Origin of the sequence: Halomonas sp. AOP12-B1-6, assembly GCF_052379225.1 — a bacterium.
In the GTDB taxonomy this organism is placed as follows: Bacteria; Pseudomonadota; Gammaproteobacteria; order Pseudomonadales; family Halomonadaceae; genus Vreelandella; species Vreelandella casei.
This window is the reverse complement of sequence record NZ_JBQSYK010000001.1, coordinates 288,358-345,441: the sequence shown is the minus strand read 5'-3', so window position 1 is coordinate 345,441 and position 57,084 is coordinate 288,358. Positions and strand designations below refer to the sequence as shown.

Sequence of the window (57,084 nt, the reverse complement as noted above, 5' to 3'; positions counted from 1 at the left end):
GGTCATTTCTTCGATGAGTATGCTAGCGCGCATTTTGCTTTAATGCATCACTTTAGAAAGGTTTAGCCTACACGCAGCGGACAGGGTATTAGCACCACTGTGCATCAGCCACACAGCCGTTGGAAGACAGCAGCGTGCGCCGATTGTTTTATGCGCCTTTTGGGTGCGCTATCAACGCTGCTTTTTGGTGCTGCCATTGGCTTGAGCGCAATGCCACTACACAAGTGATATGTAACTCACTGCGAAACCAGCATTTATCGTTTTTGGCGCATTATTTGCCTTATAAGCTTGGTAATCCAGACACGACGTCTTAACTGTGCGTTAAGACTGAAACGAGGTAGTGCCATGCTTGAAGCCAATCGTCTCTCAGCGCCAATCTTTTCCATAGATCCTGCTTTGCAGCCTCGCTTAGTCGTCACCGACTTAGATGGCTCGCTATTAGACCACCATAGCTATGACTTCAGTCCCGCTGCGCCGTGGCTTGCCCGATTAAAACAGATGGGAGTGCCGGTAATCCCCGTCACCAGTAAAACCCGTGCCGAGCTAATCCCTTTACGCGAAGCGCTGGGTCTTACCGCAACGCCTTTTATTGCTGAAAATGGCGCGGTCATTGGCCTGCCGCCTGGCTGGTGTCATGCACGTTTAGATCGCCCGGGCAGTGGGCGCGACGGTGTGGTGATCAAGCATCCGGGGGTCGATATTGGCTTTATTCGTGCTCGTCTCAAGGTGTGGCGAGAACGGCTAAAATGCCGCTTTACGCGTATGAGTGAGATGAGCGTCTTAGAGGTAGTGAAACTCACCGGGCTTGACGAAGCGCGTGCCCGGGATGCACGTCAGCGAGAAGGCAGCGAGCCACTGTTATGGCAAGACAATGCGGCTGCCTTGGATGCCTTCCGTGCTGCCTTGGAAGGCGATGGATTGGCGTTGACTCAAGGCGGACGTTTTTGGCATGTCATGGGACGCACTGCCGACAAAGGTAGCGCGGTGGAGTGGTTAATTAAGCGGTTTACCACCTTAAGAGGGCGTACGCCGCTTTCACTTGGCCTGGGGGACGGGCCCAACGATGTCACGATGCTGGAAGCCGTCGATCAAGCTGTGGTTATTCGTGGCTGTCATGATTTGATCGTTGAGCCCAATAGCCTGTCGTTATATCGCACGCAAGCAGCAGGGCCGACTGGCTGGGCTGAGGGGGTGGCCCATTTTTGGGGGCGAGACGAACGCCGTTTAGTCGCGGCAACAACATGTGATGCCGTTATTTAACCTACTCAGGAAGGCAAACATATGAGCGACTTTCATCAAAACGGCATTATTACTGATTTTCACAACCTCACTCGACGCCCGGTAGAGGCGTTAGAGCAGGAGCTATGCCAATTTTCACGTCGACGCCCAATGGGATTAATCCTGCCTTCATTATTTTCGGAATTGGAAGGAACCGCATTATCGGCGATTGTTGATGAGTTAGTGAAAGTGCCTTATCTCAATGAGATCATAATCGGCCTGGATCGGGCTGATCGTGAGCAGTTTTTACATGCCAAGGAGTTTTTCTCTCGCCTGCCTCAACATACGCGTATTTTGTGGAATGATGGCCCACGATTACGTGCCTTGGATGCGGAGCTTGAAGAGCATGGGTTGGGTGCGTTAGAACCAGGCAAAGGGCGCAATGTGTGGTACTGCGCAGGCTATGTATTGGCGTCTGGGCGGTCATCGGTGGTTGGGCTACACGATTGCGATATTTTGACCTACGAGCGGGGTTTGCTGGCGCGTTTAATGTATCCGGTCGCTCATCCGAATTTTAACTATCGTTTTTGTAAAGGCTACTATCCGCGTATTGCAGAGGGGCAATTGAATGGCCGCGTCTCACGGCTATTAGTGACGCCGCTGTTGCGGGCGTTAAAAATCGTCTGTGGGCCGCTGCCTTACCTGGACTATTTGGATAGCTTTCGCTACCCGCTCTCGGGTGAGTTCGCTATGCGTAGTGACGTGTTGGAAGGCATTCGTATACCTGCAGACTGGGGGCTGGAAATCGGCGTTTTGTCTGAGTTACAGCGCAACTACTCCCTGCGTCAACTATGCCAAGTGGATATTGCTGATGCCTATGATCACAAGCATCAGCCGATCAGCGAAGATGATCCTGATGGCGGTTTAAATCGCATGAGCCTGGATATTTCAAAAGCGCTTTATCGCAAATTGGCGACCCAGGGCATTACCTTTAGCAGTGAAGACTTTCGTACCCTCAAAGCAACCTATTACCGGTTCGCATTAGATTTAATTGAGGCCTACGATCACGATGCGACGATGAATGGCTTAAGCCTAGATCGGCATACTGAAGAGCAGGCCGTTGAGCTGTTCGCCAGCAATCTACTCGAAGCGGGCAATCTGTTTATGGATAACCCGCGTGAGCGACCTTTTATTCCTAGCTGGAACCGTGTTCAGGCGGCTGTGCCTAGCCTGCTGGCGCGCATGCACGAAGCGGTAGAGCTGGATAATCAGGGAAAAGTATAGTCTCTGGCCAAGTGCCACGCTCATCATGAACGTGGTACTTAAGGCGTTTCGCTGCCCATCATGTCGACCAGCTGTTCATCGTTAGGCAGGCCTTGAATGCGGTCAATGCGAACGGTGCCGTTTTCCGTTTCACGCTGGAAGGCACTGGTTGGTGTTGCGTATAATCCTAGCTCTTCAAACAGCTGATTATTGGCATATACCTGTTCTTCGATATCCCGTGGCTGGGCGCTTGCTTCAACGCTTTGCTGACCACTTTCATGTGCCTTCAGCGTGGCAGCGGGATCGTCGGCACCTAAAATAGCGGCGGCTTTACCCGGGCTGTCAGGGGCTAAAATGCCCACCATGATATGGCGCAACTGCACATCGCCGGCTTCTACCCAGGGGCGAGCGTTTTGCCAGAACTGGCGGCAGTAGGGGCAGTTGGCATCGGTGAAAACGTAAATCACGCGGGGGGCGTTAGTGTCACCGTCTTGAATCCAGTGGCTCTGTGCTAATAACTGCCAAGTTTGTGCTTCTAGCGGTGCGCGTACATGTTCATCCAGCTGCGCATCAGTGAGGTCATTGCCTTCACTATCCATTAGCGTGCCGACAATGACGTGTTCCCCGTCAGGGGTTAAGTAGACAGCCATTTCCTGGCCCTGCCTCGTCACGCCATAGCCGCGTAAATCGCCCGGCGAATCAAACTGCCCGTGGATCTCGAAGCCTTGGTCAGCGAGAGACTGTATCGGTGCAGGAAGGTCGTCGGCATAGCCAATAGCTGTGCTTCCAAGCCCTGCAAGTAATAACATGCCACTGATGATGGGTCGGTAATGTGAGCGCACGTTTGGTTATATCCTTAGTTGTAGGCTACTAGCCAGCGTACCGCATAAGGAGAAAGAGCGCCCTCAACATTCCAGGGATTATCGAGATCAAGTGCTTGCCAAGTATGCCTACCTAGCGCCTGTATGATGGCATCACCGCCATTTTCTAGCGCAAACGGCGTATCGGTCACGTTATACAGCGTTAGCAGGCGCCGCCCATCCGCAAGCGGTCCACGTTCCACGGCGAGCAGCTCAGGCGCGGATGCCAAGGTTCGCTGTGCGGCATTGGGGTGAAAGCAGGGCTCTTGGCGGCGTTGAGCCAGCAGTCGATTTAAGGCGTGAAAAACATCGTGGGTGGGCGTGGAGGGGCTGTCTAGCAGTAGATCAAGTTCGCTACGCTGCCAGCGGCGACGGTTAATCGAGCGCAAGCGGCCGCTGCGTTCCACGCCTTCTACATCGTTGAGCGTGCCCGTTAGTGTGTGGATATACAGCGCAGGAATCCCTTGTAAGCTCAGCATAATCGCTTGGCTGCATATAAACCGGGCTATCTGCCAAGGGTCAGGGCCACGGCGGGTGCCGCGCATGGCTTCGAACCAGGTAATATTAATCTCATAAGGCGCACCGCTGCCATAAGAGTGGATGACGGAGAAGCCGTCGTCACTGCTCCACGGGAAAAAAGGCAGTACGTGCACTCCGCTGATACGCTCGCCTAACCGCGCCTGGAGAAAGTCGCTGAGCACGGCCAACGGTGGCAGGTCTTCCTCAATAATAGAGTCGCCATAGCTGATCACCCACTGATCTTTCTCGCTCCAAGATGGTGCATTCTTAGGTTTAATGTCGATGCCCGTAAACGAAAATGGGGCAAGTGACAGGAAGTGGGTAATATGCTGGTTTAAACGACGCTGGACCTCGCAAGCTCTAGGGCCGTAAAGATGGCTGAGGTAGTCGTGGACGGTCTGCTCAAAGGGGGGCATGACGGACTCCTGATAAACAATCTGCTACAAACGCTGCAGCTTGTGTGCCAAATCGCTACAATGCGAGGTAGATACCGCGTTTAAACGCTAACTCGTGGGCCCGCTGACACGAGCTGACAATAGGTTGACCGCCATGCATTGCCCTTTTTGTGGTGCAAACGATACTCGAGTGACCGATTCGCGGTTAGTAGCCGATGGCGACCAAGTACGCCGTCGGCGCCAGTGTGCGAGTTGCCAAGAGCGATTTACCACCTACGAAACTGCTGAGCTCGTTATGCCGCGGGTAGTGAAATCCGACGGTTCGCGAGAAAGCTTTAATGAGGCCAAACTGCGGGCCGGTATACTGCGTGCGCTAGAGAAGCGTCCGGTCAGCGCAGAAGCCATTGAAGCGGCGGTGGAGCGCATTCGTCAAACCCTGCGCGCGCGGGGTGATCGCGAAGTCAACGCCCGCGATATCGGTGAGTCAGTCATGCTGGCGCTGAAAACGCTGGATCATGTGGCCTATATCCGTTTCGCCTCGGTATACCGTAAGTTTCAAGATTTAGACGAGTTTCGCGCGGAGATTGATCGGTTGTCTCAAGAGCCATCTCAAGAGCCATCCTCTAAGCCCAGCGACGGCAGCGAGCCGTTGAAATGAGTGCCGTTTTTAGTCAAGCCGATCACCGCTATATGGCGCGGGCGCTACAGCTGGCAAATAAAGGGCTTTACACGACCGATCCTAATCCGCGGGTTGGCTGTGTGATTGTTAAAGATGAACAGGTCGTTGGCGAAGGTTTTCATCTGCGTGCCGGAGAGCCCCACGCGGAAATCCACGCCTTAAACGCCGCAGGTAAACGTGCCCAAGGCGCGACGGCATATGTGACGTTGGAGCCCTGTTCGCACACCGGTCGCACAGGACCCTGCGCCCAGGCGCTCGTGGTGGCCAATGTGGCCCGCGTCGTTGTTGCGATGGTCGATCCCAACCCTCAGGTCAGTGGCCAAGGTCTACAGCGATTAGAAGCGGCAGGCATTGACGTCGCGGTGGGTTTGCTAGAGAGCGAAGCGCGCGCGTTGAATCCTGGTTTTATTGCCCGAATGACAGCTCAGCGGCCCTTTGTGCGCTTGAAGATGGCGATGAGTTTAGATGGCCGTACGGCGATGGGGTCAGGGGAGTCGCAGTGGATTACCGGGCCAGAGGCGCGCTGCCAAGTGCAGCGACTGCGCGCGCGGTCTAGCGCGATATTGAGTGGCGTTGAGTCGATGATTATGGACGACCCGCGACTTACGCTTCGCGCTGAACAGCTCCAGCTCGATAATGCTGACGACGTGGTTCGTCGGCAGCCTCTGCGGGTTATTTTAGACACTCGACTGCGCTTGCCATTAGCCGCAGCCTGTTTGAACGAACCCGGGCGCACCCTGGTGATCACCACGCCAGAGCACCTGGCTGAAAAGCGCGAACGGCTAACTCAGGCGGGCGCTGAGGTCCACGTATTGCCAGCCGGTAGCGACGGCCGTATCGATCTCGCTTTAATGCTGCAGTGGCTAGCTGAAAATGAACAGATTAATGAACTGCTGGTAGAAACTGGCGCGACGCTCGCGGGGGCCATGCTTGATGCTGAGCTGGTCGACGAGCTGCAGCTGTTTGTGGCGCCGACCCTGTTAGGAGGTGAAGCGCGGCCACTGTTTGCGCTGCCCGGGCTTTCCCGTATGGCCGATCAGCGGCGTTTAACCATTCATGATATGCGGGCGGTGGGGCGCGACTGGCGCATTATCGCTTCCCCTCAGCCGACTAGCGCCAGTGACGATACCAAGGTACCCTGACGCGCGAAATCGCAGCAAACGCGAGCACCTTTCGCGACAACATTTTTTGGAGATTTCATGGCGCACTCCTCCTCTAGGGGGCTATCCCCTATCGCTGAGCTGGTGGACGATATCCGCCAAGGCAAAATGGTGATTCTCATGGACGATGAGGATCGCGAAAACGAAGGTGATATCATTATGGCCGCCGAAAAGGTGCAGGCCGAGCATATCAACTTCATGGCCCGTTTTGCCTGCGGTCTTATCTGTATGCCAATGACACGAGCCCGCTGCGAGCAACTTAATTTGCCGCTAATGGTGCGCGATAACGGCTCTGGTTTTGGCACCAAGTTTACGCTTTCGATTGAAGCGACTGAAGGCGTCACTACCGGCATTTCCGCTGCCGATCGTGCGCGTACCGTACAGGCCGCCGTGGCCACGCATGCCAAACCGTCCGATATTGTTCAGCCGGGGCATATTTTCCCGCTGATGGCCGAACCGGGAGGCGTGCTGCGTCGTGCAGGGCACACAGAAGCCGCCTGTGACTTAGCGGCGCTGGCGGGATTTGACCCCAGCGGCGTCATCTGTGAAATCATGAATGATGACGGCAGTATGGCGCGCCGCCCAGAGCTTGAAGCGTTTGCTGAGAAACACGATATTAAAATCGGTACGATTGCAGACTTGATCCATTATCGTATCGTCAATGAGCAGACCGTCGATCATATTGAAGCGTCTTCTGTGACGACTTCTCACGGTGAGCTTGAGTTGCATGTATTCCGTGATCGCATTCAGGGCGCTCATCATTTGGCGCTAGTGAATGGCCAGCCTAGCGCCGAGGAGGTCACCACGGTTCGCGTGCATCTGACCGATACGCTACGCGATGTGATGGGATTGATGAAAGGTGAGCAGTGCCGCTGGGATGCGCACGGCGCACTGGAAGAGATTGCCGGCTCAGCACCCGGCGTATTTGTGTTGATCGATGACGGAAGGCCGCATCAGGATTTGAAGGATCAGTTGGATATTTTCCTTGATCGCGTTCGCCAGCCACGTACCAGCGACTCCGACGGCGCCGGCAATTACTTAACTATCGGCACTGGCTCGCAAATACTGCGCTATTTAGGCGTGGGTAAAATGCGATTACTTAGTTCACCGTGGAAGTTTTCCGCGCTTTCCGGCTTTGATCTCGAAGTCGTTGAGCGTCTTGGCCCTAATGACACGGCGTATGAGCCAACTTCTCAGCAGGAATAAATTGATGCACTCCCTCTCTCAAGTTGAAGGTACTTTTGTTGATGTCGATGGCCGTTACGTCATCGTGGTCGGCCGTTTTAACCACCATATCGTCGATAGCTTGGTAGAAGGTGCTATCGATAGCTTGACGCGTCATGGCGTCGACGCTGAGCATATTCACATTGTTCACGTGCCGGGCGCTTGGGAACTGCCGCTGGCGGTTAAGCGCGTGCTGACAGTGATGAAGCCTGATGCGGTGATTGCGCTAGGGGCGGTGATTCGCGGTGGAACGCCTCACTTCGAATACGTAGCAGGCGGTTGCAACACCGCGATTAACCACCTTCAGCTTGAATTTGATACCCCGATTGCCAACGGCGTGCTAACCGTTGAAAGCATCGAGCAAGCGATTGAACGCGCGGGTACGAAAGCGGGCAATAAAGGTACTGAGGCGGCGATGGCGGCAATGGAAATGGTCTCTTTGCTACGGGCGCTTTCGCCAGGAGATTCTAAATGAGCGAGCGCAAACCGTCTGCCGCTCAGCAGAGTCGTCATGCCGCGCGTGAGTTAACCGTGCAAGGGCTTTATCAGTGGCACATGACGGGTAAGTCCATCACCACCATTGAAGCCGAGTTTCGAAGCCAGGTTGCCGATGATGACTTGGAAGATCACGAAAACTGGGTGAAAGTGATGGAAATCGCCGACAAGGCGCTGTTCCATGATCTGCTTCACAACACGGTGCGTTTTAAAGCAGAGCTGGACCGTGATATTTCGCCGCTGTTAGATCGCCGCCTGGAAGATCTGGATGCGGTGGAACTTGCGATTTTAAGGCTGGGGGCTTACGAGTTATCCCGACGTATGGAAGTGCCTTATCGTGTCGTGATTAATGAAGGCGTTGAGCTGGCTAAGTCATTTGGCGCCACCGATGGCCATAAATACGTGAACGGCATTCTGGACAAGCTGGCAATTCGCTTGCGCAGTGCCGAAGTCAGCGCTCGTCGTCTCTGAACGTGAGCGGTATGACAATGCGTTTAAGGGGCCTTTGTGCTTGCCGAATTTGATTTGATTCAACGCTACTTCATGCCGTCGCAGGAGGCTTCGGTGTCTGATGGCGTCGCACTAGGATGTGGCGACGATGCCACGCTACTGGTGCCGCAAGCAGGCCAGCGGTTGGCCGTTAGCGTTGATACCTCGGTCGTGGACGTACACTTTCCCCGCGAAGCGCCGGCATTTGCGGTGGGCCATCGTGCATTGGCCGTAGCGCTTAGCGACTTGGCGGCCATGGGCGCAACGTCGCGCTGGTGCTTAATGGCATTGACCTTTGATCAGCGTTCGTTTGCTGACGACGACGCGACCCAGACATGGCTAGCCGACTATGCGCGCGGCTTTCACGCGCTTAGCGAGCAACATGCCACTACGTTGGTCGGAGGCGATGTCACGTCAGGCGCCCTGGCTATTGGCGTTACCGTGATGGGCGAAGTGCCAGTAGGTCAGGCGCTCACTCGTGGCGGTGCTCAGGCGGGCGATTTAATTGCGGTGACCGGTGCGCTAGGCGGCGGAGCAGGCGGCCTGGCACTCTGGAAACAGGGTGAGCGTGATCTAATGCATCCGCTGTTAAAGCGTTACTTATTGCCCGAACCGCGCTTGAGCGCAGGCATTGCGCTGCGTGGTTTGGCTTCCGCGGCTCTGGATGTTTCCGACGGGCTGCTGGCCGATTTAGCGCACTTGCGCGCGGCCTCTCACGTCGGGGCAGTGATCGATATACATGCCTTACCGCTAGCGGAAGGCCTGAAAAACGCACTAGGCCGGAAGGCCGCGCTGCAGTCGGCGCTCTGCGGTGGTGACGACTATGAGCTGCTAGTGACATTAAGTAGTGACAATATTGCTAAAGCGCAGCAGCGCTTGGCGCCATTGGGGTTGACGCTCACCGTCATAGGCCGCTGTCAGGAAGCGCTAGGTATTAGTGCGGCTGATCAGACAGATATCAGTGGCTATGCTGGTTGGCAGCATTTTAGTGGGGAAGCGCCATGAATCGTGCACCGAAAAGTGTCTGGCGTCGCCCAACGCATTTTTTTGCCTTTGGCTTAGGCAGCGGCACAGTGCCTTGGGCACCCGGTACGTTTGGCACCCTAGCCGCGATTCCTTTTTATTGGATGATGACGGATTTACCCCTAGGGTGGTATTTAGGTATCTGCTTTATCGCTTTTATTGTGGGCGTTTGGCTATGCGATAAAACATCACATGATTTAGGCGTGCATGACCACTCAGGCATTGTGTGGGATGAATTTGTCGGCTATTGGTTGACCATGGCGGCGGTGCCTTTTTCGTGGGAGGCTGCGCTATGGGGATTTGTATTGTTCCGCATCTTTGATGTGTTCAAGCCTTGGCCAATTCGCTGGGCAGATCGCCGCGTCGCCGGTGGTTTTGGCATTATGATCGATGATGTTATGGCGGGGGTTTACGCCTGGAGTACGATGCACCTTTGGTTCTGGCTGCACTAAGCAAGATGCTTAGTCAGCGGTTAGTAAAGGTGGGCAAGGCGTCGTCAGAAGTACAAACTCTGTAGATCGGTTTTTCGGGTGCATTGGCTTCAGCTATTGGCTTCAGCTACGTTTGCGTCGAGTGCGTTGGTTTCAAGGAGAGAGTATGCGCAAGGAACGTCTGATTGTCCCCACGCTGGCGGTGATCGCCGTGGTATGGGTGGCAGCGCAGCTTCTCTCAAGCATCCTTTTTGAACGCAGCCTGCATCAAGCCTTGGAGGATCTAGAGGCTCGTGGCGAGTGGCGTGTTAGCCGCACAGAGAGCCGCCAAGGCTGGCTAAGCTCCCATGGTAGGCTCATTCTCTCACCGCTTTTAGGCCGCCCTTGGCGGCTTGAGCTTAACTACAATGCCCGCCACGGCATTTTAAGTACTGACGTTGAAGGTTCCCTTTTACCCCGCTTAGATACCGTGCTGCAGCAAGCCGTGGGTGAAGTGACCGCGCCTTCTGTACCACGCTGGCAAGGCCGTTATCATACCTTGAGCGGCCACAGCGAGCTGCGCCTTGCACTGGCCCCCTTCGTCATTCAGCAAAATGGCCGCGAATTATCCGTTCGCGGCGCCCGGCTGCGCTTAGAAGGCGTGTTTGGCGACTGGCGCTTGCGTGCGATGTTAGATCAGCTCACGTTGACCGATGGCATGTCTCAGCTGGCGGTTGGCCCCACCGTCCTTGAAAGTCGTTATACCTACACCGATGGCGCCTACCACTTTTCGCAGCGCGATCATTTAAATATTGAAACGCTGCAGTTGAGCTACCCCGCGTTTGTTATGCAGCTTTCGCCCTTAGATTTGCGTAGCCATATGGTATTGGATGAAGGCGAGCTGCGTATTAAGGGTGAGCTAGAGGTGGGTGATGTACTGGTGCCTTCAGAGGCGCCTGATACGCCGCTAATGAATGGCCGAATCGAGATGGAGCTTTCTCGCTTGAACGCTGACGCGGTGCGCCATGGCATTCGTCGTTTACGCCAGGAAGCCGCTTGGGGAGACTCAAGCCTGCCGATGGCAGAGGGTTTGTTAGCCCGCCTTGAACCAGATTTGCGCAACATGCTCAGCGACTCACCGCGTCTGGATGTCATGACCGTCGCCATAGACAGCCCCTTATTGGGCATTCGCTTAGACGCGGACGGCGCGCTCTTTTTCGATGCCCGCAAGTTAGATGAGCTAAGTGTCGTCGATTTGGACAAAGACAAAGAGCGGGCTAATTGGTTTGAACGCATTGATGGCGATTTCACCTGGCACGAAGCCCCCACCGTAGCCGCGCTATGGCTAGGCCTGCCGCTAGGCACCCGTGAACTGCAGTTTGATGTTATACGTGGCGTATGGCGGGTTAACGGTCGCCCAATGCCTGAACTTTGGCCGTAATCATTGATGAGTGCTTAGCTTAACGCATGATTTAAACACTCGGTTGTAGGCGTTAAGGGTTGAAGTTTCGGCTATGTGCCCGCATTCCATTGGCAACGTTAGGCGGTTCTCACCGCCGATATCGGTTCATTGGAGGACGCATGAGCGACCAAGATTACGACCGCGATGATGAGCACCTTAACTGGCAAGTAGACGACGAGTCTTTTTCAGCCACTGATAAAGCTTCTCATCAGGGCCATGACGAACGCTCTCAGAAAGCGAATGAAGAGCAGGGCAGCCAAGACTACCGCTCAGACGGTGAACGGGTAAATTCTCTAGTGCCTGCCAGTGAAATGCTGCCAGAGCGCATCTACCTCCTTCCTATCCATAATCGCCCTTTTTTCCCGGCCCAGGTTCAGCCTTTAGTGGTTAATCGTGAACGCTGGGAAGAGACTATGCGCCGTGTAGGCAATACGCCTCATCACATGATTGGCGTTGCGTTTGTCGGTGAACAGGGCGTTAGCTCCATTGACCACAAGAGTTTTCCCGAGATCGGGACTGCCGTCAAAGTCCATAAGCTAAAGAGTGAAGATGAGCAGATTCAGTTTATTGCTCAGGGTCTGCAGCGCTTTAAAATTACTCGCTGGCTCTCCAAAGAGCCGCCGTATTTGGTTGAAGTCACTTATCCAAAAGAACCGGTTGACGCGGAGAATGAAGAAACCCGCGCCTACGCCATGGCGATTATCAACGGGATTAAAGAGCTGCTGCCCATAAACCCACTGTATGGCGAAGAGCTTAAGCATTACCTCAACCGCTTTAGCCCCCATCAGCCAGGCCCGTTGACCGATTTTGCAGCGGCGATTACCTCTGCCAAAGGCCCCGAACTGCAGGATGTGCTGGCAACACTTTCGGTAGAAGAGCGGATGCAGAAAGTGCTGCCGCTGCTGCGGAAAGAGATCGACGTGGCTCTGCTACAGGGTGAGATCAGCGAGCAGGTAAACGCGCAGATGCAGGATCGTCAGCGCGAGTTTTTCCTGCGTGAACAGCTTAAAGTGATCCAGCGCGAGCTGGGTATTTCCAAAGATGATCGTGAAAACGATGTGGATACTTTCAGGGCGCGCTTGGATGCGCTAGTGGTGCCTGAACGCGTTCAAACCCGAATTGATGATGAGCTTACCAAGCTCAGCGTCCTGGAAACCGGGTCGCCAGAGTATGGCACCACGCGTAACTATCTCGACTGGCTAACCTCGCTGCCTTGGGGCGTGACCAGCCAAGATCAGTTGGATCTTCCGCATGCCCGTCAAGTGCTGAATCGGGATCACGACGGCCTCAGCGACGTTAAAGAACGCATTATCGAATTCCTGGCCGAAGGTACTTTCAAGGGCGATGTTGGCGGTTCGATTGTACTGCTAGTCGGCCCGCCAGGGGTGGGTAAAACATCGATCGGGCGATCGATCGCTGAGACGCTAGGCCGTCAGTTTTACCGGTTTTCGGTCGGCGGGATGCGCGATGAGGCGGAAATCAAAGGCCATCGGCGTACCTATGTAGGCGCTATGCCCGGCAAGCTCGTGCAGGCCTTTAAAGAGGTAGAGGTCGAAAACCCCGTCATCATGCTGGACGAAATTGACAAGCTGGGGCAGTCCTTCCAGGGGGACCCCGCGTCGGCGCTGCTGGAAGTGCTTGATCCCGAGCAGAACGTCGATTTCCTCGACCACTATCTTGATGTCCGGATGGACCTTTCTAAAGTGTTGTTTATTTGCACGGCTAACACCTTGGATTCGATCCCTGGGCCATTACTTGATCGCATGGAGCAAATTCGTCTTTCTGGCTATATCGCGGAAGAAAAACTGGCGATTGCCAAGAATCATCTGTGGCCGAAATTGCTTAAACGCGACAATTTACCTAAAAAGCGCATTAATTTGACCGATGCGGCTTTAAAACAGGTTATTGAAGGCTACGCTCGTGAAGCCGGGGTAAGGCAGCTGGAAAAACAGCTCCACCGTATTGTGCGTAAATCAGCCGTGAAACTGCTGGAAGACGATATTGAAACGGTCAAGGTTTCGGTTAAGAACTTAGAAGAGTTTCTGGGTGCGCCGATCTTCCGTAAGGAAAAAGTGTTAACCGGTGAAGGCGTTGTAACCGGGCTTGCGTGGACGTCCATGGGCGGCGCAACGCTGCCGATTGAGGCAGGCAAAGTGCATTCATTGGATCGCGGTTTCAAACTCACCGGAAAGCTGGGAGAGGTGATGCAGGAGTCGGCTAATATCGCCTACAGCTATACGCTTGGTCACCTGCAAGAATACGGTGCCGATGCCGATTTCTTTGACTCAGCGTTTGTGCACCTTCACGTGCCGGAAGGGGCGACGCCAAAAGATGGCCCTTCGGCGGGTGTCACGATGACGACGGCGCTAATGTCTCTTGCCAAGCACCACGCCATTGATAGGCCGCTGGCAATGACCGGTGAGCTGACGTTAACCGGTCAGGTGCTGCCGGTAGGGGGTATTCGCGAGAAAGTGATTGCCGCCCGGCGTAGCGATATATTCGAGCTCATTCTTCCCGATGCTAATCGCCGTGATTACGAAGAATTGCCGGACTATCTGAAAGAGGGCATGACGGTGCACTTCGCCAAGCGCTATCGCGACGTCGCTGATGTCGTATTTGGCCGTGACTAAGATTAAGCTAAGTTTAAACTACGCTTAGAGATTAAAGCGATGCCAATAACCCGGCCCGCTTCTTGCGAGACTGCTGTACTCGTATTGATAGAAAAGTACTGGTAGAGCAGTATTGATAAAACAGTATTGATAGAACAAACCGGGTAATAAATCGCAATAATACATGTGAAGGAATGCAATGAAGGCGACCATTAACGTTGGACTGGTTGGCTTCGGTTTCGCTAGCCAAACCTTCCACGCACCGCTGATCCAGGCCGCAGAAGGCCTGGATTTGGTGGCTGTATCATCCAGTGACGCTGCCAAGGTGCGGGGAGCATTACCTAACGTCGAGGTGGAGAGTCAGGCGCTAGCGCTATGTCAGCGTAGCGATATTGACCTCATCGTTATCCCTACACCCAACGATACGCACTTTTCTCTTGCTAAAGCGGCGCTCTCTGCGGGTAAGCACGTGGTGGTCGATAAACCGTTCACTGTCACGGTGTCAGAGGGCAAACTGCTCAAAAAACTAGCCGATGATAAGGCGCGGCTACTCTCGGTATTTCACAATCGCCGCTGGGACAGCGATTTTCTAACCGTAAAAGCGTTGCTAGAAGCGGGCACGTTAGGACGCGTTGTCAGCATCGAATCACGCTTTGATCGCTTTCGCCCACAAGTAATTGACCGCTGGCGTGAGAAGGCCGCGCCAGGAGGCGGTATTTGGTATGACCTGGGGCCGCATCTGCTAGACCAGGCCTGCGAGCTGTTTGGCATGCCGCACGCCATTTTGCTGGAAGTAAGCGCTCGGCGTGATGGTGCAAAGGCTGATGATGACTTCCTTGCCGTGCTGGATTATGAAAGCTTTCGCGTTACCCTGGCGGCGAGCACGCTAGCGGCCGATCCTACGCCACGCTTTCGAATTCACGGTACAGATGGCAGCTATGTAAAGTATGGTTTAGATCCGCAGGAAGAGCGTTTGAAAGCCGGTGAGGTGCCCGGAGCACACTGGGGGAATGATACTCAGCACGGTACGCTAACGTTACGCGAAGGCAAGGGTGAAAGCACGCCGCTAATACAACGCGAACATGCCACCTTGCCCGGTGATTATCTTGCCTATTATCAAGGCATTGCTGCCGCTATTCGCGAGCAGGCGCCGCTGCCGGTTAGCGTAGATGACGCACTGCGCTCAATGACGTTGTTAGAAGCAGGGCTAGATAGCCACCGTCAACGGCGCTGGATTTCTTTGAAGCATCATTTCTGAAGCATCACTTCTGAAGTCAACGCAGCGTTGGACAAGCGTCAACGCTGCTTTCTACTCATTGTTGGTCAGAGTAAATTGGTCAGAGTAAATCAGTGGCGTTGTGACGCTTTTCTTCCCGCATTTTATCCCTGGCGATATAAAGAGCGGCAATGGTGCGCCCTTCATGGAAGTCATCGCGCATTAAGAGCGCCGGCAGCTCTTCTAAGGCATGCGTTTCCACAATCAGCGGTTCGGGTTCATCTCCCGGCAGCCGTTTAGGATAAAGGTCGGTGGCGAGCAGCACCTGCATGCGATGACGCATGTAGTTGGGGGCCAACGAAAGCTCGACCAGCGGTTCAATGCAGCGCGCACCAAAGCCACACTCTTCCATCAGCTCACGGTTGGCCGCGGTGACGATGTCTTCACCGGGGTCGACCAGCCCTTTCGGTAGCGTAAGTACGTAATCTTCAAATCCCGCTGCGTATTCTCGGATTAGCAATACGTGATCAGGGTCTGGCATTGCCACAATCATCACTGCCCCGCGATCAGCGCCGGTTAAACGCTCGAACTGACGCTCTTCGCCGTTAGAAAAACGCAGTGCTAATGACTCCACTTGAAATAAGCGACTTTGCGCCACACATTCGCGCGATAAAATTTGCGGTTTGCGCAGGTAATCAGTACTGCTGCGGGTGTCGGGATCATGAGGGGCTGTGGGGGAGTTGGGCATAAAGGAGTCGGACATAAAAGCGTGCCTCCATGGCTGGTAAAAGGCGGTTAAGCTACAATAGCACGCTTACTCCTTACGCGACCGGAGCGACAATGATTGATTGGCGCGAGATAGACACCGTCCTTCTCGATATGGACGGTACGCTGCTAGATTTACATTTCGATAGCCATTTTTGGCTTGAGCATTTGCCGCGGCGCTACCGTGAATTGCACCAGCTAGATGAAGCCTCTCAAGAGGCGCTAAAGGCTCGCATTATTGGTGAGCAGGGCACTCTGAACTGGTACAGCCTAGCGTACTGGAGCCGCGAGCTAGGGGTCGATATTGTTGCCTTAAAGCGCGAAGTGCAGCACTTAATCGGCCTACGCAGCGGCGCGCTGGATTTTCTTAAATGGTTAAAACAGGCGCATCCTCGCGTTATCCTGGCCACTAATGCCGATCGTGCGAGCCTTGCCTTGAAACTGCCGCTGACTGGTTTGGAAAGCTACCTTGATGCAATCGTTTCTTCTGAAGACGTGGGCGCTGCCAAAGAAGAGCAGGCGTTTTGGTTCGCGCTACAGGAAATCGAAGCCTTTGACCCTGCCCGTACGCTATTTATCGATGACAACGCCAGCGTGTTAGAAAGTGCCCGTGAGTTTGGCATCAAGCATTTATTGGGCATTAAACAGCCGGATAGTCAGCGGCCTGAAAAAGAGCTGCAGGAATTTATTGCTCTGGATCGATTTGCCCAGTTGCTGCCCGAACAGCTGCCGATGTCGTCGTAACGACAAGGAGAGCATGCATGAGTGAAAGCGTACGCTTAGATAAATGGCTGTGGGCTGCGCGTTTTTTTAAAACCCGTGCGCTTGCCAAAAAAGCGATTGAAGGTGGCAAAGTGCATTACGATGGCGCCCGGGTTAAGACCAGTAAAAACGTCGAAGTGGGGGCCAATATTCGCGTGCCGCAAGGATGGGAAGTTCTTGAGGTAGAGGTGATATCGCTTTCAAACCAGCGCCGCGGTGCGCCTGAAGCACGCATGCTCTATGCCGAGACCGACGACAGCATCCAGCGCCGTGCGCGGGAAGCCGAGGCTCGGCGACTCACCAATGAAGCGATGCAGCATCCGCTCAAGCGTCCCGATAAAAAGCAGCGCCGCGATATCCAGCGCTTCCAGCGTCATCAGGGAGAGTAATGCCCACGCTTTGAGTCACCACCGTTAAACATCAGCTGCACTTTAAACAGTAGGTAGTTAAATCATGTCCGATCAAATTCAACGCTTTATATTCGATCAAACCAATGTACGCGGTGAAATCGTCACCCTGTCTGCCGCCTATCACGAAGTGTTGGATCGCCACGCTTATCCGACCGCTGTTAATGAGCTGCTGGGTGAGCTGCTGGCGGCGGTGGCGCTGCTTACTGATACGGTTAAACTGGATGGCACGCTGAGTATTGAAGTGCGCGGGCGAGGCGTGCTGGCATTATTAATGGCTGAGTCCAACCCCGGCGGTGAGCTGCGCGCGATTGCCCGTATCGCAGAAGATGCCGCGCTGCCGAGTGAGCATGCAAGCTTTCGCGAACTGGTGGGCGAAGGCCAAATTGTGATCACTCTCGACCCTCGTGAAGGCAATCGTTATCAAGGTATTGTGGCGCTAGACCAAGACACGCTGAGCGGCTGCCTGGAGGCCTATTTCAGTCAGTCCGAGCAGTTGCCGACTCGCCTATGGCTGGCAGCGAATGAGGAGCGCGCTGGTGGTTTACTGTTGCAGCGCCTGCCGGAAGCATCGCAAAACCAAGATGTCGATGCCTGGAGTCGTAGCGTGCAGCTGGCCGATACTATCAAAACAGAAGAGCTGCTGGGGCTTGAGCAGCGTGAAGTGCTGTACCGTCTTTATCATGAAGAAACGGTGCGCGTCTTCGATCCGAAAGATTTACGCTTTGGCTGCACGTGCTCTCGCGAGCGAATGACGTCCGCGCTGTACTCATTAGGCCAAGACGAGCTGCGCGATATTCTTCAAGAACAGGGCGCAATCGACACGCAATGCCACTTTTGTCACACGAAATATCACTACACGGCAGCGGATATTGAAACTTTGTTGGATGACCCTGAGGCGCCATCACCGACAATTCACTGATTGTGTAGTCAAATGCAGCCATCAGCGGGTCTGCCCGTCGTCGCGGGAGGGTCAATGGATTCAATGAATACGACGCTTTTGGCAAACGGTCGTTTTATTAATTACTGCGTTGCAACACAAAATGTAGTGTCTATGTAGTAGTTTAACTACACGATATTTGATCTTCGCCCCCGTTTCCCGGGGGCTTTCTTTTTGCCATAATGCGCCCGACTTCAGCGCACCCAGCCGGTTTAGCCATGGTTGGGATGAACTTTAAGGCGATGGTAATGAAGATGCTTGCACGTTAGACACGTCACGTCTTTGTAAGCAACTCCTTTCGCCCGGTAAACGAGACATAACGGCCTTAAGGCCAGGAATCGACATGACCACGACTCAAGCTGCTCCCCAAGCCCACGTCAACCTCAGCAGCGCCGAACTGATCGAGCGCGCAGTGGCAAGTGGCGAAGGCCGCCTGTCGGCCAACGGTGCTCTGGTAGTAAATACGGGCCTGCGTACCGGTCGTTCTCCGAAAGATCGTTTTATCGTCGATGAGCCCTCTACGCGCAGTCAAATCGATTGGGGCGGTGTCAACCTGCCTTTCAATGCCGACAAATTCAACGCCTTGTGGAACCGGGTTGATGAGTATCTGACTAGCCAAGAACATTTCGTGACTGAACTGCACGTCGGCAGTGATTCCGCCCACTACCTGCCGGTTCGCGTCACCACCCAAACCGCTTGGCAAAATCTGTTTGGCCGCACCATGTTTGTACGTCCTCAGGCCTATAATCAAGCCGCTAAAGACGAATGGGCAATCCTTAATGCCGCAGGCTTTGAGTGTGATCCTTCGCGCGACGGCACTAACTCTGATGGTTGTGTGATCATCAACTTCGCTGAGAAGAAAGTGCTAATCGCCGGTATGCGTTACGCCGGTGAAATGAAAAAAGCCATGTTCTCCGTGCAAAACTTTCTGCTCCCGGCTGCCGACGTGCTGCCCATGCACTGCTCGGCTAACGTCGGTGAAGATGGCGAAACGTGCCTGTTCTTCGGTCTTTCTGGCACCGGTAAAACCACGCTTTCCGCTGACCAAGCGCGCTTTTTGATTGGCGATGACGAGCACGCTTGGGGCGACGGCATCGTCTTCAATATGGAAGGCGGCTGCTACGCCAAGTGCATCGATCTTTCTGAAAAGAACGAGCCGGTTATCTGGAACGCCATTAAATTCGGCACCGTGCTTGAGAACGTTGTGTTGGATGACCGCCGTGAGCCCGATTACGCTGACGACAGCCTGACTCAGAACTCACGTGCCGCCTACCCGCTAGAGCACGTCGAGAAGCGCGTACCGGAAAATCTCGCGGGCGAGCCGAACGCGATCGTGTTTCTGACTTGCGATATGTCTGGCGTGCTGCCGCCGGTGTCCGTGCTGTCTAAGGAAGCGGCGGCTTATCACTTTCTGTCAGGCTACACTGCCAAAGTGGGCTCAACCGAAATGGGCTCGTCTGAAGGCTTGGCCGCGACGTTCTCTACCTGCTTCGGCGCGCCGTTCTTCCCGCGGCCTGCGCGTGAATACGCTGACCTTTTGATCAAGCGTGTCGACAAAAAAGACGCTCAGGTGTACTTGGTCAATACTGGCTGGACCGGCGGCGCTTACGGTGAAGGCGGCTCACGCTTCTCCATCCCGACGACTCGCGCCATCATCAGTGCGATTCAGTCAGGTGTGCTGCGCGACATCGAAACCAAGCATATTGATGGTCTTAATTTGCAGGTGCCTGTTTCCGTACCGGGCGTTGACTCTAGCCTGCTTGATCCGCGTGAAACCTGGCAAGACCGTGAGGCATACGATCGTCACCTGAAAGAACTGGCGACGAAGTTTGTTAATAACTTCAAGAAATTCGAAGGCGTCAGCGACGCAATCGTCAAAGCGGGCCCGCAGGTGAGCTGAAAATAGGCTTGCCCGTAAGTGTCATAAAAATGGGACAGTGCTTCGGCACTGTCCCATTTTTTATGGGTAGCTGCGGATTGCTGTGATGTCGTCTGATCATGGCTTTTGTTTATGGCCGGTGATGAAACGCCGAAAATGGGGCCGTTCCGGTTACGCTGCAAGTCATGCCAGCCGTGGTAGGTTTGTGGTACCTTGGCAACATATCAAATGCTGCATGAGTTAGTTGTAATTTATGGATGTCAATCAGCGTATTATTTCGCGCTTAGCCACTGAGTTAAGCGTACGTCCCGAACAAGTCTCTGCCACGGTGGAACTGCTGGATGGCGGCGCCACCGTACCGTTTATTGCCCGTTATCGTAAAGAAGTCACCGGCGCCCTAGACGATATTCAGCTACGTCAGTTAGATGAGCGCCTGCGCTACCTGCGCGAGCTTGAAGAACGCCGTGCCGCAGTGCTAGCCGCCATTGATGAGCAGGGCAAGCTCGACGGCCCGCTAAAGGCAAGCATTGATGCCGCTGAGACCAAGCAGCGGCTGGAAGATCTATACCTGCCCTTTAAGAAAAAGCGCCGTACCAAAGCACAAATTGCCCGCGAAGCAGGGCTTGAGCCATTGGCGGATGCACTGCTGGCTGATCCTACGCTAAGCCCTGAAAGCGAAGCCGCTCACTATTTGCGCTCGGCGGAAGGCGATATTCCCGCCATCGAAGATGCCAAGGCTGCGCTAGATGGCGCCAAGCAGATTTTGATGGAGCGCTTTGCCGAAGATCCCGAGCTGATAGGCCAATTACGCGAACGGCTGTGGCAAGAAGGCGAACTCAGTGCGCGTGTGCTTGAGGGCAAGCAGCAGGAGGGCGCTAAGTTCTCCGACTACTTTGAGCACGACGAGAAGCTGGCCAAAGCGCCTTCGCACCGCGCATTGGCAATGTTCCGCGCGCGCAACGAAGGTATCTTAAGCCTGTCGATTCGTTTGCCTGGTGAAGACGATGCCCCGGTTCATCCTGCCCAGGTGACGATTGCCAAGCAGTTCGGCATTGGTGATCAAGGCCGTGCGGCGGATAAGTGGCTCGCTGAAGTTGTCCGCTGGACTTGGCGCGTAAAGCTTTATACCGCACTGGAAACAGAGCTGCTGGGCCGCCTGCGCGAAGCCGCTGAATTAACGGCTATCGAGGTGTTTGCAGCCAACCTGAAAGACCTGCTGCTAGCGGCACCGGCAGGCCAGAAAATTACCCTCGCGATTGATCCAGGCCAGCGGACGGGCTGTAAAATTGCGGTGATTGATGCCACCGGCCAGTTTATTGATCAGGCGACTATTTACCCTCACGCGCCGCAGAACCGCTGGGATGAGTCGTTAGGCGTGCTAACCAAGCTGATTAAACAGCATGGCGTTGAGCTGATTGCTGTTGGTAACGGCACCGCTAGTCGTGAAACCGACAAGCTGGCAGGCGAGCTGGTCAAGGCGCTGGCGCCCGCGCACCGGTTAAGCAAGGTGATGGTCTCAGAAGCCGGCGCCTCGGTGTACTCTGCCTCTGAATACGCCTCTCGTGAGCTGCCTGATTTAGACGTCACTATCCGTGGCGCGGTGTCCATTGGCCGTCGCCTGCAGGACCCGCTTGCCGAGCTGGTCAAAATCGAGCCCAAGTCGATTGGTGTGGGGCAATATCAGCACGATGTTTCTCAGGTACAGCTGTCGCGTAGCCTGGAAGTCGTGATCGAGGACTGCGTTAACGCGGTCGGTGTCGATCTCAATACCGCCTCTAGCGCGCTCCTTTCACGGGTTGCTGGGCTGAGTGCGGCGCTGGCTGAAAATATTGTTGCCCAACGCAATGCAAAGGGCGCTTTTAAAAGTCGTAAAGAGCTATTAGAGGTGAGCCGCTTAGGCGCGAAAACCTTTGAGCAGTGCGCCGGCTTTCTGCGTATTCATAATGCGAATAATCCGTTGGATGCTAGTGCCGTTCACCCTGAGGCCTATTCTTTGGTGGAGCGTATCGCCAAGCAGGGTGGTCGTGAGGTGAAAGGCTTGATTGGCGATAGCGCGGCGCTAAAAGCGTTCAAGCCTGCCGACTTTGCCGATGAGCGTTTTGGTGTGCCTACGGTCAGCGATATTCTTAAAGAGCTAGATAAACCTGGCCGTGACCCGCGCCCTGAGTTTAAAGCTGCAGAGTTTCGTGAAGGGGTCGAAACACTGAAAGATCTCAAGCTCGCCATGGTGCTGGAAGGTACCGTTACCAACGTCACGCACTTTGGTGCGTTTGTTGATATTGGCGTCCATCAGGATGGCCTGGTGCACATCTCGGCGTTATCCGACCGGTTTATCGACGACCCGCGCAGCGTTGTAAAGGCAGGGGATATCGTGACGGTTAAAGTAATGAGCGTTGACATTGCGCGTAAGCGAGTAGGGCTTTCCATGCGCTTGGATGATCAGCCTGAGGCTGAAAACGATGTTAAGAACGGCGCTGACCAGCAGAACGCTCAGCGAAAGCCTGCGCGGGGGCAGCGTAGTGCTTCGAAGCCCTCTGAGCAGGCGGCACCCATGGGTGCGCTTGGCGCCGCTTTGTTAAAAGCGCGTGGCGGAAAATAGTCATAGGCAGCGGTAACGTATCGCGCGCCTTGAAAAAGCGATGTCTTGATAAGCGATGCCTTGAAAAAAACATGGTTGCCGCCATATCCTGCCTTTTACTGCGCGAAGCAGAGATGCTGACGATGCCATCTGATTTCACCAAGGCCCGCCGTCGGCGGGCTTTACTGACAAGGAGTGTTCACCTTGACTGAACCACTCACTGTGCCATCCGCGCTGACTGCGCAAGTTGAACGCCTGCTTCCCAGTGCGCGCCTTGGCCGGTTGGGCCGCCTGCGTCGTGGGCTTGAAAAAGAAGGATTGCGAGTTGACGCCAATGGCCATATTGCGCAAACCCCACACCCGCACGCGCTGGGCTCTAAGTTAACCCATCCGCATATCACCACCGACTACTCCGAGTCGCTGCTTGAGTACATTACGCCGGTTTACTCACAGCCGGGTGAGGCGCTGTGCTTTTTATCTGACCTGCATACGTTTACCTATCATCATTTAGAAAATGAGTGGATTTGGCCTGGCAGCATGCCGTCTAGGCTGTCTGGCAACGACAGTGTGCCGATTGCCGACTACGGCAGTTCCAATGTTGGCACCATGAAGCATGTTTACCGCAAAGGGTTAGACATGCGCTATGGGCGCATCATGCAGGCGATTGCGGGCGTTCATTACAATGTTTCGTTGCCGGATGATATGTGGCACGCGCTGCGTGAAATGGAAAAAGCCACCAATATCCCCTTCAACGATTATCGCTCCACCCGCTATTTCGGCATGATTCGTCATTTCCGCCGTCATAGCTGGTTATTGCTGTATTTATTTGGTGCGTCACCGGCCATCGATAAAAGCTTTCTGCCTGCAGGCAATGTGCCTGATAAGCTGCAGTCGCTCAGTGACGACACTTATTTTGCGCCTTACGCGACGACCCTGCGTATGTCGGATCTTGGGTACCAAAATAAAGTGCAGTCGCAGCTTAAAATCTGTTTTAACTCGCTGTCGAATTACGTTAATACGCTGCGTCACGCGATCTCATCGCCATGGCCCGACTATGAAGCAATGGGTGTTAACGTAGATGGCGAGTGGCGCCAGTTAAACGCTAACATTCTGCAAATTGAGAACGAATATTACAGCGATATTCGTCCCAAACGTGTCGCTAAGCACAACGAAACGCCAAGTCAGGCGCTGGAAGCCCGTGGCGTGGAATATATCGAAGTGCGCTGCTTAGATCTCAATCCCTTCGATCCGCTTGGCGTGAATGAAGTCCAAATGCGCTTTGTGGACACGTTTTTGATGTGGTGCCTGCTCAGCGACAGCCCATGGATTTCCGACGAGGAATGTGACCGCTTAGACGACAATCGTCGTTGGGTCGTCGAGCGCGGTCGTGATCCCGAGCTTAAGCTGTTTAATAATGGTAAACCCACTTCGGTGAGCGAGTGGGGCGAACAGATCTTTGCGGAAATGGGCGAAGTGGCCCGCCTGCTTGACGGAGTAGAAGAAGGTGCACCGCACGCAGAGGCATTAGCGAGCCTTGCACCTAGGCTGAGTGATCCCTCACTTACGCCTTCTGCTCAGGTGCTCGAACGGCTGAAGGAAAACGGCGGCTCGTTAAGTGATTTGATGCTGAGTTTGGCCCAAGAGCAGGCGGAGCAGCTGAAGGCGGCGCCGATGCAGCGCTGTCGTGAAGCGTTATTAGCCCAGCTAATTGAAACGTCGCACCAGCAGCAGCACGATATTGAAGCCGCTGACCAAGAGTCGTTCTCTGAGTTCTTACAGGTTTACTTTACTAAAGCACGCGAATCCCGCGCTTTATCGGCGCTACCTTCTGAGGCTCGTCAATGATCCTGCACTCTTTTCGCTCAATAGCCCTGGCCGGTTTAGCTTTCTGTGTATTGATGATGGCGGTCGCTCTTGGCCTTGAGCATATCGGCGGCTATGAACCCTGCCCACTGTGTATTTTTCAGCGCGTAGCGGTGATTGCGGCTGGTATTGTGTTCGCCATTGCAGCCATACATAACCCTGCAGGCCGCGTCGGCAAAGTCATTTACGGGCTGTTATCGCTGGCGGCCGTTGGAGCCGGTGTCTTTGTTGCCGGGCGCCACGTGTGGTTGCAATCACTGCCGGCTGACGAGGTTCCTTCATGCGGGCCTGGGCTTGAATACATGATGGATATCCTGCCCATGCGGGACGTCGTGTCCATGGTGTTAAACAGCTCGGGTGAGTGTGCCAATATCGATTTCTCGTTGCTAGGCCTCTCACTGCCTGCCTGGACGTTGATCGGTTTTGCCATCTTGGCGATCGCCGTGCTGCGTATGCTAGTGCTAGCCGTGCGTCAACGTTAAGGCTATGTGACAAGGAGTACGGCGTGCTTTACAAACACTTTGCCTGCCAAGAAGAGATCGATCGTGCCTACGACCCGATGCTGGGTCGTGACCCGATGGTGTTGGTAAATGATTGGCGGCAGCGCAGCGAGGCATCGCGGGAAAACCATCGCGTCACCTTGGATCTTGCTTATGGCCCTTCGCTTGCTGAACGTATGGATATCTTCCATGCCGATGGGTTTAAAGCGCCCGTGCATGTGTTCTTTCACGGCGGCTACTGGCGCTCACTTAGTCATCGTGAATTTAGCTTTATCGTCGATGACCTCGTTAAATCCGGTATCACGGTGGCGGTGGTTAACTATGCGCTGTGCCCTCAGGTACGCTTTAGCGAGCTGGTGCGGCAGACTCAGGCGGCGGTGGCTTACGTGTCTCGTCATGCCGCCGAGCTGGGCATTGATGCAGATCAGCTGAGTATTTCAGGGCATTCCGCGGGCGGGCACCTGTGTGCGATGCTGATGTCGACCGACTGGCAGGGCACGTTTGGCTTGCCGAACGAACTCATTCGTGGCGCGCTGTGCGTGAGCGGTTTATACGATCTACGGCCATTTCCGTGGTCGTGGCTGCAGCCTAAGCTTCAGCTGACGGGCCGTGATGTACACGAACTCAGCCCGTTAGGGCTAGCGTGTCGGGTGCCTGCGCCTATGCATCTCGTGGCAGGTGAGCTGGAGCTGGATGGATTTCAAGACCAAATGAGCGCCTATAGCGAGCATGTGAGCCAGCAAGGTCAGCACGTTACCCAGCAGCTAATCCCCAACGTGGATCACTTCTCGATACTAGAACACTATCTTAACGATGGGTGCTTTGTGGGATGGATTAAAGCGTTTCACGGCTTAAGCTAGCGCCCCGCTAGGGGCGCTGTTTATGGCTGTGAGGCGAAAATTAGGCGGAAGGTATTACCGCCGTCGCTTCTATCTCGACTTTAGCCTGGTCTTCGACAAGCCCCGCCACCTGCACCATCGTCATCGCTGGAAAATGCTTGCCGAGCACTTCGCGGTAGGCGGCGCCTACGTCTTTAAGGCGGGCTAAATACTCCTTCTTGTCCGTCACGTACCAGGTTAAACGTACCAGGTGCTCTGGGCCTGCTCCCGCCTCTTGTAGTACGGCCACAATGTTTTGCAGCGCTTGGTTAACCTGCACAGCAAAGTCGTCGCTTTCAAAGACATGCTCGGCATTCCAGCCAATCTGCCCGCCGACAAAAACAGTCTGGCCGGAGGCAAGCACGCCATTGGCATAGCCTACGGCTGCCTTCCAGTGAGAAGGATGAAGAAGCTGATGAAAGGTGGCGTCACTCATTAGGGCTATCCTTATAGGTTATCAACGGTAATGTGCTGGCGTATCGCGTCGGTCCATGGCATAGACTTACCGCTCGTTAAATCCATAAATACTAGAGTAGAACAATTTGTTAGGCGTTTTTGTTCGCCGCAGTAAGCAACGATTTTAAGGTCCAGACTACTGCGTCCAACGGCCTGAACGGTTAATTCAAAGTTAAGCAGTTCGCCGAGCCGGCTAGGCGCGTGAAACTGTGTGTCGATAGCGGCGGTGGGCACTCCGGTGCCGCTTTCAATATGCAATTGATTAAAATCGTGCTGCACAACTTCCTCAAACCAATCTTCGACGACCGAGTTGATCAGCTCAAAATAGCGAGGATAAAAAACGATTCCCGCCGGATCACAGTGCTGAAAGCGGACTTTTCGCTGGCTTGTAAACGTCATGGCGCTTTCCCCTGTTGTTATTCTCAATGACATGTCCAGATTCTCAACGACGTGTCTGGAATCTCAACTACACGCCCAGATAGCGGTCGCGCACCGCGCTGTCCAATGCCGCCGGCTTGCCATCCCAGACAGTGCTGCCTTTTTCAAGAATGGTGCAGCGGTCAGCGATGGGTAGAATCTCACTTAATGATTTATCCACGAGCAGCGTTGCCTGGCCTTGTTCTTTGAGCAGACGAATCGCCCGCCATATTTCCTGACGAATTACCGGAGCCAGGCCTTCTGTGGCTTCATCCAACACCAGCAGGCGCGGGTTAGTCATCAGCGCGCGCCCAATCGCCAGCATTTGCTGTTCACCGCCAGAAAGCGTTTTGGCCATTTGTGTCCGGCGCTCTTCCAAGCGCGGAAATAATGTTTCCACCCGCTCTAATGTCCACTCGCCCGGGCGGGCGGTGACCAGCAGGTTTTCGCGTACAGAAAGATTGGGAAAGCAGCGGCGCCCCTCTGGCACTAAGCCCAAACCCGCTTTGGCGATTCGATAGGCGGGCAGGCGGCGTAGATTCTGAGATTCAAACTCTATCGTGCCGCGGCTGGCTGGCGTGAGGCCGAATATAGAGCGAATGGTGGTGGTTTTTCCCATTCCATTGCGCCCCATCAATGCGACCATCTCACCCGCATTGACTTCGAGATTAACGCCAAACAGCGCCTGGGAAGGGCCATAAAAGGTTTCAATATCCGCAATCTTAAGCATCTGAATCTCCCAGGTACGCTTCACGGACGCGTGGGTCCTGTTTAATCGCCTCGCTGTCGCCATGGGCAATGACGCTTCCGGAGACCAGCACTGAAATGCGATCAGCAAGGCGAAACACTGCTTCCATATCGTGTTCAATCAGCAGAATCGGGACTTCAAGTTTCAGCGCTTCAAGCAGCTCAGTGAGCTTGGCAGAGCCCTCTGGGCCTAAACCTGCCATGGGTTCGTCCAACAGCAGGGCGCGCGGCTTCAGTGCCAGAGCGCAGGCCACTTCTACTTGGCGGCGCTCGCCGTGAGAAAGCTCAAATACCGGCGTCCAGGCACGGTGGCTTAACTGCATGCGCTCCAGCGCCTCATAAGCGGGTTCAAGCAGGCGCTGGTCGCTGGCAACCGGGCGCCAGAAACGAAAGCTGTGACTTTGTAGCGCTTGAACGCCCATCATCACGTTACGCATTACCGATAGCGGCTCAGCCAGTGAAGACACCTGAAAGCTACGTCCTAGCCCTAGACGAGCGCGCTGGGCAATGCTCATGCCGGTAATCTCGGTATCGGCTAAATAAACGTGTCCTTCATCCGGGCGTATATTGCCGGCAATTTGCCCAATCAGCGTTGATTTTCCCGCGCCGTTAGGGCCAATCAGCGCATGAATTTCCCCACGCTTAAGCTCCAGCGAGACATCGTTCGTCGCCTGCAGAGCGCCAAAGCGTTTATGCAGATTTTGCAGTGAAAGGACGCTATCACTCATTGCGCTCTCTCCCTGCCAGCCAGCCCATGATGCCGTGCTTGGCAAATAGCACGACGCCCAGTAGCACTAGCCCTAGAAAGAGCTGCCAGTACTGCGTGATACCGCCCAGGAAGGTTTCCATCATTACAAACAAAATCGCCCCGGCTAGGGGGCCGTAAAGACGCCCTACGCCGCCTAAAATCACAATTACCATCAGCTCTCCCGAGAAATGCCAGCTCAGCACTGACGGGCTAACAAAACCATTAAGATCTGCATAGAGTGCGCCCGCCAGCCCGGTAATTGCGGCAGAAATTACAAACGCCATCAGGCGAATCGGGTAGGGGCTGACGCCTGCAGTAGCTAGGCGCACGTCGTTTAAGCGCGCCATGGTGAGCGCCGCGCCAAAGCGCGACTTCATCAGCCGCGAGGTAATCGCCATTGCCATGACCAGGCCACCAAAGCAGATCAGAAAATAGCTCAACGCATTGGTGGTATCGACCAGTGGCAGGCTATTGCGTATGTAAATGGGCAGGCCATCTTCACCACCGTAGGTGGGCCAGGAGTTAGCAAAGTAATAAATCATCTGAGCAAAGGCGAGGGTGATCATAATGAAGTACACCCCGGTCGTACGCAGCGATATAGCGCCGATCGCCAGTGCCAGCAGTGCGCATAGCAGGGCAGCGGCTAGCCACACTACTAGTAAGCTGTCGCTGCCCGGAATGCTCATAGGCCAGGTCATAAACGGCGTGAAATCAAACGCATGATAAGCGCTGATGCCTGCCACGTAGCCCCCCAGGCCGAAATACGCCGCATGGCCAAAGCTGACCATGCCACCATAGCCAATGGCCAGATTAAGCCCGACCGCCGCCATGGCAATAATGGTGATGCGCGAGGCTAAATTAACGTAGTAGAGGTGGCCAAAAAAATACGCCGCCACGGGCAATAACAACAGCAGCCCAAGCAGCGCAATTTGCACCAGCCCTTTACGGCCAAAGTGGCTGTCTGCCTGATTAGCAGGCGCAGCGCCTGAGCCGCCTGAGGAGCGCCTGGGCATAGAGGCGCCGTCAGAGGTAGGAATGTTATTAGTCATGGGCGGCAAACAGTCCTTTTGGCTTGAAGGCGAGTATCACGGCCATGAGGATATAAATCAGCATTGCCGCCAGCGCCGCGCCAACCCCGCTGGCCTCAGAAGGAGGCATGAACGCACGGAAGAAAATCGGCAAATAGACGCGCCCAAGCGTATCCACAAGCCCGACTAGCAGCGCACCGAGTAGCGCGCCTTTTATCGAGCCAATACCGCCAATCACGATGACGACAAAGGCCAGAATAAGCACCGGCTCACCCATGCCCACCTGGACCGACTGCAGCGCGCCCACCAGCGCTCCGGCTAACCCCGCTAGCGCGGCGCCTAAGGCAAACACGACGGTATACAGCTTTGAAATATTCACGCCGAGTGCGCCAATCATTTCGCGGTCGCTTTCACCGGCTCGAATGCGCATGCCTAAGCGTGTTTTAGAGATCAGAAAGTAAAGCGCGATTGAAATAACAATGCCGACGCCAATCAGCATTAGCCGATAAAGCGGGTAGCGGGTGTCGCCTGGCAGGGTGACGAATCCGGTTAGCCAAGATGGCGGGCTTAGTCGCATGGGCGACGAGCCGAAAATCCAACGTGTCCCTTCCGAAAAAATCAAAATAAGCGCAAACGTTGCCAATACCTGGTCGAGGTGAGGGCGATGATAAAGCCTGCGTATGACCAACAGTTCAACCAGCGCACCGACCAAGGCTGCTGCCGTCATGCCCGCTGCCAGCCCCATCAGAAAAGAGCCCGTTGACGCCGTCACCGCCGCAGTGGCGTAGGCGCCCACCATGTAAAAAGAACCGTGGGCGAGATTGATCAGCCCCATCACCCCGAATACCAGAGTGAGGCCGCTGGCCATCAGAAACAGCATCGTGCCAAGCTGTACGCCGTTGAGTATTTGCTCGATTAGCAGTGTCACGGACACGTTAGTTAACCTTTGCGAAGGAAGAGAGTAAAGGCTGGGTGATAGCACCCAGCCGCGGCGATATTACATCTGGCACTCTTCAAAGTAGACGTCTTGAATATCTTCAATGGCGATACCCAGCAAGCGATTGGTGGGCTGGCCATCGTCACCTTCTACGACTTCGCGAACGTAAATGTCTTGGATCGGGTGTTGGTTAGGGCCAAAGCGGAAATCTCCGCGCACGCTGTCAAAGTCTGCTGCGCGCAGCGCTTCGCGGAAGGCGTCTTTATCATCAGGATGAGCGACCTCAAGCGCGCTAAGGATTAAATTAGCCGTGTCATACCCTTGAGCGGCATAGAGCGTTGGCGTGCGGTCATAGGCTTCTCGGAAGCCTTCGACAAAGCGCTCATTGGCGTCATTCTCTAAGTCGTAAGCCCACAGTGACGTGTTGCGTGCACCAATCGCCGCACTGCCTACCGCTTTGATTAGGATTTCATCAAACGAGAACGCCGCGCCAAAGATCGGCATGTCGACCCCAGATCCTTCCCATTGCTTCATGAACGAAATGCCCATTCCGCCGGGTAAGAAGAAGAACAGGCTATCGGCATCGCTGGCACGAATTTGGGCAATTTCAGCGGCGTAGTCGGTTTGGCCCATCTGGGTGTAAAGCTCGTCAACAACCTCGCCTTCATAAAGGTGTTTAAAGCCCGCTAAGGCATCGGTGCCTGCCGGGTAGTTAGGCGCCATGATGATTGGCCGCTCATAGCTTTGTTCACGCATGTAAGCGCCCATCGCGCCGTGCAGATTGTCGTTCTGATACGCGACGTTAAAGTAGTTTTCGTGGCACATGCGCCCCGCTAAATCGGAGGGCCCGGCGTTGGGGGAAAGGTAGAAAGTGCCTTGGCGCACGACGGCGGGAACCACGGCCATTGCCAAATTAGACCAGATAATACCAGTCAGAATGTCGACTTCATCACGCTGCATAAACTCATTGGCTAAGCTTCGCGCCAGGTCCGGGCGATTAGCATCGTCTTGAATTAAGACCTCAACATCGTCACGGCCCGACTGTTCAAGCGCCAGCATAAAGCCATCGCGAACATCCACACCTAAGTGCGAGCCGCCCCCTGACAGGGTCGTGATCATGCCAATTTTGACGTCATCAGCGTGCGCTGTCGCCAAGCTTGAAGAGAGCAGTAAACCAAGGCCCAAGCGAGTTATCTGTTTCATAGCAATTCCCTCATTATTAAATCGTTTTGTTGCTTGTGTTAGAGCAAGGAGAGTCAGCGCTGGGGTAGTGCTCTTGGCTCAAGCGAAAACGCTGAACCTTTCCCGTTGTTGTTTTTGGCAGAGCTTCAATGAAACGTATGGAACGAGGATACTTATACGGTGCAATGGTCTGCTTTACGAAGTCTTGTAGCATTTGCTGACAAGCTTCATCTTGCTGAAATCCATCGTTTAAAACCACAAAAGCTTCGACAATTTGGCCGCGGGCCTGGTTAGGCGCCCCGATCACCGCACATTCTTTCACCGCGGGATGGGCAAGCAATGCCGCTTCGACCTCTGGGCCGGCAATGTTATAGCCTGCTGAGATAATCATGTCGTCGTTGCGAGCGGCGAAATGGAAGTAGCCGTCTTCATCCTGATAAAACGCATCGCCGGTGATATTCCAACCATCAGTGACATACCTGCGCTGGCGCTGGTCGGCTAAGTAGCGGCAGCCGGTCGGGCCGCGTACCGCCAGTTTGCCGACCGTGCCGCGGGGTACATCGTGCATTGCATCATCCACGATGCGTGCCTCGTAGCCAGTTACCGGTTTGCCCGTGCAGTTAGGGCGGTGGTCGTCCAGCCGATTAGAGATGAAGATATGCAGCATTTCCGTCGCCCCGATACCGTCAAGAATCGGTGTGCCCGTTTGCTTTATCCAGTCATGATAAATCGGTGCAGGCAGCGTTTCGCCCGCCGAAATAGCCACCCGCAGGCTGCTTAGGTCCGCTTGAGTAGTGGGTGCTGAGAGCATTGCCCGGTAAGCCGTTGGCGCTGTAAATACCACCGTGGCCCGATACTCGCGGATAATATCCATCATATTAGGCGGCGAGGCGTGTTCAAGTAACACGGCCGTAGCGCCAAAGCGGAGTGGGAATATTGCCAGCCCACCCAGGCCGAAAGTGAAGGCCAGCGGAGGGGAGCCGACGAAGACATCCTCTGGCGTGACCTGCAGGACTTCTTTGGCGTAACCGTCAGCAACCGCCAGCAGGTCGCGATGAAAATGCATGGTGGCTTTTGGTGGGCCGGTGGTGCCGGAAGTAAAGCCTAGCAGCGCGACGTCGTCGGCTGCGGTATCTACCGCGTCAAACGTGGCGGGTTTGCCTAGTGCTAAACGGTCAAGTTCCGCATCATGATTGGCGGTGCCATCAAAGCCCACGATGCGTTTCAGAACCGGGCACTGTTGCTGGCATTCCAGCAGTTCGTCGAGCAGGCGTGTATCGCATAAGGCCAGGCTAATGTCTGCCTTATCAATCACCTGGCTCAGCTCTTTCGTGCGCAGCATGGGCATCGTGTTAACCACTACGGCACCGGCCTTGGTGGCGGCTAGCCAGCAGGCGACCATGGCCGGGTTATTCGCTGAGCGAATCAGCACTCGCTGGCCGGGCTTGACGCCTAAGTCTTCTACCAATACGTGCGCCAGCCGGTTGGTCCATTCGGTGAGCTCGCGATAGGTGCGGCGACGGCCGTTGCCCGCTAAGGCAATGTGTTCGCCAAAGCCTTGGGATAGCAGCCGGTCGCAGAGTTCCACGCCAGCGTTGAGCCGTTGAGGATAATCGCAGCCTGCGAGCAAAAACGCGGGTTGGCAATCAATGGGTGGCAGGTTATCCCGCGCAAAAGTATCAGCATGGGCTGACTGGATGTACATGACCAACCTCCGTATTCGGTGTCGTTGTTTATTCCTGCCCACGTCCTGGCTCTGTCTTAAATACGTCTTAAGTGCGCCTTAAGTGCGCCTTGGGCAGGGATACGGTGTCTGGCGTAATGTTTTATTGTTTTGGATAAAACTTACTCAAGCGGTGTGGCTTCTGGCTGTTTATTTGTCTGCTTATTCCTCGGCGAGCATGCTGCGGGCGATCACTATTTTTTGTACGTCGGACGCGCCTTCATAAATACGCAGCGCGCGGATTTCCCGGTAGAGGCTTTCGATGATATGGCCTTTACGTACGCCGTCACCGCCATGCAGCTGAACGGCCTGATCAATCACGAGCTGTGCTTGATCGGTGGCAAAAAGCTTGGCCATCGCCGCTTCACGGGTAACACGTTCAGCGCCTTGGTCTTTGGTCCAGGCGGCGCGATACACCAGTAGGGCGGCGGCATCTACGTTCAGTGCCATATCGGCTAAGTGGCCCTGCACCATCTGCAGATCAGAAAGCGTAGCGCCGAACAGCTCGCGAGAGCGGCTGCGAGACAACGACTCATCGAGCGCTCGGCGTGCGAAACCGAGGGCCGCGGCACCTACCGTTGAGCGGAAGACATCCAGTACCGACATGGCAATGCGAAAACCTTGCCCAGCTTGGCCGATCAGCGCGCTGGCCGGCAGCAGCATATCGTTAAAGCCCAGCCGCGCTAACGGATGAGGCGCTACAGACTCCAGGCGTTCACGAATTTCCAGCCCGTGGGTATCGGCGGGCACTAGAAAGGCGGAAAGCCCTTTGGCGCCTGGGCCTTCACCGGTGCGAGCGAATACCGTGTAAATATCAGCAATGCCGCCGTTGGAAATCCAGGTTTTTTCGCCATTGATACGGTAGCTGTCGCCGTCGCGCTCAGCCGTGGTGTCCAGCTGGGCCACGTCTGAGCCAGAGCGAGGCTCGCTGAGGGCAAACGCCGAAAGCGCTTCGCCGCGGCGGGTTTTATCCAGCCACTTTTTCTGTTCATCGCTGCCGTATTGATTGATTGCGCCGGTGCCCAGCCCCTGCATGGCAAAGGCAAAGTCGGCCAATCCATCGTGGCGAGCCAGCGTTTCGCGAATCAGGCACAGGCTGCGCACGTCGATATGCTCGCCCGAGGTACCTTGTAAGAAACCCGCCGCGCCCAGGTCGCGCACAAGCTGCACGCAGGTCGCATCCACATCGCTATGGTCGCGGGGCAGCTGCGCTTGGCACCACGCTTCAAGCTGCTCAGAAAGCTCGCGGTGCTTAGCCTCAAAGAAGGGCCATGCTAGGAAGCTCTTGTCGCTCATCAGTCCCCCTTGAACTCAGGTTTTTGTTTGGCTACAAAGGCGTGGTAGGCGCGTTCAAAGTCATTGGTTTGCATGCAGATAGCCTGCGCCTGCGCTTCTGATTCAATGGCCTGCTCTAGGCTCATCGACCACTCCTGGTTAAGCTGTGTTTTGGTAATGCTGTGGCCGAAGGTAGGCCCTTGAGCCAGGCGGGTGGCGTAAGCAAGGGCGTCGTCAATGAGCGACTCAGGGGCCACTACGCGGTTATAAAAGCCCCACTGCAGGCCTTCCTCGGCGCTCATGCTGCGCCCGCTGTAGAGCAAATCCGCCGCTCGGCCTTGGCCGATAATGCGCGGTAGTATCGCGCAGGCGCCCATGTCGCAACCCGCCAGCCCCACGCGAGTAAACAGAAATGCGGTGCTGGCGCGGGGGGTGGCAAAGCGGATATCCGAGGCCATGGCGATAATCGCCCCGGCACCGACGCAAATGCCGTCGACGGCGGCGATAATCGGTTTGCCGCAATTCAGCATCGCTTTGACCAAGTCGCCGGTCATACGGGTGAATTCGAGCAGCCCTTTCATGTCGCGGCCTACCAGAGGGCCGATAATTTCATGCACATCGCCGCCCGAGCAGAAGTTATCGCCGTTAGCGGTGAACACCACCGCGTGAATATCCGAAGCGTAGGCAAGGTCGCGAAAGGTATCGCGAAGCTCAGCGTAGCTTTCGAAGGTCAGCGGGTTTTTACGTTCCGGGCGATTCAGCCTAATAACCGCGACGTCACCTTTCATTTCCCAGATAAAGTGCTCGGGGACTAATTCCTTCATGCTTTTCATTTTATTGTTCTCGTATCGGTAGGTAAGCGGTGAAGCAGCTCGCCTATATGATGGGCATCCGCTTCGGTGACTTCTTCAAACAGTGCATTCACCCAGCGCTCATGGGCAGCGGCCATGCCGTTAAAGCTTTCCTGGCCTGTCTCGGTAAGGCACACGCGGGTGGCACGACGGTCGCCTTCAATCGCAATGCGCTGCACGAAGCCATCTTCCACCAAACGATCAATAATGCCGGTGACGTTGCCGTTGGAAACCCGCAGGCGGCGAGATAGCTCATTCATTTTCAGGCCTTCTGCATTGGCAGATAAAGCGGCCATGACGTCAAAGCGCGGCAGCGTAGAGTCATATTCCTTGCGCAGGCGCTCACGCAGCGCGGACTCTACCTGGCGGGTAACGCGCAGCATGCGCAGCCACAAGCGCAGGCGCTCTTTGGTTAAACGTTCGTCCGTCATACTTCACCGCCCGAAATAGAGATTGCCTGCCCGGTTATCGCGCTGCTGTTGGGGCCACATAGCCAAAGGGCCGTAGCACTGACTTCCGCCGGTGTGACCAATCGCCCGGTCGGGTTAGTCGATTCAAAGTGCGAGGTTGCCTGCTCGGCTGACTGGCCTGTTTTAGCCACAATGGTGTCAACGCTGGCAGCCAATAACGGCGTGTCGGTAAAGCCGGGGCACAGTGCATTTACGGTAATGTTGCGCGTGGCGGTTTCGATAGCCAAGGCACGTACCAGGCCGACCACGCCATGCTTTGCCGCGCAGTAAGCGCCTACATAGGCATAGCCTTTAAGGCCTGCAGTTGACGCGACGGCAATCAGGCGGCCGCCGTCGTTCAACTGCTTCAGGCCTTCGCGTAGCGTGAGAAACACGCCGCTAAGATTAACGTTGAGCATGCGCTGCCACTGTTCAAACGATGTTTTTGCGAAGGGCGCGCTTTCTGCCGCACCCGCGTTTGCAACCACAATGTCGACCCTGCCAAGCTGTGCAAAAAAAGCCACCATGGCTGCTTCGTCGGTGACATCAACGACTGCTAAATGAATACCACGATGCTGGTCAGCGACAGCTTTAAGAGCCGCTTCGCGACGCCCGATAATCGTCACCTCAGCCCCTGCGCTCGCAAAAGCCAGCGCCATGTCGGCGCCGATACCGCTACCGCCGCCGGTAATTACCGCTCGCTTGCCGGTCAGGCTCATACCCAGCCCTCGCCACGTTCTGCCAAACGCTGTAACTGATCGGCACCTGCTCGGTAGGGCGCGGGCCACTCAACGTCGCTGTCGCCTAGCCCTGCCGCTACGTGAAGAAGCCAGTAAGGGTCAGCAAGATGAGGGCGGGCGATACAGACTAGATCGGCGCGACCGGCCATCAGAATCGAGTTCACGTGGTCGGCCTGGTAAATATTGCCCACGGCCATGGTGGCAATCGGTGTCTCGTTGCGTATGCGGTCAGAAAACGGCGTTTGGAACATGCGCCCATACACCGGCTTAGCCTGTGGCGACGTTTGCCCGGCTGAAACATCGATGATATCGACCTGGGCATCGCGCAGACGCTTGGCAATCTCAACGGCATCATCGGGAGTAATGCCTTCTTCGCCGCACCAGTCGTTGGCGGAAATACGCACCGACAGCGGCTTATGGGCCGGCCAAACGCTGCGCACGGCGTTAATTACTTCCAGCGGGTAGCGGAGTCGGTTATCAAGGCTACCGCCGTACTCATCGTCGCGGTGGTTGGTCAGCGGGGTAATAAATGAAGAGAGCAAATAGCCGTGTGCCGCATGAATCTCAATCATGTCAAAGCCCGCCCGATCAGCCATCTGCGCGGCGCTGACAAACGCATCGCGCACGCGGTCCATATCGTCGCGGTCCATCGCTTTGGGCACTTGGTTACGCGCGGCCCACGGCACAGCAGAGGCTGAAAGCAGCGGCCAGTTGCCGTCTGCAAGCGGGGCATCCATCTCTTCCCAGCCCAGCTGAGTGGAGCCTTTAGCCCCGGAGTGGCCCAGCTGCGCGCACAGTTTGGCCTTGGTTTCTGCGTGTACAAAATCACACAGCCTGCGCCACGCCACCTCGTGTTCGGGGGCGTACAGCCCTGGGCAGCCTGGGGTAATCCGGCCGGTGGGGCTAACACAGGTCATTTCGGTATACACCAAGCCTGCGCCGCCTTTAGCGCGCTCAGCGTAATGGCTAAAATGCCAATCGGTAGGGCAGCCATCAATGGCCTTATACTGCGCCATGGGTGAGACCACGACGCGATTGGTCAGCGTCATGTCACGCAGCTGGTAAGGCGCGAACATCGGCGCACGAGCGCTGCCAGGGTTGCCTGCTTGGGTTTGAAACCAGCGCTCAGCGCTTTCTAGCCATTGCGGGTCGCGCACGCGCAGATTTTCATGGCTAATGCGCTGGGAGCGCGTCAATAGCGAATAGTTGAACTGCACCGGGTCGAGGTCCAAGTAGCGCTCTACTTCTTCAAACCATTCGGTAGAGTTGCGGGCGGCTGACTGTAAGCGCAGTACCTCGAAACGACGATCTTCTTCATAGCGGGCAACCGCCGTGGCGATGCTGCTCTCACTGTGCAGACAGTTAGCCAGGGCAATGGCGCTTTCTAGCGCGAGCTTGGAGCCCGAACCAATCGAGAAATGCGCCGTTGCGGCGGCATCGCCCATGAGCACGACGTTTTCATAGCGCCACTGTTCACACAGCACGCGCGGGAAGTTGATCCACGCCGAGCCGCGCACATGGTGGGCATTGGTCATCAGCGGGTGCCCACCTAAGTGCTTGGCAAAAATGCGTTCGCAGACGTCAATAGATGCCTGCTGGCTCAGCTCGCCGAAGCCAAACGCCTGCCAAGTGGCTTCACTGCATTCGACGATAAAGGTCGCTGTGTCGTTATCAAACTGATAGGCGTGCGCCCAGACCCAGCCATGCTCGGTCTTTTCGAAGATAAAGGTGAAGGCATCATTAAAGGTTTGGTGCGTTCCTAGCCAGACAAACTTGCACGCCCGGACATCGATATCCGGTTTGAAATGTTCCGCGTAGGTTTGGCGAGTACGAGAGTTAAGGCCATCGGCGGCCAGTACCAAATCGTACTCGTGCCGATAACGGTCGATGCTGGCTTGTGTGGCATCGGTTTCAAAGCGCATCTCAACGCCCAGTTCACGAGCGCGTGCCTGTAATAGAATCAATAGCTGACGCCGGCCAATGCCACAAAAGCCGTGGCCGGTGGAAACGGTTTTAACGCCTTTATGGACGACCGCTACATCATCCCAATAAGCGAAATGTTCGCGAATACGCGCTGCACTCACTGGGTCATTGGCTGCAAGGTTATCTAAGGTTTCGTCTGATAAAACCACGCCCCAGCCGAACGTATCGTCTGCACGGTTGCGCTCGATGACTACGATGTCATGGGAAGGGTCCTGCAGTTTCATGCTGATGGCAAAATAAAGGCCGGCTGGCCCTCCACCGAGGCAGGCGATTCTCATTTTTGTTCTCCACAGGGAAACACACTCTTTTCTGAAGATAGAAAAAGAAGCAATAAAATTCAAGCATAAAATGTTTAGGTTTAAAATATATTTTCAAAAGACCTGCTACTACGTGCTTTGCTCGCAAAAGACACCGGAAGGTGAGAGCATAAAAAAGTTAAAACCACGCCACGGCCTGCTGCTTGGGGGCGCTTGCCATCGGCCATAGAAGAAAGTGTTATGGTGGTTGAGTCTTTAGTGCTATGGAAACCGTACTGGCTGGGATTGACAGGGGTGGAGAGAGAAGTGAATCTAAGCCTATTCAATGCTAATCGCGGTTAAACGAGCCGTTAAGTAAATACTTACGTATAGGATTATGCAGAGCGTCACGCGTAATTATAAAGAGTTATGCACCGTTAAGGAGAGAGCTCCATGCTCGAAGATTGCAAAAATGCCCTGGAGCGCTGGGGGGGCGTGCACACCTTGATCGACCGCTGGCTAGATCAGCGTCGCCAGCTGTTAATAAGCTTCATTGAGCTAAAAGAGGCGTGTGATGCTGAGCTAGAAGCGGTGAGCAAAGCGCCTATCGATACCTTCAGTGAGCAGTTGATGGACTACATCAGCGCCGGTCATTTTGAAATTTACCCTCAGCTTTCGGAAGAAGCTCAAGCCTTTGGCGATGAGGCTGCGTTAGTCATCGCGGCTAAATTACTGGAGCGCTTAGAGATGTCGACCGAAATGGTGTTGGAGTTTGATGCTGACTTTGGCTCTACGCTCAGCTGTGAGCAGAATATTGCCCGTTTGCCCGCCTGGATTGATCGTTTGGCCCGAGGCCTGACGGAGCGCTTCGCGCTCGAAGACCAGTTGATTGCGCGCTTGCATGCCGCTAACAGCCCGCAGAACGCCAAAGCACCTGCTTAATTTCCCTTATATAAGCTAACGCAGACAATCTAATAGGCGCCGCCATGCGGCGCTTTTGTCGTCGTGGCGTTTTGTTGCTCCCTTGCTTATCGTTCGCTGCTGGCTACTCGTGATTCACGACGCAATTTGCCGCCAATCACCAGCATACAAGGGGTGAGCAGTAGCGTGAGCGCGGTGGCGAAGGTGAGGCCACCCGCAATCGCGCTGGACATCTGTGTCCACCACTGAGCAGAAGGCGCATTAAAGCCGAGCGCAGGGGTAAATAGGTCGACGTTGATACCCAGTACCATCGGCATCAGCCCCAGCACCGTGGTGATCGCCGTTAGCAGTACCGGGCGTAAGCGCAAGCAGCCTGCTTCCAGGGCCGCCTCGCTCGGCGCCATGCCTTCGCCACGCAGCTCGTTATAGGTGTCAATCAAGACAATATTGTTGTTGACGACGATGCCTGCCAGGGCAATGACGCCCATGCCCACCATCACAATGCCAAACGCCTGACCGGTTATGAGCAGGCCCATCAGTACACCGGCGGTTGAGAAAACGATCGCTGACAGTACCAGACCCGCCTGATAGAAACTGTTGAACTGGGTCACCAAAATAATCGCCATCAGGCCGATAGCGATTAAGAATGCGCTGACCAGAAACTGCATCGACTCCTGCTGATCTTCCTGCTCGCCAGCAACGTTCACCATTAGCCCATCGGGTAGGCTGTCGCGGCTGGCGTCGAGCAGGGCGCGCAGGCGTTCGTCGGCGAGGTAGCCCGGGGCTAGGTCAGCGTCAACCGTAATGGCGCGGCGGCCATCAATACGGCTAAGCGTGCCCACTTTAGGCGCGGGCTCTAGCGTCACGAAATGCGAGATCGGCACCTGTCCACGCTGAGTGTTGATGGTCAGGCGCTCTAGCTGATCCAACGAGCGCCAGTGTTGCGGTAGGCGCACGCGAATATCGACCTCATCGCTGACTTCCGGCGGCCGGTAGCTCGCTACCTGAAGGCCAGTGGTGAGCAGTTGCACCGCGCTACCAATCGTGGTGATGTCGGTGCCCATGCGCGCGGCGGCCTCGCGGTCCACGTTCACCTGCCATTCGACCCCCGGCAAGCTGCGATTGTCCTGAATATCGACAAAGCCACCCAGCTCGCGCATTAGCTGGGTGAGCTGGCCAACCCCTGCGTCGGCGACATCGGGGTTGGTGGCACTTACTTCTAGCACAATCGGCTTACCGCCGCCGGGGCCCGATTCTTGTTCCTGAAATTCAAGCGTAATGCCAGGAATGTCGCGGGCGCGATCGGCCATGTCGGTTAAAATAGCCCGGGCAGGGCGGCGCTCATGCCAGTCTATAAACTGGAATTGGAGCATGCCAATTACATCATTGCCTATCTGCTCGTTGGGTAGCGCAAAGGAGCGCGCATAGAGTGCTCTCACTTCGCTCAGGCCCGAGAGCCTGGCTTCCACTCGCTGGACAATGGCATCGGTCTCTTCTGCGGAGAAATCACCGCGGGCGCGGATAAGCACCTGGGCACTGTCAGGCTCAACGTTAGGGAAAAAATCGACGCCGTGATTAAAGCGTGCATAGCCGGTATACAGCAGCACCATCAGCAACACGGTGACCAGCAGCACCCACGCCGGATGCTTGAGTAAGCGGGCGAGCACATGCCGGTAGCCGCGGCCTAATGAGGTGGCGGCGGGCTCAAGGCTAGCATCTGTTTGATTCGCAGCGGAGCGGGTAAACAATCGGCCCAGCGTAGGTAAAAATATCAACGCCATGGCCAGCGATGCCAGTAGGCACAAAATCACCGTAGCGGGCAGGTACTTCATAAATTGACCCACCACGCCTGGCCAGAACAGTAAGGGGATAAATACTGCGAGCGTGGTAGCGGTAGAGGCGATCACCGGCCAGCTCATGCGTGACGCGGCGTTTAGCCACGCTTGGTGAGGCGTTTGGCCATCCCGTAAGTAGCGGTCGGCAAGCTCGCTCACCACGATCGCGCCGTCCACCAGCATGCCGGCCACCAAAATCAGCGCGAACAGCACCACAATGTTGAGCGTAAAGCCAAACGCCCACACCAGCAGTATGCCGGTTAAAAAGGCACCTGGTATCGTCAGGCCGACTAGCAGCGCCATGCGCCATCCCATCACCGCGACCACCACAATCAGCACCAGCACGACGGCGGTCAGTACGTTGTTTAATAGCTCGGAGAGCATATTGGCAACGGTGGTCGACTCATCCAAAATAGTGGTGAAGCTCAGTTGTTCGGGCAGTAAATCACCGGCTTGAGCCAAACGCTCACGCACCGCGCTAATCGTTGCGATGATGTTCGCCCCGGCGCGCTTGGAAACTTCTAGCACCACCGCTGGCTGGCCATCTATACGGGCAAAGCCCTCGGGGGATTTATAGGTAGGCTGAATCCATGCCACGTCGCCAAAAGTGACGACCTGGTCATTCTCGACCTTGACCGGCATATTCATGACGTCTTCAAGGGACTCAATGATGCCCGGCACTTTGAGCGCTAAGCGCCCGGCGCCGGTATCAATACTACCTGCAGCGACCAAGCGATTATTACGCGACACCTGATTAAACAGAGCATCAAAATCGACGCCGTAGCTTTCGAGCACTAGCGGATCAACGACTATTTCCAGCAGGTCTTCACGGTCGCCGGCAATATCGACCTCTAGCACATCGGCGATGCCTTCAATTTCCTCTTGCAAGCGCCTGGCAACGGTAATGCGCTCACGGGTATCCAGCTGCCCGGAAAGCCCAATCGTTAACACCGGGAATTCTGAAACGTTGACCTCCATTACCCGCGGTTCATCGGCTTCTGAAGGTAGTTCGCTACGGGCAATATCTACCCGGTCGCGAACGTCAGTCAGCGCGGTGTCTGGGTCAAAGCCAGGATCAAACTCCAGAGTGATGGAGCCATGCCCTTCGCTGGATTGAGCGGTGAACTTGCGTAGCCCTTCAATGCCGCGAAGCTCTTGCTCCATGGGTCGAATGAGCAGCCGTTCTCCGTCTTCTGGGCTAACGCCTTCCAGCGACAGCGAGACATAAATCATCGGGATCGTAACGTCAGGGTTGGCTTCTTTAGGGATCATCTGCCAAGCGACGGTACCCGCCAAAAGCAGGCTCACCAATAACAGTAGCGTGGTGCGGGTGTGCTCTAGCGCCGCATTAATCAACTGGCGCATGAACGCTATCCTGCCCGACTTGCGGTTGCGAAATAATGGGGTCTTCAGCAGGTACCGGCGTCACTGTTTCGCCGATGTCCACCATGCCAGCGCCAAGCGTAATCAGGCGCAGCGGATCAGGTAAGCCCGCAACGTAAGCACGCTGTATGTCGGCGCTGACCAACTGCACAGCGGTTTGCTGCACTTGGTCGTTAGCATCTAAATGTTTAACGGCCAGTTGGCCTTCGCCGTTTAGGCTAAGTAGCGCAGGCGAGAGCGTGTGAACTTGGCGAGGCGGCAGAATAATCGTGAGCTCCGCACTGGCGCCTGCTAGGCGCTTACCGGCCGGGTTATCCAACGTGGCCTCAATGTAAAAGCTGCGTGTGGCTTCTTCGGCACGGTGACTTATAAAGGTCAGCTCGCCTTCTAGGTGGTCGCCATTCAGCAGCCGTGCGGTGACCGGCAAACCCTCGGTCAAATCGCCTACCTGCTGTTGAGATACCCAGGCTGCGCCCTTCAAACGGCGGTCATCCACTAGTTGGGCCCACTCTTCACCGGGCTGCAATAGATCACCCACTTCTACCTGCACGCGATCCAGCACACCATCAAAAGGCGCAGTGGGGCGACTATCATTGAGTTGTTTCTGTAGCTGTGCCACCGACGCGGCGCTGGCGCTGAGCGCACTCTGTAAGCGCAACAGTTCCGGCTGTGAGATTAACTCTCGCTGGCGCAGGTTGCGCGCACCGCTGTACTCCGCTTCGGCCACTGCCAGTTCGTCGCGAGCTTGCTGCAACTGCTCGGGTAGAGCATCGTTATCCAGCACTAGCAAGGTGTCACCCGCCTGGACACGACTGCCTTGAGTCACCGGCTTCTCCGCCACAAAGCCCGCTAAGTTGGCACGCAGAGTGGTTTCACGTTCGGCGGTTAGCTGGCCTTGGATGATCTGCTGCGGAATAAACGGTGTGCTTTGCTGTTCAATCACTTCAACGCGCGGGCCTGTTTGGCTGCGCGCGGGGGCATCTGGCGGCGTTGTTTGGAAACGCTGGAAATTACCAAACGCGAGCCATATCACCAGCGCCAGCACCAGTAGGCTAGCCAGGGCATAAGAAAAGGGGATTCTTCGCATGGGGGCGTCCATGTCCTTAATAAAAAGCTTAACAAACAACGTAACAAAAAAAGCTTAGCAACAAGCAGGTAGGGCGTTAAGACGATGACACCATAACGCAACTCGGTGTTTTCAGCGAGTAGCAAGCCGAGGGGGAACGGTGCGTTGGTTAAATAGGTCGTAGTCGCATGTCTGATTGAGTTTTTGCCCGGCTGGGCATACCATCTTGGCGTCTTGAGTTCTGTTGAACCACTCCTCAGGCGAGAACCATCCCTAGGCGAACCAATCAAGGAGCAATGATGAAAGATCCAGTACGTATTGCGATTACCGGCGGTGCCGGCCAGATCAGCTACTCTCTTATTTTCCGCATCGCCGCTGGCGACATGCTGGGGCCGGATCAGCCTGTCATTCTCCAGCTTCTGGAAATTCCTCAGGCAATGGACGCTCTGAACGGCGTGGTTATGGAAGTTAACGACTGTGCCTTTCCGCTGGTGAAAGACATCGTCGCGACCGATGACCCGAACGTCGCGTTTAAAGACGCCGACTTCGCTCTGCTGGTTGGCGCACGTCCGCGTGGCCCGGGCATGGAACGTAAAGACCTGCTGGAAGCTAATGCAGCGATCTTCTCTGTCCAGGGTAAAGCACTGAACGACCACGCTAGCCGTGACGTTAAAGTACTAGTGGTGGGTAACCCCGCCAACACTAACGCGCTGATTGCTTCTTGCAACGCGCCGGATCTCAATGCCGGTCAGTTCACCGCGATGACGCGTTTGGATCACAACCGCGCTCTGGCCCAGCTGGCACAGAAAACCGGCAAGCACGTGACAGATGTTGAAAACATGATCATCTGGGGCAACCACAGTGCCACCCAATACCCCGACATTGCCCAGTGCAAGGTTGACGGTAAAGCGGCATCTGATTTGGTTGAGCGCGACTGGTACGAAAACGACTTTATCCCTACCGTGCAACAGCGCGGCGCGGCGATCATCAAAGCACGTGGCGCCTCTTCTGCCGCCTCTGCCGCTTCTTCAGCCATCGACCATATGCACGACTGGGCGCTGGGTTCTAAAGGTATCGTCAGCATGGCGATTCCGTCTGACGGCAGCTACGGCATCGAAGAAGGTATCATCTACTCCTACCCAGTGCGTTGCCAGGGTGGCAAGTATGAAATCGTTCAAGGCTTTGAGCTGAACGAATTCAGCCAAGAGAAGATGAAAGCGAGCGAGAAAGAACTGCGCGAAGAACGTGCAGCGGTTGAGCACCTGCTCGGCTAAACCCGTTAGCTGCCGCTTATATATGGGCGCAAGTTACGCGAACCCCACAGGCCATGCTTGTGGGGTTTTTTATTAGTATTTGCTACTGAGCAACGCTTGCTAATGACCACGCTTGTTAATGACTACTCGTCACTACCGGCTGCTGATATTAGTCCCGCAAACTCATAATCCGCCATTGGCGTTCTTCTGCCACTTGGCGCAGGGTGTCGTCGGGGTCTACCGCGACAGGGTGATCTACTTTCTCAAGCAGAGGCAGGTCATTGTGCGAGTCGCTGTAAAACCAAGCGCCGTCCATTGAAATATCTTGGAGCTCCAGCCACTGATTCAAGCGAGTCACTTTGCCTTCACGAAAGCTGGGAATGCCGGAAACACGCCCTGTGTAGCGGCCCTCTTTTACTTCAGGGTTCACGGCGATCAAGTTATCCACACCCAGTCGCTCGGCGATTGGCGCAGTAATAAAGCGGTTGGTGGCGGTAATGATCAACAGCGTGTCGCCTTGGGTGCGGTGACGCGCCAGCAGCTCCTCTGCTTTGGGTAAAATATGTGGCTCAATTTTGCTAGCCATAAACTGCTGATGCCAAGCAGAAAGCTGTTCGGGCAAATTATCGGCCAGCGGTTTAAGTGCCACTTCCAAAAAGGCCGCCATATCCAGCTTGCCCGCATTGTAGTCGGCCATAAAGCGTTCATTGGCTTCGTGGTAAGCAATGGGGTCAACGACGCCTTGTTCGAGTAAAAACTCACCCCACGCATGATCGCTGTCGGTGGATAGCAGCGTATTATCCAAATCGAAAATGGCCAGACTCACGATGCTCACCCTTTTTAATCAGTGGTTATAAGTGCTTGGTATTGGTCTGTAAAGGGGCGAATTATCGCAGAGTCGCCCAGGCTTTCCCACCCGCGCAGCATAAGCATTCACCGCATGGCGTTATAATGTATTGATACGCTTGTCACCCTTGTGGAAAAATGGGGGTAACTGAAAATTTATAAGGTGATGTCCGTGATCGACGCTGACGGCTTTCGCCCCAATGTTGGCATTATCATTGCCAATAGCCAGGGGCAGCTGCTTTGGGCACGTCGGGTAGGACAGAATGCGTGGCAATTTCCCCAGGGGGGCATCAATGCAAGCGAGACACCACAACAAGCGCTTTTTCGTGAGCTTTTTGAGGAAATCGGTTTAACCGCCGACGATGTTGACATTGTTGCTTGCACCCGGGGCTGGCTACGCTACCGTCTGCCACGACGTATGATTCGCACACATTCGCGTCCGGTCTGTATAGGCCAGAAGCAGAAGTGGTTTTTACTTAAAATTCGTTGCCAGGAAAGCCAAATATGCATGACGGCTACCCCAACGCCCGAATTTGATGGTTGGCGCTGGGTCAGCTATTGGTATCCGCTAGGGCAAGTGGTGCCTTTTAAGCGAGAGGTCTATCGGCGTGCGCTGAGGGAGCTATCTCCCCGCGTTCAGCGCCTGGCACAGGATGAAGAATGGGGCGACTGCTGGCTGCCACACTAGGGCGGCGCGAGTCTGCCAAGAAATTCCTCAGCGAGGCAAATAACAGTGAAAGGTAAAACGTCCATGCTTGAGGTGCTGCGCCGTGTTATTCAGGAAGTGAATGGCGCGCGTACCCTTGATGCCGCGTTGTCTACGATGGTACGTCGAATCCGTAAAGCGATGCAGACCGATGTGTGCTCCTTCTACCTTTATGATAAAGCGCTTGATTCACTGGTATTGATGGAAACTATTGGCCTGCGCACTCAGGCAGTGGGGCGCGTCGTATTGCCGTTAGGTGAAGGCTTGGTTGGTTTAGTGGCCAAGCGCAGCGAGCCGCTTAATCTTGAAGATGCCCATGCTCACCCGCAGTTTCGCTATTTTGAGTCCACAGGTGAAGAGCGCTATTCAAGTTTCTTAGGCGTGCCGATCATTCACCAGCGTCATATGCTGGGCGTATTGGTCGTTCAGCAGGCTGAAAAACGTAGTTATGATGATGAAGATGAAGCCTTTCTGGTCACGATGGCCGCCCAGTTGGCCGGCGTGCTAGCGCATGCCTTGGCAACCGGTAATCTAATGCGCCCGGCGCTTGCGGGTGGCCAGGCAATGTTTAAAGGCGTTGCGGCATCGCCAGGCATGGCCATGGGTGAAGCGGTGGTCATTACTCCGCCAGCTGATCTGAATAGCGTGCCGGATCTCGTTCCTAGCGATCAGGATTACGAAGTCGCTCGCCTGAAAGAGGCCATTGGCAAAACCCGTAGCGAAATTCGCGCGGCGGCCGAGCGTTTAGCAAGCCGCATATCGGTTCAAGAATTGGCGCTATTTGATGTTTATCAGCAGATGCTTGGCGAAGCAGCGCTAGCCGATGAAGTTGAAAAGCGTATTCGTGAAGGGCAGTGGGCGCCCGGTGCTCTGGCCGATGTAGTGCGTCGTCACGTGCAGTATTTAGAGCGAGTTGACGATAACTACCTGCGTGAGCGCGCGGCAGATATTCGTGACCTAGGCCGCCGCGTGCTTGCACATCTGCAGGAAGATACGCCCTCTACGCCGGAAACCTATCCCGATAACGCCATTTTAGTGGGCGATGAAATTAGCGTTGCTATGCTGGGTGAAGTCCCTCGCGATAAGCTTAAAGGGTTGGTGTCAGTGCGTGGCTCCAGCACCTCTCATGTGGCAATTGTCGCCCGTGCGATGGGTATCCCGACCGTGCTAGGTATGGTGGATTTGCCGCTGCCGCGCCTAGGCGGAGCGCCCGTAGTGCTAGATGGCCATCGCGGCCGCTTGTTTGTACGCCCAGCCCCAGAGCTGACCGCGCGCTACGCAAGCCTGATTGCTGAAGAGAAGGCGCTTAGCGAGTTTCTGGAACATGAGCAGGATTTGCCCAGCGTAACGCCCGACGGCTATACCATGCCGCTAATGGTCAATACCGGGCTTGCGGTAGATGCCACCGCGCTGCTGAAAAGTCGCATAGGCGGCGTAGGCCTTTATCGTACCGAAGTGCCTTTTATGATTACCGAGCGCTTCCCCGGCGAAAAAGAACAGACTCGCCTTTACCGCGATCAGTTAGAAGGCTTTGCGCCGCTGCCAGTCGTTATGCGTACGCTGGATATCGGTGGCGATAAAGATTTGCCCTACTTCCCGATTGAAGAGGCTAATCCGTTTCTTGGCTGGCGCGGTATGCGCGTCACGCTGGATCACCCGGAAGTGCTGATGGTGCAGCTGCGCGCCATGCTAAAAGCATCGGTCGATCTGGATAATCTCTACGTTCTGTTTCCGATGATCACCAACGTAGAAGAAGTGGATGAGGCGTTGCGCCTGCTGGACCGCGCTATTTTGGAGCTAGGCGAGGAAGGTATCAGCGTCATCCGGCCTCAAGTGGGGGTAATGATCGAAGTGCCTGCGACCATTTATCAAATGGACGCCTTGGCCAAGCGTATCGACTTCTTCTCCGTGGGTAGCAACGACCTTACTCAGTATTTGCTGGCGGTGGACCGCAATAATCCACGAGTATCCAGCCTTTACGATGCGCTGCATCCAGCGCTGCTGGGCGCCTTGCAGGAGCTTTCCCACGATGCTCAGCGGCTCAATAAACCTATTTCGCTATGCGGTGAGTTGGCCGGGGACCCGGCCGGGGCGCTGCTGCTGATGGCGATGGGCTTTACTAGTCTTTCAATGAATGCGCCCAGCCTGCCTAAAGTGCGCGCAGCCATCCGTCGAGTGCCGATGTCGGATGCCCAGCAGTTGCTCAAAGAAGTCATGACGTTGGATACGCCTGCCTTGGTGCATGCGCATCTTGAGAGCCGTCTAGACGAATGGCAGTTGTCGCACCTGATGCCGCCGCGAGACTAGACAGGGCTTCATCACACGCTGCTGCGTAGTGCTAGGGAGGTTTTACCTTCATTGCGCCCCAGCGGCCCAAAGCGCTGCTCAGTGATGTCGATATTGCCTTGGGCATCAAGCGTGAGCCACGATGTGGCGCGTGTGCCGTAGCGCTCGCCAACAATAAACGCCGCGGAGAGTTGGCGTTCTAGTGCAAGGCCTATCCCCGTATCGGGCAGTTCTTCGTTAGCGGCTTCCTGCGGATTTTGCATCGCTTGTTGAACGGCGATGGGCCAATCTTCAGAGGAACCGTTTTCAAGTGCATTTTCAAATGCGTTTTCAAGTGCGCTTTCAAGTGCGCTGCGTACATGCAATAGCTTAGGCCACGGTGAGTTAAGGTTGGCGTTGGATAAGCCGTGCACGCCAGGGGGCACTTCATTGAGCGTAAGGTGCTCTTGGCTACGATGCAGGAGCCAAAGGCGCTGCGGTGTTGCTACGAGCAAATTAAATCCCGCATAGCGTAAAGCATCGCCTTGGCTGAGCACTGTTAGCCACTCGTCAATATCATTACATTTCAGGGCATCCGCTACTAACTCACCTCTACTTGGTGCGCCGGGCGGTACGACGAGCTGAGGGTCGCGGACATTGGTCAGTGCGGCCACGACACCGCCTCGCTTGGCCGCCAGCCACGAGCCGCCAGCCTCTAAATCGCGCCCGCCTGCAACGTCAGCGCTTGCTTCCCAGTAGCCAAGCGGTGCGGTGGGTCGCGCGTGGAGCTCATCGCGATTGCCGATGAGACGTAACGGCATGGAGGTGCTGGGTTGCCAGGCGAACGTAATTAAGCACATAGCGTAAACTCACAGATCAGAAAGTAAAAAGCGTTCAGTCAACGGCCTGCATGACAGTAACGAAGTGTAGACGTACACTTAGGCCGGTATCATTATCACAGGCCGTATGGCCATCAGGAAGGCGAGATGACGCAACGCTATCAAAGGGAGCATTTTTGGGAAGCCATTATATGGCCGTTCCTTTGGCCACTGTTGTTTTTACAAGCAGCGCTAATATTCCTGTGCCTCGCCGTGGCGTCGATGGTGTGGTGGATGTCGCCAAGCTACGTGTCATGGAGCACTATGCTCTGGCTGGCATTGGCAATGCTGATCGGCAGTAGTTTGAATGTCGGTGCTTTCCTGATGCTGATTAAAACCCGTGCACGGCGTAAAGATAGCCGCTTTATGCAAGAGCTTGCTGAACTTGAGCGGCACAGTCAGGCGCTATTAGCCACGGCGTCACGTTCGCTGCCAGAACATCGGCGCGCGCCACTTAAGGCTGCCGACGAGTCTCAACTCCCGCTTCAGCGCTTGGCCAGCGTTAATGTGGTATTAGCCGAGATTGAACCCTGTATTGTCTGCTCACAAACCGCCAGTGCCGCCGCGCAACAGACACAGCAAGAGCATGAGCAGTCGCTATTGGACGATATTCAGCATCAGCAGCGCCAGTTGAAGCATCTAATGGCAGGACGTGAGCGGGCGCGCGAAGAATCGCGGTTAAAGTCTGGCTACTTAGCGCTGCTGCAAAATGAGACTGATAAGCTATTCGAGTATCTGAATACGACCGCTGAGCAGGATTTGACGAATGGCTGCCGACAGTGGGTGTTTGATGTGGGTGAGCGCCTTTCAGATATTCGGTCACTGCTCGCTAGTCTGGCGCTTCAAAATGCTGACAACGATAAAAGTGGCCAGCAGGGTAGTCAGCCTATGCTTGATACTGATGCGCCGCAGCGACATTTGCGCGTGCTAGTTGTCGATGATGGGCCGGTTAATTTGATGTTGGCGAGTCAAATGCTGGAGGCCCAAGGGTTGCAGGTGGAAGGCGTAAGCAGTGGGGAAGAGGCGCTTGAGCGCCAGCAAAGCACTATGTTTGATTTAGTATTTATGGATATTTTTATGCCTACGCTAGATGGGCTCGAAACGAGCCAGCTCTGGCGCGATTATGAGCGTACACATGAGTACGGTAGAAGTGTGCTGGTAGCGCTAACGGCTAATGCCGACAATGCAGGGCGCGAAGCCTGCCTAGCAGCCGGTATGGATGACCTGCTAGCCAAGCCGTACCAGCCAGAAACACTGCTCAATATGATCGTGCACTGGTTTCCTGGCACGATAAAAGTGGATGCTTCTACATGAGTGGCTGCCGGTTTCACTGGGGTAGCCGTGCTGCCCTGTCTGGTATATGAACGGCCCTCAATAATTGATCCTTTTAGTCAGCTTAGAGAGTGTAAATGATTAACTACCCGACGATTGACCCAGTGGCTATCTCCTTGGGCCCACTGCAAGTCCATTGGTATGGCTTGATGTATGTAGTAGGTTTTGTAGCGGCCTGGTGGCTTGGCTGCCGGCGCGCATCACGCTTAGGTCTCAATAATGATGATATCGGCGACTTGCTTTTCTATTGTGCGATAGGTGTCGTCGCGGGTGGACGTTTGGGCTACGCGTTATTTTATGGATTGGGGCAGTGGTCAGCCGATCTTCTGTGGATTTTCCGCGTGTGGGATGGCGGGATGAGTTTTCACGGCGGGCTGCTCGGCGTATTGCTCGCGGCCTGGATATTCGCAAGACGAAAAAAAATGGCATTTCTAACGCTGACAGACTTTATCGCGCCGCTAGTGCCGATTGGTTTAGGTGCGGGGCGTATCGGTAATTTTATTAATCATGAGCTGCCTGGGCGTTTAACGTCGCTGCCCTGGGGCATGCCATTTCCAGGTATGGGGCCTGAACCGCGTCACCCCTCTGCGCTTTATGAGGCGCTACTGGAAGGAGCGGTGCTCTTCGCCATTTTGTGGTGGGTTTCTGCCAAGCCAACCGCACGCGGATTTATCTCAGGCATGTTCTTAGTCTGCTACGGCGTTTTCCGCTTTATGGTCGAGTTTGTTCGCCTGCCGGATGCCCATATTGGGTTTATTGCTTTCGATTGGGTCACGATGGGCATGCTGTTAACGCTGCCGATGATGGCGTTAGGCCTATTAATTATCGCCTGGTCACGCTCTCAGCCAGTTGATGTTCAACTACAAAGTACCAATGGGTAAGTATTAGTAGGTTGAGTGCAGGCGGGGGGCGATCTACACATTGCCCCCTATGACCTCTCCGCCTAAAATGAACCGCTACATCGCCTGTTAATTTGGAAATTCTGTGACTGCTACAACGCCCGCGCTAGAGCAACCCTATTTAGACTTGATGCAGACCGTTTTAGAGCATGGCGTTGACCGCCATGACCGCACCGGCGTGGGCACTCGCTCCGTGTTTGGCCATCAGATGCGCTTTGATTTGTCGCGTGGCTTTCCGCTGCTGACGACTAAAAAGCTGCACCTGCGCTCTATTATCCATGAGCTGCTGTGGTTCTTGAAAGGTGACACTAATATCGCTTATCTAAAAGATCACGGCGTGCGGATATGGGACGACTGGGCAGATGAAAACGGTGATCTGGGCCCCGTTTACGGCTATCAATGGCGTAGCTGGCCTGACCCTAAGGGCGGTAGCGTTGACCAAATCGCTAAGGTGCTGGAACAAATCCGCACGACGCCTCAGTCGCGCAGGTTGATTGTGTCTGCCTGGAACCCTGCTCAGGTAGATGAAATGCAGCTGCCGCCGTGCCACTGTCTTTTCCAATTTTATGTGGCTAACGGAAAACTGTCGTGCCAGCTCTATCAGCGCAGCGCCGATATTTTCTTAGGTGTTCCGTTCAATATCGCCAGCTATGCGCTGCTGCTAACGATGGTGGCTCAGGTGGCTGGCCTTCAGCCTGGTGAGTTTATTCATACGCTGGGCGACGCTCACCTGTACAGTAATCATATGGAGCAGGCACAAGAACAGCTGGCCCGCACGCCGAAGGCAGCGCCGCAGCTGGTGCTTAATCCAGAGATAAACGACTTGTTTGCGTTCCGGTTTGAAGATATCCAAATTGACGCATACGAGGCGCACCCTCACATCAAAGCGAAGGTGGCGGTATGAGCAATAACGTCGACCCATTAGTGCCGGTGGCTATGATTGTCGCTATGGCGCGAAATAGGGTCATTGGCGTAGAGGGGAAACTGCCATGGTATTTGCCTGAAGATTTAAAATTCTTCAAACGTATGACACAGGCAAAGCCGTTGGTGATGGGACGCAAAACGTTTACATCGATTGGCAAAGCGCTGCCGAATCGGCTCAATGTTGTGGTAACACGTAATGCTGAGTTTGTTCACGAAGGCGTGCGTGTTTGTCATGATCTTCCAGCAGCACTTGCACTAGCCGACCAGCATGCCACCATTGAGGCAGCAGAAGAGATTATGGTGATGGGGGGCGGCGAGATTTATCGCCAGGCGTTACCCTTTGCTCAGAGGCTCTATATAACAGAAGTGGATTGTGACGTAGAGGGTGATGCCACGTTTCCGGAAATTGATGGCCGGGTGTGGTGCGAAGTGCAGCGCGTAGCGGGGCAGCCAGCGGAAGGGCAACCAAATTACGATTTCGTCGTCTACGAGCGCACTGCCGACTGATAAGGTCAAAGGAGAAGGCTATGGCCGCCAGCTTAATAACTATGCTAGATGATTTAGAACAGCGTCTTGAGAGCACCCAAGCTGAGCTACAGGCCCTGCGTGAGGAAAATCAGCGCTTAAAGCAGTTAGTAGGCAACAATGTGCTACCGCAGGGCGAGCCAAGTGCGGCAACGTCCCAGAACTCTCCTGCAGCCGAAGCAGTCGCTGCCACCGAAGGCAGTGCGATAATTGAAGAAGCTGAAGCTGAAGAAGTTGAAAATCCCGCTGAAGCGTCATCTAGTGATTCGTCTGAAGAGCGAGTAAGCAGTGAAGGCCCAGATGAAACGCACAAAAATGAATCATTGGCACTGCAGCCTGCTGTCGTAGCGCCGCAAGCACCTTCTCCACACGCGCTACTTAATGAATGGTACGAGCGCTACCCGAAAGCGTTCTTCAAAGGCCATACTAAGCCTCTGAAAGTGGGGATTCATCAAGATTTAGCTGAGCGCGAAGCATGGCCGAGCAAGCTTGTACGGCGTGCCCTGGCTAACTATGTTAATCTGCCGCGCTATATCAAAGCAGTCCGAGCTGGCGCTGAACGGGTTGATTTAGATGGGCAACCTGCGGGAAATGTGGATAAACAAGCAGCATTGCATGCATCAGAAAAACGCGGTGAGCCGCAAGGTAGTGCGTCGCAAGATGGTAAGCCGAAAGTAAGTAAGTCGCCAAAGCAAGCTCAAGCTAAAAAGCCCTCTCTGACAGCTGAAGAAAGCCGCCAGAAGGTGGCTAAGCAGCCTGATGTGGAAAACAATGAGTCCCGTAGCTCGCTTAGCATGGAAGACAAATTGCTAGGTTTACAGCAGAAGTTCAAGGGCGGCTGAGACCGGGTGACGGTGTAGGGGTTCCATAAAAAAGTGCAAATAGTAAAGAAACACTGTTTTTTTCTATTGCGTTCATAGGAATCCCGGTATAGAGTTTGTCCTGCGAGCATTGGACTATAACAAGGCTTAGTTGAGGACATGCCGCATACCTCCGGGAAAAACCGGCGGATGGGAAAAGAGCATGGCCCGCAAAAGCCACCTGCCGGCTTATTAAGAGCCGAGCAGCAACGATCGAAACAGTATACGAGTTAAGGAACTTACATCATGAAAAAAACACTTTTAGCGACTGCTATCGTTGGTGCCTTGGGTGCCTCTGCTGCAGCACAAGCAGCAACTGTATACGACCAAGACGGTACTAAACTGGATATCTACGGCCGCATCGCCATGGGTATCGCTGGTGGCGGCCCTGAATTCAACAGCGCTGGTCAGCGTATTGATGATGGCGCTGAATTCGTAGACGTTTTCTCTCGTCTTGGTCTACGCATGAGCCACGAAGTTTCTCGTGACCTGACTGCTTTCGGTCGTCTTGAGTGGCGTTTCCGTGCTGATGAGTCTGGTAACCGCAACGGTAATGACTTCTCTGCGTTTTCTGAGACTCGTCAAGCGTACCTAGGTTTGCAAAGTGACCAGTTCGGTACTTTCCAAGCAGGTAACTTTGACAGCTTCTACAACCAGTTTGTTTCTCTGCCGTTCGATGTTTACATCGACCGTGGTCTAGAATTTGCTGGTCATCCGAAACAGTCGCGTGGCGACTCTATCGGTTACTACACGCCTGATCTGAGCGGTTTCACTGCCTTCTTGCAGTTGAAACACTACAGTGAGCGCGGCTTGCTTGAAAATCAGCTAGATGAAAATGGCGTGCAGATTGGTGAAGTTTCTGACGAAGGCAGTGTTGTAGCACCACAAGGTGGTGTTCGCTACGCACAAGGTCCTGTGACTGTTGGTCTAGGCTTTGTTGAAGATGTGAAGCGTGGCGGCGGTAACGGCGAAATGCTGTACGGCCTGATCGGCTCTTACGACTTCACTGACCAGTTCTCTGCACGTCTTGGTTATGAAACTCGTGAAAACAACAGCGGTTACGATCTTCGTGGCGCTAGCGACGAAAATGGCTACGACAAAGTTGGCCTAGGTGGTACTTTCACCACCGGTCCTTGGGCATTCACTGGTGATTTCTACAACGTCGAGCGTGACGGTGAAGAAACCAGCAAATCCTGGGCACTGGGTAGCTATTACAACGTTTCTAGCAGCTTCGACGTATTCCTAGAAGTCGCTGATGCTGATGCATCTAACCGCATCAACAGCGACACCAATCTAGGTGACGTAGTTGGCGACCTGACTGACGACGTATACTGGCTGACAGGCGCTCGTTACCACTTCTAAGCTTGGTTTAACCACCTTGCTTTAAGGGTAGCTGCCTAGCAGAACCAATAGAACCGGCCTCTTATGAGGCCGGTTTTTTTGTATATATGAAAGGCTGTAAAGTAGATGTTAGTGATGGTCGGAAATCTATAGCATCTTTCTGTATTTTAAGAAATAATATAACATTGCTTTTATGCAAAAATATTAAAAAAATGCTCATAAAATAAAGGTAAGGGATAGTGATAATGAAAAAGAGGCTGTTAGCCGTTGTAGTCAGCGGCAGTTTTTGGATCTCGGCAGCTCAAGCCACACCGCTTTATAATCAAGACGGTACACAGCTAGATATCTATGGTCGTATTGCCATGGGGATTGCAGGTGGCGGCCCTGAGTTTGATCTTGCAGGTAACAAGATAAATAACGGCATTGAATTTGTGGACGTCTATTCACGCCTAGGGTTTCGAATGAGCCATGCGGTGACATCGGATCTAACTGCTTTCGGGCGTTTAGAGTGGCGGTTCTCTGGCGATGAGCGCGATAGCGGTTTTAAGGAGACTCGTCAGAGCTATATTGGATTAGCAAGCAAACGTTATGGAACCCTGCAGGCTGGTAACTTCGATAGCCTTTACTACCAATTTGTGTCGGCGCCCTTTGACGTATATCTAGACCGGGGCTTGCTCTTTAACTCAACTGGCCTGCAATCAAGGGGGGACGCCATAGGTTATAACACGCCAGAGTTGAGCGGCTTCACTGGCTTCCTACAATTGAAGCACTACAGTGAGCGAGGTCTGGTGAGCGCAGAGCAGCGCAGTGAGGGTGACGTCGTTGCTGCGCAGGGCGGTGTTCGCTATCAGCATGGCCCGTTTAAAGTCGGGCTGGGTGCGGTAGAAAATGCCGTGCGCGGCGGTGGTAATGGTGAAATGCTCTATGGCTTAATAGGGGCCTATGACATCACTGATCAGTTGTCTGCACGCCTTGGGGTGGAAACGCAAGCGGATAGTGACACCTACGGAGGAGGGTTCGACACTGCAGGCGTTGGCGCCACTTATACCGTCGGCCCTTGGGCATTTGCAGCAGACTACTACAACGTAGACCGGGATAAAGGTAAAGAAAGCAATGCCTGGGCAGCAGGTGCGTACTATAAGGTGTCTAGCGCGTTTGATGTGTTTGTAGAGCTGGCTGATAGCGATGCACCTAACATACGGAACCAAAGCCTGCCTGATAGAACGTATTGGCTGGCAGGAGCGCGTTATCTTTTTTGAGTAAAAATATGATGTTCGTATATAATATGTAGATCAATGAGATAGTCTGCTTAATGTAAGCTCTCGCCGTGACAGCGAGAGCTTTTTTTTCGAACCCATCTTGATACATCACGCAATAGCTAGGTATAAATTACCCGAAAATGGGTTAAGTGGCGTGATGAGAAGTTACGTGTTACATGCTTCTAAACAAACAGGTATGATTCAGCCCTAAAAACATCTCCGAAATATATTATACTTAGTTCTTTAAATCTAGAAGAGAAATGTAGAATGCTTGTCAAAAAAGTCATGAAAAGCCAGCTGCTAACTACCTTTTCTGCCAGGGGTATCGCGGCTGGAGGGACTTTTTTACTCTCTTATGTCTTGGCTACATTTGTAACCGTTCAAGCATTTGGCGCATTTATGCTGTGCCTGTCTGTGATGATAGG

General features: G+C 54.6%; 52 protein-coding genes (1 of these 52 only partly in view). 32 read left to right on the top strand and 20 right to left on the bottom strand.

The annotated features are described in order from the left end of the window. Window positions 1–345: 345 nt before the first annotated feature. Entirely contained in the window at window positions 346–1,260 is a 915-nt protein-coding gene (locus ACT3TR_RS01540; protein WP_444624681.1) for an HAD-IIB family hydrolase, read from the top strand. A gap of 21 nt (window positions 1,261–1,281) precedes the next feature. Continuing rightward, on the top strand, window positions 1,282–2,502 hold the full coding sequence (locus ACT3TR_RS01535) for a glycosyl transferase (RefSeq protein WP_444624682.1): 1,221 nt from the start codon (window positions 1,282–1,284) through the stop codon (window positions 2,500–2,502). Between the two features lie 38 nt (window positions 2,503–2,540). Here the strand turns inward: ACT3TR_RS01535 and dsbG are convergent, their stop codons facing one another. Then, window positions 2,541–3,290 (bottom strand): thiol:disulfide interchange protein DsbG, encoded by a 750-nt coding sequence (gene dsbG, locus ACT3TR_RS01530; protein WP_444624777.1) that lies wholly within the window; start codon window positions 3,288–3,290, stop codon window positions 2,541–2,543. A gap of 47 nt (window positions 3,291–3,337) precedes the next feature. Next, window positions 3,338–4,276 carry a hypothetical protein gene (locus ACT3TR_RS01525; protein WP_444624683.1) on the bottom strand — a complete coding sequence of 313 codons (939 nt, stop codon included), beginning with the start codon at window positions 4,274–4,276 and terminating at the stop codon, window positions 3,338–3,340. Window positions 4,277–4,409: 133 nt separating this feature from the next. Between ACT3TR_RS01525 and nrdR the strand changes: the two genes are divergently transcribed. The 10 genes from nrdR to ACT3TR_RS01475 all read left to right on the top strand — a co-directional run bounded on the left by nrdR (window position 4,410) and on the right by ACT3TR_RS01475 (window position 15,064). Continuing rightward, window positions 4,410–4,913: a transcriptional regulator NrdR gene (gene nrdR, locus ACT3TR_RS01520; RefSeq protein WP_193062251.1), complete on the top strand. Its 504-nt coding sequence runs from the start codon at window positions 4,410–4,412 to the stop codon at window positions 4,911–4,913. Then, a complete protein-coding gene (gene ribD, locus ACT3TR_RS01515) occupies window positions 4,910–6,076 on the top strand; it encodes a bifunctional diaminohydroxyphosphoribosylaminopyrimidine deaminase/5-amino-6-(5-phosphoribosylamino)uracil reductase RibD (protein ID WP_444624684.1) in 1,167 nt (388 codons plus the stop codon). Before nrdR ends, ribD begins: the two co-directional genes overlap by 4 nt. 57 nt (window positions 6,077–6,133) lie before the next feature. After that, a complete protein-coding gene (gene ribBA, locus ACT3TR_RS01510) occupies window positions 6,134–7,300 on the top strand; it encodes a bifunctional 3,4-dihydroxy-2-butanone-4-phosphate synthase/GTP cyclohydrolase II (RefSeq protein WP_441685083.1) in 1,167 nt (388 codons plus the stop codon). Window positions 7,301–7,304: 4 nt separating this feature from the next. Further along, window positions 7,305–7,793, top strand: coding sequence for a 6,7-dimethyl-8-ribityllumazine synthase (ribH, locus tag ACT3TR_RS01505; RefSeq protein ID WP_096281292.1), 489 nt, complete (start codon window positions 7,305–7,307; stop codon window positions 7,791–7,793). Continuing rightward, the gene (gene nusB / locus ACT3TR_RS01500; protein WP_193062257.1) at window positions 7,790–8,284 is read left to right on the top strand and encodes a transcription antitermination factor NusB; all 495 of its coding nucleotides are present in this window, start codon (window positions 7,790–7,792) and stop codon (window positions 8,282–8,284) included. The genes ribH and nusB overlap by 4 nt, the downstream gene beginning before the upstream one ends. 36 nt (window positions 8,285–8,320) lie before the next feature. Beyond that, the gene (thiL, locus tag ACT3TR_RS01495) at window positions 8,321–9,307 is read left to right on the top strand and encodes a thiamine-phosphate kinase (protein ID WP_444624685.1); all 987 of its coding nucleotides are present in this window, start codon (window positions 8,321–8,323) and stop codon (window positions 9,305–9,307) included. Continuing rightward, a complete protein-coding gene (locus ACT3TR_RS01490) occupies window positions 9,304–9,777 on the top strand; it encodes a phosphatidylglycerophosphatase A family protein (protein ID WP_444624686.1) in 474 nt (157 codons plus the stop codon). The genes thiL and ACT3TR_RS01490 overlap by 4 nt, the downstream gene beginning before the upstream one ends. A gap of 145 nt (window positions 9,778–9,922) precedes the next feature. Next, window positions 9,923–11,176 (top strand): DUF945 family protein, encoded by a 1,254-nt coding sequence (locus ACT3TR_RS01485; RefSeq protein WP_193062261.1) that lies wholly within the window; start codon window positions 9,923–9,925, stop codon window positions 11,174–11,176. A gap of 140 nt (window positions 11,177–11,316) precedes the next feature. Then, on the top strand, window positions 11,317–13,827 hold the full coding sequence (gene lon / locus ACT3TR_RS01480; RefSeq protein ID WP_444624687.1) for an endopeptidase La: 2,511 nt from the start codon (window positions 11,317–11,319) through the stop codon (window positions 13,825–13,827). 178 nt (window positions 13,828–14,005) lie between these two features. Further along, on the top strand, window positions 14,006–15,064 hold the full coding sequence (locus ACT3TR_RS01475; RefSeq protein WP_441685079.1) for an oxidoreductase: 1,059 nt from the start codon (window positions 14,006–14,008) through the stop codon (window positions 15,062–15,064). Between the two features lie 79 nt (window positions 15,065–15,143). Here the strand turns inward: ACT3TR_RS01475 and nudE are convergent, their stop codons facing one another. Continuing rightward, entirely contained in the window at window positions 15,144–15,770 is a 627-nt protein-coding gene (gene nudE / locus ACT3TR_RS01470) for an ADP compounds hydrolase NudE (RefSeq protein ID WP_193062689.1), read from the bottom strand. Window positions 15,771–15,862: 92 nt separating this feature from the next. Between nudE and yrfG the strand changes: the two genes are divergently transcribed. The 8 genes from yrfG (at window position 15,863) to ACT3TR_RS01430 (ending at window position 25,576) form a co-directional block, all read left to right on the top strand. Continuing rightward, window positions 15,863–16,531: a GMP/IMP nucleotidase gene (gene yrfG, locus ACT3TR_RS01465; protein WP_193062267.1), complete on the top strand. Its 669-nt coding sequence runs from the start codon at window positions 15,863–15,865 to the stop codon at window positions 16,529–16,531. A gap of 17 nt (window positions 16,532–16,548) precedes the next feature. Next, complete coding sequence (locus ACT3TR_RS01460; RefSeq protein WP_193062269.1) at window positions 16,549–16,938, top strand: RNA-binding S4 domain-containing protein; 390 nt, start codon at window positions 16,549–16,551, stop codon at window positions 16,936–16,938. Window positions 16,939–17,002: 64 nt separating this feature from the next. Further along, on the top strand, window positions 17,003–17,878 hold the full coding sequence (gene hslO, locus ACT3TR_RS01455; RefSeq protein WP_193062271.1) for an Hsp33 family molecular chaperone HslO: 876 nt from the start codon (window positions 17,003–17,005) through the stop codon (window positions 17,876–17,878). Window positions 17,879–18,239: 361 nt separating this feature from the next. Next, window positions 18,240–19,796 carry a phosphoenolpyruvate carboxykinase gene (locus ACT3TR_RS01450; RefSeq protein ID WP_441685077.1) on the top strand — a complete coding sequence of 519 codons (1,557 nt, stop codon included), beginning with the start codon at window positions 18,240–18,242 and terminating at the stop codon, window positions 19,794–19,796. Window positions 19,797–20,028: 232 nt separating this feature from the next. Continuing rightward, the gene (locus ACT3TR_RS01445) at window positions 20,029–22,374 is read left to right on the top strand and encodes a Tex family protein (protein WP_444624688.1); all 2,346 of its coding nucleotides are present in this window, start codon (window positions 20,029–20,031) and stop codon (window positions 22,372–22,374) included. 183 nt (window positions 22,375–22,557) lie between these two features. Then, a complete protein-coding gene (gshA, locus tag ACT3TR_RS01440) occupies window positions 22,558–24,198 on the top strand; it encodes a glutamate--cysteine ligase (RefSeq protein ID WP_192536151.1) in 1,641 nt (546 codons plus the stop codon). Then, complete coding sequence (locus ACT3TR_RS01435; protein ID WP_192536150.1) at window positions 24,195–24,698, top strand: disulfide bond formation protein B; 504 nt, start codon at window positions 24,195–24,197, stop codon at window positions 24,696–24,698. The genes gshA and ACT3TR_RS01435 overlap by 4 nt, the downstream gene beginning before the upstream one ends. Window positions 24,699–24,721: 23 nt before the next feature. Beyond that, window positions 24,722–25,576: an alpha/beta hydrolase gene (locus tag ACT3TR_RS01430; RefSeq protein ID WP_444624689.1), complete on the top strand. Its 855-nt coding sequence runs from the start codon at window positions 24,722–24,724 to the stop codon at window positions 25,574–25,576. Window positions 25,577–25,616: 40 nt separating this feature from the next. Here ACT3TR_RS01430 and ACT3TR_RS01425 read toward each other — a convergent pair whose 3' ends face one another. From ACT3TR_RS01425 to ACT3TR_RS01365, 13 genes are all read right to left on the bottom strand, one after another. After that, window positions 25,617–26,030 (bottom strand): RidA family protein, encoded by a 414-nt coding sequence (locus ACT3TR_RS01425; RefSeq protein WP_193062281.1) that lies wholly within the window; start codon window positions 26,028–26,030, stop codon window positions 25,617–25,619. An 11-nt stretch (window positions 26,031–26,041) separates the two neighbouring features. Continuing rightward, on the bottom strand, window positions 26,042–26,449 hold the full coding sequence (locus ACT3TR_RS01420) for an acyl-CoA thioesterase (RefSeq protein WP_444624690.1): 408 nt from the start codon (window positions 26,447–26,449) through the stop codon (window positions 26,042–26,044). A 67-nt stretch (window positions 26,450–26,516) separates the two neighbouring features. Continuing rightward, a complete protein-coding gene (locus ACT3TR_RS01415; RefSeq protein WP_192536147.1) occupies window positions 26,517–27,197 on the bottom strand; it encodes an ABC transporter ATP-binding protein in 681 nt (226 codons plus the stop codon). Continuing rightward, entirely contained in the window at window positions 27,190–27,942 is a 753-nt protein-coding gene (locus tag ACT3TR_RS01410; RefSeq protein WP_192536146.1) for an ABC transporter ATP-binding protein, read from the bottom strand. Before ACT3TR_RS01410 ends, ACT3TR_RS01415 begins: the two co-directional genes overlap by 8 nt. Further along, window positions 27,935–28,975, bottom strand: coding sequence for a branched-chain amino acid ABC transporter permease (locus ACT3TR_RS01405; protein ID WP_444624778.1), 1,041 nt, complete (start codon window positions 28,973–28,975; stop codon window positions 27,935–27,937). The genes ACT3TR_RS01410 and ACT3TR_RS01405 overlap by 8 nt, the downstream gene beginning before the upstream one ends. 28 nt (window positions 28,976–29,003) lie before the next feature. Continuing rightward, window positions 29,004–29,924, bottom strand: coding sequence for a branched-chain amino acid ABC transporter permease (locus ACT3TR_RS01400; protein ID WP_096281254.1), 921 nt, complete (start codon window positions 29,922–29,924; stop codon window positions 29,004–29,006). Window positions 29,925–29,987: 63 nt separating this feature from the next. After that, window positions 29,988–31,130, bottom strand: coding sequence for an ABC transporter substrate-binding protein (locus ACT3TR_RS01395; RefSeq protein WP_444624691.1), 1,143 nt, complete (start codon window positions 31,128–31,130; stop codon window positions 29,988–29,990). Window positions 31,131–31,146: 16 nt separating this feature from the next. Beyond that, a complete protein-coding gene (locus tag ACT3TR_RS01390) occupies window positions 31,147–32,814 on the bottom strand; it encodes a benzoate-CoA ligase family protein (RefSeq protein WP_192536145.1) in 1,668 nt (555 codons plus the stop codon). A gap of 180 nt (window positions 32,815–32,994) precedes the next feature. Next, window positions 32,995–34,128, bottom strand: a complete 1,134-nt coding sequence (locus ACT3TR_RS01385; RefSeq protein WP_444624692.1) for an acyl-CoA dehydrogenase family protein — start codon at window positions 34,126–34,128, stop codon at window positions 32,995–32,997. Beyond that, window positions 34,128–34,940, bottom strand: coding sequence for an enoyl-CoA hydratase family protein (locus ACT3TR_RS01380; RefSeq protein ID WP_444624693.1), 813 nt, complete (start codon window positions 34,938–34,940; stop codon window positions 34,128–34,130). Before ACT3TR_RS01380 ends, ACT3TR_RS01385 begins: the two co-directional genes overlap by 1 nt. Continuing rightward, window positions 34,937–35,389, bottom strand: a complete 453-nt coding sequence (locus ACT3TR_RS01375; protein ID WP_444624694.1) for a MarR family winged helix-turn-helix transcriptional regulator — start codon at window positions 35,387–35,389, stop codon at window positions 34,937–34,939. The genes ACT3TR_RS01380 and ACT3TR_RS01375 overlap by 4 nt, the downstream gene beginning before the upstream one ends. Continuing rightward, entirely contained in the window at window positions 35,386–36,126 is a 741-nt protein-coding gene (locus ACT3TR_RS01370; RefSeq protein WP_444624695.1) for an SDR family NAD(P)-dependent oxidoreductase, read from the bottom strand. Before ACT3TR_RS01370 ends, ACT3TR_RS01375 begins: the two co-directional genes overlap by 4 nt. Further along, on the bottom strand, window positions 36,123–38,408 hold the full coding sequence (locus ACT3TR_RS01365) for a bifunctional salicylyl-CoA 5-hydroxylase/oxidoreductase (RefSeq protein ID WP_444624696.1): 2,286 nt from the start codon (window positions 38,406–38,408) through the stop codon (window positions 36,123–36,125). Before ACT3TR_RS01365 ends, ACT3TR_RS01370 begins: the two co-directional genes overlap by 4 nt. 411 nt (window positions 38,409–38,819) lie before the next feature. Between ACT3TR_RS01365 and rsd the strand changes: the two genes are divergently transcribed. After that, on the top strand, window positions 38,820–39,308 hold the full coding sequence (rsd, locus tag ACT3TR_RS01360; RefSeq protein ID WP_193062299.1) for a sigma D regulator: 489 nt from the start codon (window positions 38,820–38,822) through the stop codon (window positions 39,306–39,308). Between the two features lie 86 nt (window positions 39,309–39,394). On the opposite strand, the gene ACT3TR_RS01355 is transcribed toward rsd, so the two are convergent. Beyond that, a complete protein-coding gene (locus ACT3TR_RS01355) occupies window positions 39,395–42,487 on the bottom strand; it encodes an efflux RND transporter permease subunit (RefSeq protein ID WP_444624697.1) in 3,093 nt (1,030 codons plus the stop codon). Beyond that, window positions 42,471–43,592, bottom strand: coding sequence for an efflux RND transporter periplasmic adaptor subunit (locus ACT3TR_RS01350; RefSeq protein ID WP_192536137.1), 1,122 nt, complete (start codon window positions 43,590–43,592; stop codon window positions 42,471–42,473). The genes ACT3TR_RS01355 and ACT3TR_RS01350 overlap by 17 nt, the downstream gene beginning before the upstream one ends. Before the next feature lie 278 nt (window positions 43,593–43,870). On the opposite strand from ACT3TR_RS01350, the gene ACT3TR_RS01345 reads away from it, so the two are divergent. Then, window positions 43,871–44,845, top strand: coding sequence for a malate dehydrogenase (locus ACT3TR_RS01345; RefSeq protein ID WP_444624698.1), 975 nt, complete (start codon window positions 43,871–43,873; stop codon window positions 44,843–44,845). Between the two features lie 148 nt (window positions 44,846–44,993). Here ACT3TR_RS01345 and ACT3TR_RS01340 read toward each other — a convergent pair whose 3' ends face one another. Beyond that, entirely contained in the window at window positions 44,994–45,650 is a 657-nt protein-coding gene (locus tag ACT3TR_RS01340; protein ID WP_441685052.1) for an HAD family hydrolase, read from the bottom strand. Window positions 45,651–45,842: 192 nt separating this feature from the next. On the opposite strand from ACT3TR_RS01340, the gene rppH reads away from it, so the two are divergent. Then, window positions 45,843–46,358 (top strand): RNA pyrophosphohydrolase, encoded by a 516-nt coding sequence (rppH, locus tag ACT3TR_RS01335; RefSeq protein WP_096281226.1) that lies wholly within the window; start codon window positions 45,843–45,845, stop codon window positions 46,356–46,358. Window positions 46,359–46,421: 63 nt separating this feature from the next. Continuing rightward, on the top strand, window positions 46,422–48,683 hold the full coding sequence (gene ptsP, locus ACT3TR_RS01330) for a phosphoenolpyruvate--protein phosphotransferase (RefSeq protein ID WP_193062305.1): 2,262 nt from the start codon (window positions 46,422–46,424) through the stop codon (window positions 48,681–48,683). 11 nt (window positions 48,684–48,694) lie between these two features. Here the strand turns inward: ptsP and ACT3TR_RS01325 are convergent, their stop codons facing one another. Further along, on the bottom strand, window positions 48,695–49,501 hold the full coding sequence (locus ACT3TR_RS01325; RefSeq protein WP_444624699.1) for an NRDE family protein: 807 nt from the start codon (window positions 49,499–49,501) through the stop codon (window positions 48,695–48,697). 126 nt (window positions 49,502–49,627) lie between these two features. On the opposite strand from ACT3TR_RS01325, the gene ACT3TR_RS01320 reads away from it, so the two are divergent. The 8 genes from ACT3TR_RS01320 to ACT3TR_RS01285 all read left to right on the top strand — a co-directional run. Next, window positions 49,628–50,833 carry a response regulator gene (locus ACT3TR_RS01320; protein WP_193062308.1) on the top strand — a complete coding sequence of 402 codons (1,206 nt, stop codon included), beginning with the start codon at window positions 49,628–49,630 and terminating at the stop codon, window positions 50,831–50,833. 95 nt (window positions 50,834–50,928) lie between these two features. Next, on the top strand, window positions 50,929–51,732 hold the full coding sequence (lgt, locus tag ACT3TR_RS01315; protein WP_193062310.1) for a prolipoprotein diacylglyceryl transferase: 804 nt from the start codon (window positions 50,929–50,931) through the stop codon (window positions 51,730–51,732). Between the two features lie 103 nt (window positions 51,733–51,835). Beyond that, window positions 51,836–52,654: a thymidylate synthase gene (locus tag ACT3TR_RS01310; RefSeq protein ID WP_444624700.1), complete on the top strand. Its 819-nt coding sequence runs from the start codon at window positions 51,836–51,838 to the stop codon at window positions 52,652–52,654. Then, window positions 52,651–53,181 (top strand): dihydrofolate reductase, encoded by a 531-nt coding sequence (locus ACT3TR_RS01305; protein ID WP_444624701.1) that lies wholly within the window; start codon window positions 52,651–52,653, stop codon window positions 53,179–53,181. The genes ACT3TR_RS01310 and ACT3TR_RS01305 overlap by 4 nt, the downstream gene beginning before the upstream one ends. A gap of 20 nt (window positions 53,182–53,201) precedes the next feature. Next, entirely contained in the window at window positions 53,202–54,041 is an 840-nt protein-coding gene (locus ACT3TR_RS01300) for a ProQ/FINO family protein (RefSeq protein WP_444624702.1), read from the top strand. Between the two features lie 264 nt (window positions 54,042–54,305). Further along, the gene (locus ACT3TR_RS01295) at window positions 54,306–55,421 is read left to right on the top strand and encodes a porin (RefSeq protein ID WP_444624703.1); all 1,116 of its coding nucleotides are present in this window, start codon (window positions 54,306–54,308) and stop codon (window positions 55,419–55,421) included. A 224-nt stretch (window positions 55,422–55,645) separates the two neighbouring features. Further along, window positions 55,646–56,659, top strand: a complete 1,014-nt coding sequence (locus ACT3TR_RS01290; protein WP_444624704.1) for a porin — start codon at window positions 55,646–55,648, stop codon at window positions 56,657–56,659. A 267-nt stretch (window positions 56,660–56,926) separates the two neighbouring features. Beyond that, on the top strand, window positions 56,927–57,084 hold the beginning of the coding sequence (locus ACT3TR_RS01285) for an oligosaccharide flippase family protein (protein WP_193062322.1). Its footprint extends 1,159 nt past the window's final position; the window shows 158 of its 1,317 coding nt (coding positions 1–158); its start codon is at window positions 56,927–56,929; its stop codon lies beyond the right edge, outside the window.

What these genes read in the sequence shown, in the direction of transcription:
- ACT3TR_RS01540 (WP_444624681.1), top strand. Translation starts at nt 346, where the DNA reads ATGCTTGAAGCCAATCGTCTCTCAGCGCCAATCTTTTCCATAGATCCT.
- ACT3TR_RS01380 (WP_444624693.1), bottom strand. Translation starts at nt 34,940, where the DNA reads ATGAAAAGCATGAAGGAATTAGTCCCCGAGCACTTTATCTGGGAAATG.
- ACT3TR_RS01525 (WP_444624683.1), bottom strand. Translation starts at nt 4,276, where the DNA reads ATGCCCCCCTTTGAGCAGACCGTCCACGACTACCTCAGCCATCTTTAC.
- rsd (WP_193062299.1), top strand. Translation starts at nt 38,820, where the DNA reads ATGCTCGAAGATTGCAAAAATGCCCTGGAGCGCTGGGGGGGCGTGCAC.
- ACT3TR_RS01370 (WP_444624695.1), bottom strand. Translation starts at nt 36,126, where the DNA reads ATGAGCCTGACCGGCAAGCGAGCGGTAATTACCGGCGGCGGTAGCGGT.
- ACT3TR_RS01425 (WP_193062281.1), bottom strand. Translation starts at nt 26,030, where the DNA reads ATGAGTGACGCCACCTTTCATCAGCTTCTTCATCCTTCTCACTGGAAG.
- yrfG (WP_193062267.1), top strand. Translation starts at nt 15,863, where the DNA reads ATGATTGATTGGCGCGAGATAGACACCGTCCTTCTCGATATGGACGGT.
- ACT3TR_RS01445 (WP_444624688.1), top strand. Translation starts at nt 20,029, where the DNA reads ATGGATGTCAATCAGCGTATTATTTCGCGCTTAGCCACTGAGTTAAGC.
- ACT3TR_RS01345 (WP_444624698.1), top strand. Translation starts at nt 43,871, where the DNA reads ATGAAAGATCCAGTACGTATTGCGATTACCGGCGGTGCCGGCCAGATC.
- ACT3TR_RS01535 (WP_444624682.1), top strand. Translation starts at nt 1,282, where the DNA reads ATGAGCGACTTTCATCAAAACGGCATTATTACTGATTTTCACAACCTC.
- ACT3TR_RS01415 (WP_192536147.1), bottom strand. Translation starts at nt 27,197, where the DNA reads ATGCTTAAGATTGCGGATATTGAAACCTTTTATGGCCCTTCCCAGGCG.
- nusB (WP_193062257.1), top strand. Translation starts at nt 7,790, where the DNA reads ATGAGCGAGCGCAAACCGTCTGCCGCTCAGCAGAGTCGTCATGCCGCG.
- ACT3TR_RS01355 (WP_444624697.1), bottom strand. Translation starts at nt 42,487, where the DNA reads ATGCGCCAGTTGATTAATGCGGCGCTAGAGCACACCCGCACCACGCTA.
- ACT3TR_RS01320 (WP_193062308.1), top strand. Translation starts at nt 49,628, where the DNA reads ATGACGCAACGCTATCAAAGGGAGCATTTTTGGGAAGCCATTATATGG.
- hslO (WP_193062271.1), top strand. Translation starts at nt 17,003, where the DNA reads ATGTCCGATCAAATTCAACGCTTTATATTCGATCAAACCAATGTACGC.
- ACT3TR_RS01485 (WP_193062261.1), top strand. Translation starts at nt 9,923, where the DNA reads ATGCGCAAGGAACGTCTGATTGTCCCCACGCTGGCGGTGATCGCCGTG.
- lon (WP_444624687.1), top strand. Translation starts at nt 11,317, where the DNA reads ATGAGCGACCAAGATTACGACCGCGATGATGAGCACCTTAACTGGCAA.
- ACT3TR_RS01405 (WP_444624778.1), bottom strand. Translation starts at nt 28,975, where the DNA reads ATGCCCAGGCGCTCCTCAGGCGGCTCAGGCGCTGCGCCTGCTAATCAG.
- ACT3TR_RS01390 (WP_192536145.1), bottom strand. Translation starts at nt 32,814, where the DNA reads ATGTACATCCAGTCAGCCCATGCTGATACTTTTGCGCGGGATAACCTG.
- ACT3TR_RS01325 (WP_444624699.1), bottom strand. Translation starts at nt 49,501, where the DNA reads ATGTGCTTAATTACGTTCGCCTGGCAACCCAGCACCTCCATGCCGTTA.
- dsbG (WP_444624777.1), bottom strand. Translation starts at nt 3,290, where the DNA reads ATGTTATTACTTGCAGGGCTTGGAAGCACAGCTATTGGCTATGCCGAC.
- ribD (WP_444624684.1), top strand. Translation starts at nt 4,910, where the DNA reads ATGAGTGCCGTTTTTAGTCAAGCCGATCACCGCTATATGGCGCGGGCG.
- ACT3TR_RS01350 (WP_192536137.1), bottom strand. Translation starts at nt 43,592, where the DNA reads ATGCGAAGAATCCCCTTTTCTTATGCCCTGGCTAGCCTACTGGTGCTG.
- lgt (WP_193062310.1), top strand. Translation starts at nt 50,929, where the DNA reads ATGATTAACTACCCGACGATTGACCCAGTGGCTATCTCCTTGGGCCCA.
- ACT3TR_RS01435 (WP_192536150.1), top strand. Translation starts at nt 24,195, where the DNA reads ATGATCCTGCACTCTTTTCGCTCAATAGCCCTGGCCGGTTTAGCTTTC.
- ACT3TR_RS01420 (WP_444624690.1), bottom strand. Translation starts at nt 26,449, where the DNA reads ATGACGTTTACAAGCCAGCGAAAAGTCCGCTTTCAGCACTGTGATCCG.
- ACT3TR_RS01365 (WP_444624696.1), bottom strand. Translation starts at nt 38,408, where the DNA reads ATGAGAATCGCCTGCCTCGGTGGAGGGCCAGCCGGCCTTTATTTTGCC.
- ribBA (WP_441685083.1), top strand. Translation starts at nt 6,134, where the DNA reads ATGGCGCACTCCTCCTCTAGGGGGCTATCCCCTATCGCTGAGCTGGTG.
- ACT3TR_RS01395 (WP_444624691.1), bottom strand. Translation starts at nt 31,130, where the DNA reads ATGAAACAGATAACTCGCTTGGGCCTTGGTTTACTGCTCTCTTCAAGC.
- ACT3TR_RS01300 (WP_444624702.1), top strand. Translation starts at nt 53,202, where the DNA reads ATGGCCGCCAGCTTAATAACTATGCTAGATGATTTAGAACAGCGTCTT.
- ACT3TR_RS01290 (WP_444624704.1), top strand. Translation starts at nt 55,646, where the DNA reads ATGAAAAAGAGGCTGTTAGCCGTTGTAGTCAGCGGCAGTTTTTGGATC.
- ACT3TR_RS01410 (WP_192536146.1), bottom strand. Translation starts at nt 27,942, where the DNA reads ATGAGTGATAGCGTCCTTTCACTGCAAAATCTGCATAAACGCTTTGGC.
- ACT3TR_RS01460 (WP_193062269.1), top strand. Translation starts at nt 16,549, where the DNA reads ATGAGTGAAAGCGTACGCTTAGATAAATGGCTGTGGGCTGCGCGTTTT.
- ribH (WP_096281292.1), top strand. Translation starts at nt 7,305, where the DNA reads ATGCACTCCCTCTCTCAAGTTGAAGGTACTTTTGTTGATGTCGATGGC.
- ACT3TR_RS01475 (WP_441685079.1), top strand. Translation starts at nt 14,006, where the DNA reads ATGAAGGCGACCATTAACGTTGGACTGGTTGGCTTCGGTTTCGCTAGC.
- ACT3TR_RS01490 (WP_444624686.1), top strand. Translation starts at nt 9,304, where the DNA reads ATGAATCGTGCACCGAAAAGTGTCTGGCGTCGCCCAACGCATTTTTTT.
- ACT3TR_RS01375 (WP_444624694.1), bottom strand. Translation starts at nt 35,389, where the DNA reads ATGACGGACGAACGTTTAACCAAAGAGCGCCTGCGCTTGTGGCTGCGC.
- ACT3TR_RS01295 (WP_444624703.1), top strand. Translation starts at nt 54,306, where the DNA reads ATGAAAAAAACACTTTTAGCGACTGCTATCGTTGGTGCCTTGGGTGCC.
- ACT3TR_RS01305 (WP_444624701.1), top strand. Translation starts at nt 52,651, where the DNA reads ATGAGCAATAACGTCGACCCATTAGTGCCGGTGGCTATGATTGTCGCT.
- nrdR (WP_193062251.1), top strand. Translation starts at nt 4,410, where the DNA reads ATGCATTGCCCTTTTTGTGGTGCAAACGATACTCGAGTGACCGATTCG.
- ACT3TR_RS01385 (WP_444624692.1), bottom strand. Translation starts at nt 34,128, where the DNA reads ATGAGCGACAAGAGCTTCCTAGCATGGCCCTTCTTTGAGGCTAAGCAC.
- ptsP (WP_193062305.1), top strand. Translation starts at nt 46,422, where the DNA reads ATGCTTGAGGTGCTGCGCCGTGTTATTCAGGAAGTGAATGGCGCGCGT.
- nudE (WP_193062689.1), bottom strand. Translation starts at nt 15,770, where the DNA reads ATGCCCAACTCCCCCACAGCCCCTCATGATCCCGACACCCGCAGCAGT.
- ACT3TR_RS01450 (WP_441685077.1), top strand. Translation starts at nt 18,240, where the DNA reads ATGACCACGACTCAAGCTGCTCCCCAAGCCCACGTCAACCTCAGCAGC.